General features: G+C 59.3%; 51 protein-coding genes, 1 pseudogene and 1 riboswitch (1 of these 53 only partly in view). Of the genes and pseudogenes, 32 read left to right on the top strand and 20 right to left on the bottom strand.

The annotated features are described in order from the left end of the window. Positions 1-61: 61 nt before the first annotated feature. Both AC3IUF_RS24870 and hemH read left to right on the top strand, forming a co-directional pair. The gene (locus tag AC3IUF_RS24870; RefSeq protein WP_489279576.1) at positions 62-964 is read left to right on the top strand and encodes a TIGR01777 family oxidoreductase; all 903 of its coding nucleotides are present in this window, start codon (positions 62-64) and stop codon (positions 962-964) included. Between the two features lie 13 nt (positions 965-977). Then, a complete protein-coding gene (gene hemH, locus AC3IUF_RS24865) occupies positions 978-2,003 on the top strand; it encodes a ferrochelatase (RefSeq protein ID WP_489279575.1) in 1,026 nt (341 codons plus the stop codon). Between the two features lie 74 nt (positions 2,004-2,077). Here the strand turns inward: hemH and AC3IUF_RS24860 are convergent, their stop codons facing one another. Then, on the bottom strand, positions 2,078-3,352 hold the full coding sequence (locus tag AC3IUF_RS24860) for a uracil-xanthine permease family protein (RefSeq protein ID WP_007912843.1): 1,275 nt from the start codon (positions 3,350-3,352) through the stop codon (positions 2,078-2,080). 2 nt (positions 3,353-3,354) lie between these two features. Beyond that, the gene (upp, locus tag AC3IUF_RS24855) at positions 3,355-3,993 is read right to left on the bottom strand and encodes a uracil phosphoribosyltransferase (protein WP_007912842.1); all 639 of its coding nucleotides are present in this window, start codon (positions 3,991-3,993) and stop codon (positions 3,355-3,357) included. A 175-nt stretch (positions 3,994-4,168) separates the two neighbouring features. On the opposite strand from upp, the gene AC3IUF_RS24850 reads away from it, so the two are divergent. From AC3IUF_RS24850 to AC3IUF_RS24840, 3 genes are all read left to right on the top strand, one after another. Next, the gene (locus AC3IUF_RS24850; protein ID WP_007912840.1) at positions 4,169-4,726 is read left to right on the top strand and encodes a hypoxanthine-guanine phosphoribosyltransferase; all 558 of its coding nucleotides are present in this window, start codon (positions 4,169-4,171) and stop codon (positions 4,724-4,726) included. 124 nt (positions 4,727-4,850) lie between these two features. Continuing rightward, a complete protein-coding gene (locus tag AC3IUF_RS24845) occupies positions 4,851-5,330 on the top strand; it encodes a hypothetical protein (RefSeq protein ID WP_414893580.1) in 480 nt (159 codons plus the stop codon). 63 nt (positions 5,331-5,393) lie between these two features. After that, positions 5,394-5,681 carry a PA4642 family protein gene (locus AC3IUF_RS24840; RefSeq protein ID WP_007912836.1) on the top strand — a complete coding sequence of 96 codons (288 nt, stop codon included), beginning with the start codon at positions 5,394-5,396 and terminating at the stop codon, positions 5,679-5,681. 137 nt (positions 5,682-5,818) lie between these two features. Here the strand turns inward: AC3IUF_RS24840 and mqo are convergent, their stop codons facing one another. Both mqo and AC3IUF_RS24830 read right to left on the bottom strand, forming a co-directional pair. After that, a complete protein-coding gene (gene mqo, locus AC3IUF_RS24835) occupies positions 5,819-7,327 on the bottom strand; it encodes a malate dehydrogenase (quinone) (RefSeq protein WP_095114387.1) in 1,509 nt (502 codons plus the stop codon). A gap of 708 nt (positions 7,328-8,035) precedes the next feature. After that, positions 8,036-8,269, bottom strand: a complete 234-nt coding sequence (locus tag AC3IUF_RS24830) for a hypothetical protein (protein ID WP_007912834.1) — start codon at positions 8,267-8,269, stop codon at positions 8,036-8,038. A 204-nt stretch (positions 8,270-8,473) separates the two neighbouring features. Here AC3IUF_RS24830 and AC3IUF_RS24825 point away from each other — a divergent pair, with 204 nt between their 5' ends. Continuing rightward, positions 8,474-9,058, top strand: a complete 585-nt coding sequence (locus AC3IUF_RS24825) for a YajG family lipoprotein (protein WP_008086137.1) — start codon at positions 8,474-8,476, stop codon at positions 9,056-9,058. A 246-nt stretch (positions 9,059-9,304) separates the two neighbouring features. On the opposite strand, the gene AC3IUF_RS24820 is transcribed toward AC3IUF_RS24825, so the two are convergent. Next, positions 9,305-9,511: a hypothetical protein gene (locus AC3IUF_RS24820; protein WP_008083982.1), complete on the bottom strand. Its 207-nt coding sequence runs from the start codon at positions 9,509-9,511 to the stop codon at positions 9,305-9,307. 193 nt (positions 9,512-9,704) lie between these two features. On the opposite strand from AC3IUF_RS24820, the gene AC3IUF_RS24815 reads away from it, so the two are divergent. After that, on the top strand, positions 9,705-9,983 hold the full coding sequence (locus AC3IUF_RS24815) for a hypothetical protein (RefSeq protein WP_007912825.1): 279 nt from the start codon (positions 9,705-9,707) through the stop codon (positions 9,981-9,983). Between the two features lie 88 nt (positions 9,984-10,071). On the opposite strand, the gene AC3IUF_RS24810 is transcribed toward AC3IUF_RS24815, so the two are convergent. Next, a complete protein-coding gene (locus AC3IUF_RS24810) occupies positions 10,072-11,235 on the bottom strand; it encodes a 1-acyl-sn-glycerol-3-phosphate acyltransferase (protein ID WP_414893581.1) in 1,164 nt (387 codons plus the stop codon). A 142-nt stretch (positions 11,236-11,377) separates the two neighbouring features. On the opposite strand from AC3IUF_RS24810, the gene AC3IUF_RS24805 reads away from it, so the two are divergent. From AC3IUF_RS24805 to AC3IUF_RS24795, 3 genes are read left to right on the top strand one after another with little or no spacing between them, the layout of a single operon-like run. After that, complete coding sequence (locus AC3IUF_RS24805) at positions 11,378-11,560, top strand: CPXCG motif-containing cysteine-rich protein (protein WP_007912820.1); 183 nt, start codon at positions 11,378-11,380, stop codon at positions 11,558-11,560. A gap of 9 nt (positions 11,561-11,569) precedes the next feature. Next, positions 11,570-11,830 carry a putative signal transducing protein gene (locus tag AC3IUF_RS24800; RefSeq protein ID WP_007912819.1) on the top strand — a complete coding sequence of 87 codons (261 nt, stop codon included), beginning with the start codon at positions 11,570-11,572 and terminating at the stop codon, positions 11,828-11,830. A 36-nt stretch (positions 11,831-11,866) separates the two neighbouring features. Continuing rightward, a complete protein-coding gene (locus tag AC3IUF_RS24795) occupies positions 11,867-12,490 on the top strand; it encodes an SOS response-associated peptidase (RefSeq protein ID WP_095114388.1) in 624 nt (207 codons plus the stop codon). A 207-nt stretch (positions 12,491-12,697) separates the two neighbouring features. On the opposite strand, the gene AC3IUF_RS24790 is transcribed toward AC3IUF_RS24795, so the two are convergent. Beyond that, positions 12,698-13,441 carry a methyl-accepting chemotaxis protein gene (locus tag AC3IUF_RS24790; protein WP_371857958.1) on the bottom strand — a complete coding sequence of 248 codons (744 nt, stop codon included), beginning with the start codon at positions 13,439-13,441 and terminating at the stop codon, positions 12,698-12,700. 111 nt (positions 13,442-13,552) lie between these two features. Further along, positions 13,553-13,750: pseudogene (locus AC3IUF_RS24785) on the bottom strand (HAMP domain-containing protein); the annotation flags it as partial. Positions 13,751-15,102: 1,352 nt separating this feature from the next. On the opposite strand from AC3IUF_RS24785, the gene AC3IUF_RS24780 reads away from it, so the two are divergent. Further along, positions 15,103-15,921: a M48 family metallopeptidase gene (locus AC3IUF_RS24780; RefSeq protein ID WP_095112426.1), complete on the top strand. Its 819-nt coding sequence runs from the start codon at positions 15,103-15,105 to the stop codon at positions 15,919-15,921. A gap of 124 nt (positions 15,922-16,045) precedes the next feature. On the opposite strand, the gene AC3IUF_RS24775 is transcribed toward AC3IUF_RS24780, so the two are convergent. The 3 genes from AC3IUF_RS24775 to AC3IUF_RS24765 all read right to left on the bottom strand — a co-directional run bounded on the left by AC3IUF_RS24775 (position 16,046) and on the right by AC3IUF_RS24765 (position 18,878). Continuing rightward, positions 16,046-16,630, bottom strand: a complete 585-nt coding sequence (locus AC3IUF_RS24775) for a TMEM165/GDT1 family protein (protein WP_007912813.1) — start codon at positions 16,628-16,630, stop codon at positions 16,046-16,048. Between the two features lie 87 nt (positions 16,631-16,717). Then, a riboswitch (yybP-ykoY riboswitch) is annotated at positions 16,718-16,842 on the bottom strand. A gap of 39 nt (positions 16,843-16,881) precedes the next feature. Continuing rightward, complete coding sequence (locus tag AC3IUF_RS24770) at positions 16,882-17,880, bottom strand: methyltransferase (protein ID WP_102901153.1); 999 nt, start codon at positions 17,878-17,880, stop codon at positions 16,882-16,884. A 32-nt stretch (positions 17,881-17,912) separates the two neighbouring features. Continuing rightward, positions 17,913-18,878, bottom strand: coding sequence for a 2-hydroxyacid dehydrogenase (locus AC3IUF_RS24765; protein ID WP_489279569.1), 966 nt, complete (start codon positions 18,876-18,878; stop codon positions 17,913-17,915). 91 nt (positions 18,879-18,969) lie between these two features. Here AC3IUF_RS24765 and AC3IUF_RS24760 point away from each other — a divergent pair, with 91 nt between their 5' ends. After that, positions 18,970-19,599 (top strand): LysE family translocator, encoded by a 630-nt coding sequence (locus AC3IUF_RS24760; RefSeq protein WP_007912807.1) that lies wholly within the window; start codon positions 18,970-18,972, stop codon positions 19,597-19,599. A gap of 95 nt (positions 19,600-19,694) precedes the next feature. Here AC3IUF_RS24760 and AC3IUF_RS24755 read toward each other — a convergent pair whose 3' ends face one another. Further along, the gene (locus AC3IUF_RS24755) at positions 19,695-20,459 is read right to left on the bottom strand and encodes an AraC family transcriptional regulator (protein ID WP_007912805.1); all 765 of its coding nucleotides are present in this window, start codon (positions 20,457-20,459) and stop codon (positions 19,695-19,697) included. Between the two features lie 85 nt (positions 20,460-20,544). On the opposite strand from AC3IUF_RS24755, the gene AC3IUF_RS24750 reads away from it, so the two are divergent. The 5 genes from AC3IUF_RS24750 (at position 20,545) to AC3IUF_RS24730 (ending at position 30,199) form a co-directional block, all read left to right on the top strand. Beyond that, positions 20,545-21,729 (top strand): MFS transporter, encoded by a 1,185-nt coding sequence (locus AC3IUF_RS24750; RefSeq protein ID WP_414893584.1) that lies wholly within the window; start codon positions 20,545-20,547, stop codon positions 21,727-21,729. Positions 21,730-21,875: 146 nt separating this feature from the next. Continuing rightward, positions 21,876-23,558: a fatty acid--CoA ligase gene (locus AC3IUF_RS24745; RefSeq protein ID WP_007912801.1), complete on the top strand. Its 1,683-nt coding sequence runs from the start codon at positions 21,876-21,878 to the stop codon at positions 23,556-23,558. Positions 23,559-23,895: 337 nt separating this feature from the next. Beyond that, positions 23,896-25,785, top strand: a complete 1,890-nt coding sequence (locus tag AC3IUF_RS24740) for a DUF1302 domain-containing protein (RefSeq protein WP_007912799.1) — start codon at positions 23,896-23,898, stop codon at positions 25,783-25,785. Positions 25,786-25,811: 26 nt separating this feature from the next. Next, complete coding sequence (locus AC3IUF_RS24735) at positions 25,812-27,176, top strand: DUF1329 domain-containing protein (RefSeq protein WP_007912796.1); 1,365 nt, start codon at positions 25,812-25,814, stop codon at positions 27,174-27,176. Positions 27,177-27,466: 290 nt separating this feature from the next. After that, positions 27,467-30,199, top strand: coding sequence for a winged helix-turn-helix domain-containing protein (locus tag AC3IUF_RS24730; protein WP_489279565.1), 2,733 nt, complete (start codon positions 27,467-27,469; stop codon positions 30,197-30,199). Between the two features lie 86 nt (positions 30,200-30,285). On the opposite strand, the gene AC3IUF_RS24725 is transcribed toward AC3IUF_RS24730, so the two are convergent. Next, a complete protein-coding gene (locus AC3IUF_RS24725; protein ID WP_489279564.1) occupies positions 30,286-35,868 on the bottom strand; it encodes a matrixin family metalloprotease in 5,583 nt (1,860 codons plus the stop codon). Positions 35,869-36,070: 202 nt separating this feature from the next. Between AC3IUF_RS24725 and AC3IUF_RS24720 the strand changes: the two genes are divergently transcribed. From AC3IUF_RS24720 to AC3IUF_RS24710, 3 genes are all read left to right on the top strand, one after another. Then, positions 36,071-36,715: an MBL fold metallo-hydrolase gene (locus tag AC3IUF_RS24720; protein WP_007917060.1), complete on the top strand. Its 645-nt coding sequence runs from the start codon at positions 36,071-36,073 to the stop codon at positions 36,713-36,715. Between the two features lie 117 nt (positions 36,716-36,832). Then, positions 36,833-37,570, top strand: a complete 738-nt coding sequence (locus AC3IUF_RS24715) for a YiaD family glycine zipper/OmpA-like lipoprotein (protein WP_007917058.1) — start codon at positions 36,833-36,835, stop codon at positions 37,568-37,570. 289 nt (positions 37,571-37,859) lie between these two features. Next, positions 37,860-38,795 carry an IS110 family transposase gene (locus tag AC3IUF_RS24710; protein ID WP_123376408.1) on the top strand — a complete coding sequence of 312 codons (936 nt, stop codon included), beginning with the start codon at positions 37,860-37,862 and terminating at the stop codon, positions 38,793-38,795. 197 nt (positions 38,796-38,992) lie between these two features. On the opposite strand, the gene AC3IUF_RS24705 is transcribed toward AC3IUF_RS24710, so the two are convergent. Continuing rightward, entirely contained in the window at positions 38,993-39,427 is a 435-nt protein-coding gene (locus AC3IUF_RS24705) for a Z-ring associated ZapG family protein (RefSeq protein WP_007917055.1), read from the bottom strand. A 144-nt stretch (positions 39,428-39,571) separates the two neighbouring features. On the opposite strand from AC3IUF_RS24705, the gene AC3IUF_RS24700 reads away from it, so the two are divergent. The 3 genes from AC3IUF_RS24700 (at position 39,572) to zapE (ending at position 42,766) form a co-directional block, all read left to right on the top strand. Next, positions 39,572-40,201 (top strand): alpha/beta hydrolase, encoded by a 630-nt coding sequence (locus AC3IUF_RS24700; protein ID WP_038361122.1) that lies wholly within the window; start codon positions 39,572-39,574, stop codon positions 40,199-40,201. Positions 40,202-40,225: 24 nt separating this feature from the next. After that, complete coding sequence (locus AC3IUF_RS24695; RefSeq protein WP_007917052.1) at positions 40,226-41,581, top strand: tryptophan--tRNA ligase; 1,356 nt, start codon at positions 40,226-40,228, stop codon at positions 41,579-41,581. Between the two features lie 90 nt (positions 41,582-41,671). Beyond that, positions 41,672-42,766, top strand: coding sequence for a cell division protein ZapE (gene zapE / locus AC3IUF_RS24690; RefSeq protein ID WP_034156483.1), 1,095 nt, complete (start codon positions 41,672-41,674; stop codon positions 42,764-42,766). Positions 42,767-42,899: 133 nt separating this feature from the next. On the opposite strand, the gene AC3IUF_RS24685 is transcribed toward zapE, so the two are convergent. Beyond that, positions 42,900-43,796, bottom strand: coding sequence for a GlxA family transcriptional regulator (locus tag AC3IUF_RS24685; RefSeq protein WP_171057287.1), 897 nt, complete (start codon positions 43,794-43,796; stop codon positions 42,900-42,902). Positions 43,797-44,046: 250 nt separating this feature from the next. On the opposite strand from AC3IUF_RS24685, the gene AC3IUF_RS24680 reads away from it, so the two are divergent. Then, positions 44,047-45,183, top strand: coding sequence for an acyl-CoA dehydrogenase family protein (locus tag AC3IUF_RS24680; RefSeq protein WP_095112414.1), 1,137 nt, complete (start codon positions 44,047-44,049; stop codon positions 45,181-45,183). Between the two features lie 156 nt (positions 45,184-45,339). Here AC3IUF_RS24680 and AC3IUF_RS24675 read toward each other — a convergent pair whose 3' ends face one another. Then, positions 45,340-46,380 (bottom strand): NADP(H)-dependent aldo-keto reductase, encoded by a 1,041-nt coding sequence (locus AC3IUF_RS24675; protein WP_007917033.1) that lies wholly within the window; start codon positions 46,378-46,380, stop codon positions 45,340-45,342. A gap of 245 nt (positions 46,381-46,625) precedes the next feature. On the opposite strand from AC3IUF_RS24675, the gene rplM reads away from it, so the two are divergent. From rplM to AC3IUF_RS24640, 7 genes are all read left to right on the top strand, one after another. Continuing rightward, positions 46,626-47,054 carry a 50S ribosomal protein L13 gene (rplM, locus tag AC3IUF_RS24670; protein ID WP_007917032.1) on the top strand — a complete coding sequence of 143 codons (429 nt, stop codon included), beginning with the start codon at positions 46,626-46,628 and terminating at the stop codon, positions 47,052-47,054. Positions 47,055-47,068: 14 nt separating this feature from the next. Next, positions 47,069-47,461, top strand: coding sequence for a 30S ribosomal protein S9 (rpsI, locus tag AC3IUF_RS24665; RefSeq protein ID WP_003205364.1), 393 nt, complete (start codon positions 47,069-47,071; stop codon positions 47,459-47,461). A 270-nt stretch (positions 47,462-47,731) separates the two neighbouring features. Beyond that, positions 47,732-48,325 carry a ubiquinol-cytochrome c reductase iron-sulfur subunit gene (gene petA, locus AC3IUF_RS24660; RefSeq protein WP_007917031.1) on the top strand — a complete coding sequence of 198 codons (594 nt, stop codon included), beginning with the start codon at positions 47,732-47,734 and terminating at the stop codon, positions 48,323-48,325. Continuing rightward, positions 48,325-49,536, top strand: a complete 1,212-nt coding sequence (locus AC3IUF_RS24655; RefSeq protein ID WP_007917029.1) for a cytochrome b — start codon at positions 48,325-48,327, stop codon at positions 49,534-49,536. Before petA ends, AC3IUF_RS24655 begins: the two co-directional genes overlap by 1 nt. Beyond that, positions 49,536-50,318, top strand: coding sequence for a cytochrome c1 (locus tag AC3IUF_RS24650; protein ID WP_007917027.1), 783 nt, complete (start codon positions 49,536-49,538; stop codon positions 50,316-50,318). The genes AC3IUF_RS24655 and AC3IUF_RS24650 overlap by 1 nt, the downstream gene beginning before the upstream one ends. A 146-nt stretch (positions 50,319-50,464) precedes the next feature. Beyond that, a complete protein-coding gene (locus AC3IUF_RS24645; RefSeq protein WP_007917025.1) occupies positions 50,465-51,082 on the top strand; it encodes a glutathione S-transferase N-terminal domain-containing protein in 618 nt (205 codons plus the stop codon). Between the two features lie 16 nt (positions 51,083-51,098). Then, entirely contained in the window at positions 51,099-51,512 is a 414-nt protein-coding gene (locus AC3IUF_RS24640; RefSeq protein WP_007917024.1) for a ClpXP protease specificity-enhancing factor, read from the top strand. Positions 51,513-51,563: 51 nt separating this feature from the next. On the opposite strand, the gene AC3IUF_RS24635 is transcribed toward AC3IUF_RS24640, so the two are convergent. The 4 genes from AC3IUF_RS24635 to AC3IUF_RS24620 all read right to left on the bottom strand — a co-directional run bounded on the left by AC3IUF_RS24635 (position 51,564) and on the right by AC3IUF_RS24620 (position 55,010). Then, entirely contained in the window at positions 51,564-52,142 is a 579-nt protein-coding gene (locus tag AC3IUF_RS24635; RefSeq protein WP_007917023.1) for a BON domain-containing protein, read from the bottom strand. Continuing rightward, positions 52,139-52,732: a phosphoheptose isomerase gene (locus AC3IUF_RS24630; RefSeq protein WP_007917022.1), complete on the bottom strand. Its 594-nt coding sequence runs from the start codon at positions 52,730-52,732 to the stop codon at positions 52,139-52,141. Before AC3IUF_RS24630 ends, AC3IUF_RS24635 begins: the two co-directional genes overlap by 4 nt. Positions 52,733-52,836: 104 nt before the next feature. After that, positions 52,837-53,199, bottom strand: coding sequence for a YraN family protein (locus tag AC3IUF_RS24625; protein ID WP_007917019.1), 363 nt, complete (start codon positions 53,197-53,199; stop codon positions 52,837-52,839). Beyond that, positions 53,199-55,010: a penicillin-binding protein activator gene (locus tag AC3IUF_RS24620; RefSeq protein ID WP_007917016.1), complete on the bottom strand. Its 1,812-nt coding sequence runs from the start codon at positions 55,008-55,010 to the stop codon at positions 53,199-53,201. Before AC3IUF_RS24620 ends, AC3IUF_RS24625 begins: the two co-directional genes overlap by 1 nt. A gap of 177 nt (positions 55,011-55,187) precedes the next feature. On the opposite strand from AC3IUF_RS24620, the gene rsmI reads away from it, so the two are divergent. Next, a protein-coding gene (gene rsmI / locus AC3IUF_RS24615; protein ID WP_034156477.1) for a 16S rRNA (cytidine(1402)-2'-O)-methyltransferase crosses the window boundary here: on the top strand, positions 55,188-56,089 show its 5' portion. Its footprint extends 4 nt past the window's final position; 902 of the gene's 906 nt are visible here — the first part of the coding sequence; the start codon lies at positions 55,188-55,190; the stop codon falls past the right edge of the window.

Raw genomic sequence — 56,089 nt, 5'->3', positions numbered from 1 at the left:
AGATCCCTGCTTATAAAAATAGACTAGTGATCCGGGTTAAACGCCACGCGAGGAAGATGTCATGCACATATTGCTGACCGGCGGTACTGGTTTGATAGGACGTCAGCTCTGCCGACACTGGTTGGGGCAGGGACATCGCTTGACGGTGTGGAGCCGCAAGCCGGAGAGAGTCGCGAAAATCTGTGGTGCGCAGGTACGTGGTATTGCGCGCCTGGAAGACCTCGGCGAAGAGTCGGTCGACGCGATCATCAATCTGGCCGGTGCGCCGATTGCCGATCGGCCGTGGACCCATCGACGCAAAGCGTTGCTGTGGAGCAGCCGCATCACCCTGACCGAAACCCTGTTGGCCTGGCTGGAAACGCGATCACAAAAACCGGCGTTGCTGATCTCCGGGTCGGCGATCGGCTGGTACGGCGACGGCGGTGAGCGCGAACTGACGGAAGATTCGCCGCCGGTGATCGATGATTTCGCCAGCCAGTTGTGCATCGCCTGGGAAGAAACCGCGCAACGTGCCGAAGCGCAGGGAATCCGCGTGGTGCTGGTGCGAACGGGTCTGGTGCTGTCGGCCGAGGGCGGCTTTTTGTCGCGCTTGCTGTTGCCCTTCAAGCTCGGGCTGGGTGGGCCTTTGGGCAATGGTCGGCAGTGGATGCCGTGGATTCATATCAACGATCAAATCGCCCTGATTGATTTTCTTCTGCATCGTGATCAGGCCAGTGGTCCTTATAATGCGTGCGCGCCGCAACCTGTGCGCAATCGCGAATTTGCCAAGACGCTGGGCAGCGTTCTGCACCGCCCGGCGTTCATGCCGATGCCGACGCTGGCACTGAAAGTCGGCCTCGGCGAAATGTCTTTGTTGTTGCTCGGCGGCCAGAAGGCCCTGCCGGCACGCTTGCTGGAAGCGGGTTTCACTTTCCAGTTCACGGATTTACGCGCGGCCCTGGACGATCTCTCCAGCCGCCTCTGAAATAGGACGTTGCATGACCGATCACGCTTTGCTTCTGGTCAACCTGGGTTCCCCGGCCTCAACCTCAGTGGCCGATGTACGCAGCTACCTCAACCAATTCCTGATGGACCCGTACGTGATCGACCTGCCGTGGCCGGTGCGGCGTTTGCTGGTGTCGCTGATCCTCGTCAAGCGCCCGGAACAATCGGCCCACGCTTACGCCTCGATCTGGTGGGAGGAGGGCTCACCGCTGGTGGTGCTCAGCCGTCGTCTGCAACAGCAGATGACCGCACAGTGGAATCACGGCCCGGTGGAACTGGCGATGCGTTACGGCGAGCCGTCGATTGAAACCTGTTTGCTCAAGCTGGTGGCGGCGGGGCACAAGCGCATCACGCTGGCGCCGCTGTATCCGCAGTTCGCTGACAGCACTACGGCCACGGTGATCGAAGAAGCCAAACGGGTGATTCGCCAGAAGAAGCTCGACGTGCAATTGTCGGTGCTGCAGCCGTTCTACGATCAGCCGGAATACCTCGATGCGCTGGTTGAAAGCGCCCGGCCACATTTGCAGCAGGATTACGATCACTTGCTGCTGAGCTTCCACGGTCTGCCTGAGCGGCACCTGACCAAACTCGATCCGACCGGCAATCATTGTTTCAAGAATGACGACTGCTGCAAGAACGCTTCGCCTGCAGTATTGGCGACCTGTTATCGCGCGCAATGCCTGCGGACCGCGGCGTTGTTTGCTGCGCGCATGGGCCTGCCGGATGGCAAATGGTCGGTGTCGTTTCAGTCGCGTCTGGGTCGGGCCAAGTGGATCGAGCCGTACACCGAAGCGCGGCTGGATGAACTGGCGAAAAGCGGCGTGAAGAAAATACTGGTGATGTGCCCGGCGTTTGTCGCCGATTGCATCGAGACGCTGGAAGAGATTGGTGATCGCGGCAAGGAACAGTTCCGCGAAGCGGGGGGCGAAGAGTTGGTGCTGGTGCCGTGCCTGAATGATGACACACATTGGGCGAAAGCCTTGGCGACTCTCTGCGAAAGAGCACCGCTGGCGCTCTGAAAGCGAATCGCGAGCAGGCTCACTCCCACATGATCGTTCCCACGCAGAGCGTGGGAACGATCAGATCTAAGGGGTTAGATCAGCGGCTCATCCGCCTTCTTGTTCTTCCAGCCATCATTGCCCGGCAGAATCAGGTTCAGCGCAATCGCCACCACCGCGCACAGCGCGATGCCTTTGAGGCCGAAATCATCCGGGCCAGTGCCGGTGCCGACCAGCACACCGCCAATGCCGAACACCAGCGTCACCGACACAATGACCAGATTTCGCGCTTCGCCCAGATCGATCTTGTGACGGATCAGGGTGTTCATCCCCACGGCCGCAATCGATCCGAACAGCAGGCACAGAATCCCGCCCATCACCGGCACCGGAATGCTTTGCAGCAGCGCGCCGAACTTGCCGATGAACGCCAGGCTGATGGCGAAGATCGCCGCCCAGGTCATGATTTTCGGGTTGTAGTTCTTGGTCAGCATCACCGCGCCCGTTACTTCGGCGTAGGTGGTGTTTGGTGGGCCGCCGAACAGGCCGGCTGCGGTGGTGGCAATGCCGTCACCGAGCAGGGTGCGATGCAGGCCCGGCTTCTTCAGATAGTCGCGACCGGTCACGCTACCGACGGCAATCACGCCACCGATGTGCTCAATGGCCGGGGCCAATGCCACCGGAACAATGAACAGAATCGCCTGCCAGTTAAACTCCGGCGCGGTGAAATGCGGAATCGCAAACCAGGGCGCTGCGGCAATCTTCGCGGTATCAACGACACCGAAGTAGAACGCCATGGCAAAACCGACCAGCACGCCGGAAATAATCGGCACCAGACGGAAGATGCCTTTACCGAACACCGCCACGATCAACGTGGTCAGCAATGCCGGCATCGAGATCATCATCGCGGTCTGGTAGTGGATCAGTTCGGAACCGTCGCCAGCCTTGCCCATTGCCATGTTTGCGGCAATCGGTGCCATGGCCAGGCCGATGGAAATGATCACCGGACCAATCACCACCGGTGGCAGCAGACGGTCGATAAAGCCCGTGCCTTTGATCTTCACGGCAAGGCCGAGGAAGGTGTAGACGAAACCGGCTGCCATCACTCCGCCCATGGTCGCGGCGAGGCCGAACTGGCCCTTGGCGAGAATGATCGGGGTGATGAAAGCGAAGCTCGACGCCAGAAACACCGGCACCTGACGCCCGGTGACGATCTGGAACAGGATCGTCCCAAGACCTGCGGTAAACAGTGCCACGTTCGGGTCAAGGCCCGTGATCAGCGGCATCAGCACCAAAGCGCCGAAAGCCACGAACAGCATCTGGGCGCCGGACAGCACCGTGCGCCAGAGCGGATCGTTGAACTCTTGCTGCATGGTCACGCGTCCTTCTGCTTGGTGCCGAAGATCTTGTCACCGGCGTCGCCAAGTCCAGGAATGATGTAACCGTGCTCGTTCAAGCGCTCATCAATGGACGCGGTGTAGATGGTCACGTCCGGGTGAGCTTTTTCGACTGCTGCGATACCTTCCGGCGCGGCAACCAGCACCATCGCGCGGATGTCTTTGCAACCAGCCTTTTTCAACAGGTCGATGGTCGCAACCATCGAGCTGCCAGTGGCGAGCATCGGGTCGATGATCATCGCCAACCGTTCGTCGATTTCCGGAACCAGTTTTTCCAGATAGGTGTGCGCTTGCAGGGTTTCTTCGTTGCGGGCGACACCCACAGCGGAAACCTTGGCACCCGGGATCAGGCTCAGCACGCCTTCGAGCATGCCGATGCCGGCGCGCAGGATCGGCACGACAGTGATCTTCTTGCCGGCGATTTTCTCGACCGACACGGTGCCGCACCAGCCTGCAATATCGTAGGACTCCAGCGGCAAATCTTTTGTAGCTTCATAGGTCAACAGGGCGCCGACTTCCTGAGCGAGCTCACGGAAGTTCTTGGTGCTGATATCGGCGCGGCGCATCAGGCCGAGTTTATGACGGATCAGCGGATGGCGGATCTCGAGGATGGGCATGGAAAAACTCCGGCGGCGGGCAAAAAAACCGGCCTAGATTAATCTATCCGAGGGTGATGTCCTATAGGACATTCTGTACGTTAGTCCATAAAGGCTTGATTCGGCCTCGCGAGATGCGTACCTTTGCCCGCTTTTCGCAGCCATACCCCCCCACATTCCCCCCCTGGAGAGCGCCATGTCCGCTGATCTCGAGCATATCCGTCAAATCATGCGAGAGGCTGACTGCCTGTACACCGAGTCTGAAGTCGAGGCGGCCATCGCCCGTGTCGGTGCACAAATCAACGAACAACTGGCTGACAGCAACCCGGTGGTGTTCTGCGTGATGAACGGCGGGCTGATTTTCTCCGGCAAACTGCTGACGCATCTGCACTTCCCGCTGGAAGCCTCCTACCTGCACGCGACCCGTTATCGCAACGAAACCAGCGGCGGCGACCTGTTCTGGAAAGCCAAGCCGGAAGTCTCGTTCATCGACCGCGACGTACTGATCATCGACGACATCCTCGACGAAGGTCACACCCTCGGTGCGATCATCGACTTCTGCAAACACGCCGGCGCGCGCAAAGTGCACACCGCCGTACTGATCGACAAGGACCACGACCGCAAAGCGCGTCCTGACCTGAAAGCCGATTTCGTTGGCCTGCCGTGCATCGACCGCTACATCTTCGGTTACGGCATGGACTACAAAGGCTACTGGCGCAACGCCAACGGGATTTTTGCCGTTAAAGGCATGTAAGCAAGATCAAAAGATCGCAGCCTTCGGCAGCTCCTACAGGTTCGATGTAGGAGCTGCGGAACGCTGCGATCTTTTGCTTTTAATCCCATGCTAGAGTGCTCGGCCCCGCCCCCCGGAGCCTGTCATGCGCCTCTTGATCCGCAGCCTCGCCGCGCTTTTACTGATCCTCAGCCTGCCGCTGTCCGCCGCGCCGATGCACAGCCAATTCCTGCCGCCGGACGATCTGACCGTGCGCGATGCCGAGCCCGAGCAGCAGCAACTTCTGCAGGTCACCGATTACTCGGTGGTCGTCGGCGCGCAACGTCAGTCCAATCAGCAGCCGATTCCGGTTACCTCGCCATTGATGATTCGCCTCAAGGGCAAGTCCCTGAACAAGGGCGCGACGATCACTCAAGTACTGGTCAATTTCGACGGCGAAAGTAAAAGCCTGAAAAAACCGGTCTACGACGACAAGAGCAAAACCCTGACGTTGTTTTATCCACAGGCCCAATACCGCGTGATCATCGATCTGCTGCGCAATGACACCGTGTATGTGCAGTTCCTCAGTTACGCCAACGGCCATATCTGGGCCGATTTGCATACCGGGGCGGTGCGATCGCGTTGAGCCCGGCGGCCGGGCAGGGGTAAACTGCCCGCCCCGTGTAATGTCTGCGAGCTGGAGTCGGCAATGCGTAAAGATAAGAAACAAGTGATTGGTGACGAGATCGGCGATGAGCAGATCAAGCTGTTCCTCGATTTTGAACCGGTCGACGCCACTTCGCCGTCGCTGCACAAACTGATCAAGGCCTACCGTGGCCTGCGTATCGATGACTTCGAACGCTTCCTCGGCTTCTTCGTCGAGGCCGGTTACGACGTCGATGGCAAGGACGAGCAGGGCAAGACCTTTGTTGACCTGATCGCCGATCAGCGCAACGCCCCGGACTACATCGAGCTGATCGATAAAGCTCGCGCTTAAGATCAAAAGATCGCAGCCTTCGGCAGCTCCTACAGGATAAATACACATCCCATGTAGGAGCTGCCGCAGGCTGCGATCTTTTGCTTCTGACAGACATAAAAAAACGCCCCGATCGGGGCGTTTTTTATGCGGCGTGATCAAGCGTAGCTTGGGGTCTCGCTGCTTTCTTCAACCAGCTCCAGCGCGATGTTGTTCTGCGTATTGATCTTGCGATACAGCGCAGCATCGGTTTCCAGAACCTTTTCACGGGCCGGGAAGATCTCGGCCAGTTTGCCAGCCCACTCACCCTTGGCCTTGGCCGGGAAGCACTTCTCGATCAGTTCCAGCATGATCGAAACGGTCACCGACGCACCTGGCGAAGCACCGAGCAGGGCGGCGAGGGAACCGTCCTTGGCCGCAACCAGTTCGGTACCGAACTGCAGGATGCCGCCTTTTTTCGGGTCTTTCTTGATGATCTGCACCCGTTGGCCGGCCACTTCCAGGCGCCAGTCTTCGGCTTTCGCCTCCGGGTAGAAACGGCGCAGGGAATCCAGACGCTGTTCCATCGACTGCATCACTTCGCTGACCAGGTATTTGGTCAGGTCCATGTTGTTTTTCGCCACGGCCAGCATCGGCCCGATGTTGCCGGCGCGCACCGACAGCGGCAGGTCCATGAAGGAACCGTGCTTGAGGAACTTGGTGGTGAAACCGGCGTATGGCCCGAACAGCAGGGATTTCTTGCCGTCGACCACGCGGGTGTCCAGGTGCGGCACCGACATCGGTGGCGAACCCACGGCGGCCTGGCTGTAAACCTTGGCCTGGTGCTGTTTGACCACTTCCGGATTGTCGCAGCGCAGCCATTGGCCACTGATCGGGAAGCCGCCGAAGCCTTTGCTTTCTTCGATGCCCGAAGCCTGCAGCAATGGCAGGGCGGCACCGCCGGCGCCGAGGAAGACGAACTTGGCGTCGACTTCACGGGTGTTGCCGTTGTTGACGTCCTTGATGCTCACGGTCCAGCCAGCGCCGTTACGCTTGAGGCCGGTGACGCGCTTGCAGTATTTGACTTGGGTGTCGGGTGCGCTGGTCAGGTGCTTGAGCAACTGATTGGTCAGGGCGCCGAAGTTGACGTCGGTGCCGTTCATCACGCGAGTGGCGGCGAGGACTTCGTCCGGCGAGCGGCCCGGCATCATCAACGGCATCCATTCGGCCATTTTGGCCTTGTCTTCGGTGTATTCCATGTCGGCGAAGGCGTGGTGCTTGTGCAGCACGTCAAAGCGTTCTTTCAGGAACGACACGCCGGAGTCGCCCTGGACGAAACTCAGGTGCGGTACCGGGCTGATGAAGGATTTGCACGAGCCGAAGGTGCCTTTCTTGGTCAGGTACGACCAGAACTGCTTCGACACCTCGAACTGGGTGTTGATGTGCACGGCTTTCTTGATGTCGACGGTGCCATCGGCGGCCTGCGGCGTGTAGTTCAGCTCGCACAGACCGGCGTGGCCGGTACCGGCGTTGTTCCAAGGGTTGGAACTCTCTGCGGCACCGGAATCCATCAGCTCGACGACTTCCAGCTTGATCGCGGGGTCGAGCTCTTTGAGCAGCACGGCAAGAGTGGCACTCATGATGCCGGCCCCAACCAGTACTACGTCGACTGCTTCGTTATGCGCCATTTAACGCGTCTCCAAAATCTGCAGCACCAAATTGTCGGCATGGCTGCCAGGCGTTCCGGGACAGGTCAGTGGTGTCCAGGCTATCCATGGTCAGGTCGCCATGTCCGAATCTTCGCAATTTTTCGCAACTTCAACGGATGTATGCGGCTTGGCTTCAAGAGCTCCATGAACTCATTTCAGCGCGTGGCTGGCAATTCGACTTATGGTCGAGACATCCGTTTTTGTGCAACCAAATCCGTAGCGGACAGGCTTCAGGCTCCGATATTCGAGGTATACCCGGTCCTGTGTCGTTGGGCTGTTTCAGACGCTAATGGTGCATGTTCAGACGCAAAACTTTTCATTTGCTCGCCACACTCTTGTGAAGTTGTGAAAACCCGTTTTTTTCACGCTCTTTTGAAGACGTGAACCTCAAAAAAGGGCTGTCCAGGCCTGGCACCTTGCCCGCAAAGGCAAAACAACGCGGTGGCCGAGCGTCATGACAGCTCTGCAGATTCGCGAAAAGCGGGGTTTTTGCCGGAAGAACAGGCAAGCGCGCCAACTTCACTCGATCTGTGTGGGCGGCTCTCTGTGGGCGATTTTGGGTGTCGATGCATGCGCATTGACGCTGTTGCGGGGCCCGATCAGGAGACGTCCTTATAATCGGGGGGAGATTGTATCGAAGAAATGCGGGCAGTTGCTCGTGTTTAATGACTTTTATTAGGCATCCGGTCAGATGCTCAACATCGCTTGCACCCGTGCGCGGGGCTGCGACGCTATGACGCGGGCGCTGGCGGGCAGTGGCTGGTGCAACCAGTTGAGGCGGATTTCTTCGATTTCCACCCAACCGTCACCCATCGGCTGCAGGCTGCACTGCTTGAATGCCTGGCAATGGCCGTTGCGGTCGAGCAGGGCGAAGCTGCGATGCAGCGGACGTGGGGCGAACAACGAGATCAGATAACGCATGATTGAGTACCTTGTGGGGGACTGATTGCAAGGTTGTCAAAGCGCCGTGACGTCAACGTGTATGGCGGGTGAATAATCTGTGACAGGAACCGCTTTCCCAAGGCTTTGTCAGACATTTCAGTATTCGCTGCCGGGCGCTGGTTACCCGCAGTGGCCCACCGCTATACTGCCGGCCTGTTTGTGCCTGATTCTGGAGAGAAGAGCATGTTGCAACGCCTGTTGTTCGGTTTGATCACTGTGGCCGGTTTGACCCTGGCCGGCTGCGCCCACAGCCCGCAACAACTGAACCCGGAGCCGAAGCTGACCACTCAGCTGCCAGCGGTCGGCCGTGGCCAGCCAGTTGTCGTGCGTGTGGTCGACGGTCGCCCGTCGCCAACGTTGGGCACCCGTGGCGGCCTGTACCCGGAAACCAGCGCCATCACCGTGCAGCGCGAGCAGATCCTGCCGAAGTTGCAGGCTCAGGCTGAAGCCGCCGTGCGTCTGCTCGGCTTCACCCCGACCAACAACGCGCCAAACGCGCCGCAGTTGACCGTGACGTTGGCCGAACTGAAGTATCAGTCGCCTAAAGAAGGCATGTACGTGACCGAAGCGACCATCGGCGCGACCTTCCGCTCCGACGTGCAGAACGCCAACCGTCGCTACAGCGGCCGTTACGGTGCGTCGCTGGACCAGCGTTTCGGCATGGCGCCGAACCAGGAAACCAACACCAAACTGGTCAGCGATGTGTTGAGCGATGCGCTGACGCGTCTGTTCAAGGATCCGACTGTGGGTCAGGTGCTGGCTGAGTAAGTTTTCGGCGGATGTGAAAAAGCCCGGGGCCAGTGATGGTTCCGGGCTTTTTTGTGGGGCCTGAAATCCTACCCCCTCACCCCAGCCCTCTCCCCCAGGGGGGCGAGGGGGAAAGGGAGCCGATCGGGGGCTTTTCAGAACCGGAGTTCAACTCGAGTTTTTCAGGTCGATGTATCTCGAATAAACAACTCGGTCAGTCCCCTCTCCTTCTGGGAGAGGGCTAGGGTGAGGGTGCTTTTGCTATTTTCAGGCCGCCTGAGAATAGAAGTCGAGCACGCTGACGCCCGTCAACAAATCCGTCTCCGGCAAATCCGCATGCTGATGCCCGCCCAGCGCGCAATACACCAGCCAATGGCGATCCTGAACGTTAAAAGCGAGACTGCCGACGAGGCTTTGTTGTTCGTCGTAAGGCGTGATGAGGTACAGACGATCCTGGTTTTCAGCGTGAAGCATGTCGCGTTCCATGTGTGTTTCGAGGCGCGCAGGGTGGCCTATCCACATGACGATGCCGTGACACAGGACAGCCATCGGTCGATTGTCAGGTAATTTGTCGCAAAGCCTGGGGCAGGGCGTTCGGGTTTCGGTAGAATCCGCGCCGCAGTCGTCGATCGGGCGTCTGCCATACCGGTTCAGATAGAGGTCTGTGATGTCGCTGCACTTGATGACACTGTTTACCGCCCATCCCGCCAAGTTGATCAACCTGCTGGCGCTGTTGTTGGCGTTTCCGGGCAGTTGGCTGCTGCACGCCACTCGCCGCCGTGAACAGCGCGCGATGGCCAGCATTGCCGCCCAGCGTCAGGCGCAGCCGAATGCCGAGCCGATCCTGGACTGGGCGACCTTGCGCATGAACCGGTTTTTCTACCGTTTTGGTTTTGCCTGCCTCGCGCTGGCCCTGATCGTCTCCTGGATCAGCACACGCTTCTAAAAGCAAAAGATCGCAGCCTTCGGCAGCTCCTACACGAATCCCCTGTAGGAGCTGCCGAAGGCTGCGATCTTTTGATCTTGCCGTTGTTTTACAGCGGCAACCCAGCCTTGACCCGGTATTGATTACGCACCGGCGTCGCATATTGCAGCACCAGATACGGACGATGCTCCTCAGGGCAAGCGTCCAGCCGGCTCTGCCATTCTTCCTGCGCCTTGGCCAGCTCATCCGCCGGGAAAACCTCGGCAGCCTTCGGCACATTCAACTGCGGATCGGCATCGGCCCACTGCGAGTACGCCAGGTAATGCACCGGGAATAACCGGTAGCCGCCGAGAATCTGCTTGTCCATCTCGACCGCCAATTGCTTGGTGTCTTCGAACAGCTCGGTGATTGGCGCAGCAAAGTTCACGTGCACCCGGCCTTTGTAGCCGGTGATGCCCTTGGCGATGCTTACGTCATCCTCGCCCGGCGCTTTCGCGTAGGTGCCGGTGGTGGCGCGGATGAATAGCTCGCGGGCCTTGGCCTGGTCGCACGGGTCGTATTCGTAGCTGATCGACACCGGGGTGACGTTCAGCGAGCGAATGACTTCGCCGAACGGCTCGTCCTTGCGGCTCATGTGGAACATCTTGAGGATCGCCGACTCGGTGCGATCGTCGCCGTCCTTCGCCCGACCTTCGGCCTGAGCGATCCAGATCGACGCGCAATCGTTGCGGATCGAGTGGTTGATGTACGCCGACAACAGTTGATACGCAGCCATTTTCTCGCGACGGCCGGTGATCGAACGGTGAACGATGAAGCTCTTGTTCAAGCGCATCAGGTCGCTGACAAACGGCTTCTGCAGCAGATTGTCGCCGATCGCGATGCGCGGGGTCGGCAGGCCTGCGTGGTACACGGCATAGTTGACGAAGGCCGGGTCCATCACGATGTCGCGGTGGTTGGCGATGAACAGATAGGCGCTGCCGGACTTGAATTGCTCGACACCGGTGTAGGTCACGCCGTCGGTGGCGCGCTCGATGGTGTGGTCGACGTAGGACTCGACCTTGTCCTGCAACGTCGCCACCGAGGTCACGTCGGCGAACTCACGACGCAGCCGATGGGCTATAAGTGGTTTGAGCATCCAGCCGAAGGCACCGGCAAAACGCGGGAAGCGGAAGTGGGTGAGGATATCTAGAAACGCCTTGTCGCCGAGCAGTCTTGCCAGTACCACAGGTACTTCGCTGTCGTCGTAAGGTCGGATGGCATCGAATTCGCCCATCATGCTCTCTTGTTGGAAACGGCTAGGGTAAGTAAAGGTTTTGATCGAAAACCCGCGGGGCACGGTCTGAAAAAGTAGCCAGACAAAAATAGCCCTGCAAATAGACCGGCGATTATACGCACAAGTCACTTGGGAGACCGCGATGCTGGAACCTGCTGAATACGAATGTCCTTATTGTGGGGAAACGGTCGAAACGTCAGTGGACCTGTCCGGTGGCGATCAGACCTATATCGAAGATTGTCAGGTGTGTTGCCGGCCAATCACGTTTGTATTGCAGGTACACGAAGAGGACTGGTTTCTGGAAGTCTTCAGCGAAAACGAGTGAGGGGCGCCCATGCAGCGAATCTACGAGCCGGAAAACCTGATGGAAGGTGAAATGCTCAAGGGCATGCTCGCCAGCGAAGGCATCGAGGCGCACTTGATTGGCCGCGATTTGCTCGGTGGCACCGGCGAGCTGCCGATCTTCGGTCTGTTGGGCTTGTCTGTGGATAACGATCAGGCCGAATACGCCCGTGAGCTGATCACCGCGTACAATGCCGCGCTGCCGCTGCCCGGCGATGAACCGGAGAGCTTTCCCGGGACGCTGGTCTGTTAGGCTGAGCTTCGTTTTACTTCAGAGTCGTGTTGCCCCATGTGTGGACGTTATGCCCTGTTTCGCTGGAACCGCGATTTCGCGGCCCTGCCAGGTTTTCCCGCCGATCAGCAGGCGCAGTGGAACATTTCCCCCAATGATTCGGTGTTGATGCTGCGTGCCGGTGAAGCCGGTCAGCGCACGTTGGCGCGCGCCCGTTGGGGGCTGACACCGCCGTGGCTGACCGATTTATCGAAGACGCCGGCGCATGCCCGGGCGGAAACCGTGGCTGAGCAACCGATGTTTCGTGAGGCACTGCGCCAGCGTCGCTGCCTGCTGCCGGCGAATGGTTTCTACGAATGGCGCGGAACACAGCGCAAGCGGCCGTACTGGCTGACGCCAGGGGAGGGCGCTTCGCTGTTTTTTGCGGCGATCTGGGAGGCGTATCCGGTGCAGGAGCAGGTCTGGCTGAGCACGGCGGTGATCACTCAGCCTGCGTCGAGTCAGCGCCGGCCGTTGATTTTGGATGAGGCGGGGCAGGCGGCTTGGCTCGATCCGGAGACGCCGTTACATGTATTGCAGGGGTTGCTGGCCAGTGAACCGGCGGCGCTGCGTGAGCGGGTGTTGGCGAATCTGATCAATGATCCGAAGCTCAACGGGCCGGAGTGTCTGACTCCGGGTTAAAGCCTGAAGGTCAAAAGCCCCTCACCCTAGCCCTCTCCCGGAGGGAGAGGGGACTGACCGAGTTGTCTTGAGCGATTCACCGACCTGATGCATCGAGTCGACTATGGATTCAGTGAAGATCTTTCAGGTCGGTGTCATTCTGAAATATCCCCCAATCAGTCCCCTCTCCCTCTGGGAGAGGGTTAGGGTGAGGGTGCTCTTGGCTTTTCAGACCTTGAACTGATTGATCAACCGCCGCTGCTGCTCCGCCAGTTTGGTCAGATCCGCGCTCGCCGAACTCGACTCATCCGCGCCACCCGCCACTTCATTGGCCACTTGCCCAATGTTGATCACGTTGCGGTTAATGTCATCCGCCACCGCACTCTGCTCTTCCGCCGCACTAGCGATCTGCGTGTTCATGTCGTTGATTACCGATACCGCGTGAGTAATCGTCTCCAGCGCTTGAGCCGCTTTCGCCGCGTGCTGCACGCTTTCATCAGTGCGGTTCTGGCTGTCCTCCATGACCCGCACGACATCGCGGGTGCCCTGTTGCAGTTGCTGGATCATGGACTGGATTTCTTCAGTGGCTTTCTGGGTTTTCTGCGCCAGATTGCGCACTTCATCCGCCACCACGGCAAAGCCGCGACCCTGCTCACCGGCACGCGCCGCTTCAATCGCCGCGTTCAGCGCCAGCAGATTGGTCTGCTCGGCAATCCCGCGAATCGCCGTGAGAATCGCGTTGATGTTCTCGCTGTCCTTGGCCAAGGTCTGCACCACATCGACAGCCTTGCCGATTTCCAGCGCCAACACGCCAATCGAATCGGACGTGTCACGCACGATTTGCATGCCCTGACTCGCCGCCTGATCGGCATGGCTGGCCGCTTGCGCAGCCTGCGTAGCGTTACGCGCGACGTCCTGGGCGGTGGCGGTCATTTCCTGCACTGCCGTGGCGACTTGATCGATCTCGGCCATTTGTTTCTGGATGCCGATGTTGGTGCGAATGGCAATGTCAGCGGTGTGTTCCGAAGAATCGCTGACGCTCTGCACCGACGTCACCACTTGGGTGATCATCGCCTGCAATTTAGCGAGGAAGGTATTGAAGCCCTTGGCAATCGAGCCCAATTCATCGCTGCGATCACTGCTCAAGCGTCGGGTCAGATCACCTTCACCCTGAGCAATGTCATTGAGCATCGCGACCATTTGCTTCAGCGGTCGGGCGATGCCGTGGCCGACCAGCCAGATCACCAGCAAGCCAATGCCGGCGATGATCAGGCCAACCATGGCCATGCCGAACGTGTCGGACTTGCGTTGCGCATCGAGGTCGGCCTGCAGTTTTTGCAGATCCGCCATCACCGCGTTGAGCGGCAGTTGCAGCATCAATGTCCAGCGCGCGTCGGTCTGGCCGATGCCGAATGGCAGGTACAACTCGATGCGCCCCTTGTCCTTGTTCACCGAGTAAGTCACTTCGCCGCGCTTGAGATTGGCCATGTTGGCGGTTTGTTCGGCGTCGAGGATGTCGCTGACTTTTTCGCCGAACTTGCTCGGGTCTTTGGTGTAGGCAACGATCCGCCCGTTGCCGCCGATCAGGGCCATTTGCCCGGCGCCGCCGTAGAGCTTCTGGTTGGCGCCGAGGAGCATTTCCTGAATGAAGTTCACCGACAGGTCAGCGCCGACGATGCCCTGGAAGGCGCCGTTGAGCATGATCGGTTCAATGAAGGAGGCGAGCATGACGATCTTGTCGCCGACCTTGTACGGCGCCGGATCGATCACGCAGGCTTTCTTCGTTTCCTTTGAACACAAGTAGTACTCGCTGGCGCGCACGCCGGTGGACAGGGTTTTCTGGTCGTCGACGTCGACCAGTTTGTCCAGGCCGAGGGTGCCGTCATCGTTGCGGAACCACCACGGCAGGAAGCGCCCGTTGGCGGCATCGATACCGACCACGCTGGTGCCGACGTAGGCCGCGTCATTGTGGTCCAGGGCGTTCTTTTCCCAGCCGATGTAAGTGCCGAGAATCTTCGGGTTCTTTTCGACGTTTTCTTTGATCAGGCTGATCAGTTGTTCGCGGCTGACGGTCAGGCGCGGCTGGCCATCGGCGCCCGGCGTACCGAGCAGGGCGTTGACCCGCACCAGTCCGCCGGCGATCAGCAGCGGCGCTTCAAGCTCGCGCTGGATCTGGCTGACCTGAGTCTGCGCCAGCGAGGTCAGGCGCTGCTCGATGACTTGCTCGAACTGCGCCTGAGTACGCTGCTGCACCATCTCTTGCGTGCGCGCACCGGAGAACAGCGCATACAGCACCAGCGCGGCCACCACGCTAAGCACGATGGCGCCAGCCAGGGCGGCAACGGAAAACTGGATCGACTTGAACTTCATGGGAGCTCCGCACGCAAGAGGACGTCTGCGCTGATGTATCGGCAGCCGGCATTGGGCCATGAGTGCGAGCCGGTGCAATTGCAAGCCGATGTCGCAAATGGATCAGTGCGCGACGCAGTTGCACGGGGCTTGGTGGTGGCTGTGAATTTTTTACGACAGGCCAAGTGGGAAACGTCTGAAAGTCGCTGCAACACGTCCGTTGTATCTGGCGTCGATACAATTACCCGCCTAGGATACGCGACAGGTTTTCAGGGAGCTTTTGAATGAACAAGACATTGGTTGTAAGTGCACTGAGCGCAGCGCTGTTGCTGGTCGGTTGTCAGTCGGTCAACACCACCAGCGGCGGCGCCGTGGGGGTGGAGCGCAAGCAGTACATGTTCAGCATGCTGTCCTCGCAAGAGGTCGACCAGATGTATGCCCAGTCGTATCAGAAGACCGTCGGCGAGGCCTCCAGCAAAGGCGTGCTGGACAAGACCAGCCCCGAGGCCAAGCGGGTTCAGGCGATTGCCAACCGCTTGATCGCCCAGGCGCCGAACTTCCGTCCGGATGCGGCGCAATGGCAGTGGGAAGTCAATCTGATCAAGAGTGATGAACTCAACGCCAACTGCGGTCCTGGCGGCAAGATCATTTTCTACACCGGGCTGATCGACAGCCTGAAGCTCACCGACGATGAAATCGCTGCGGTCATGGGCCATGAAATCGCCCACGCCCTGCGCGAACACGGTCGTGAAGCGATGTCCAAGGCTTACGGGATTGAAATGGCCAAGCAGGGCGCAGGTGCATTGCTCGGTCTGGGTCAGGACAGTCTGGCGCTGGCCGACACCGTGGCCAACTACGGCATGACCCTGCCGAACAGCCGTGCCAACGAAAACGAAGCTGACCTGATTGGTCTGGAGCTGGCCGCTCGTGCGGGCTACAACCCGAATGCCGCGATCACTCTGTGGAACAAGATGAGCAAGGCGTCGGAAGGTTCGCCGCCGGAGTTCATGAGTACTCACCCGGCTTCGACCAGCCGGATTGCTTCGTTGCAGGCGGCGATTCCGAAGGTGATGCCGCTGTACGAACAGGCTCCTAAATCCTGAGTCAGTGATCGTTCCCACGCTCTGCGTGGGAATGCCTCAAGGGACGCTCCGCGTTCCAAAAGAGCCGCAGAGCGTCCCCGGCTGTATTCCCACGCAGAGCGTGGGAACGATCCTTCTCTCAGGGTTAAACCCAGCCACTGCTCTGCATTGCCTTGTACACCGCAACGATCGCCAGAATCATGAATGCCGAAGCCGCGAGGCGACGGATCAAGGTCAGCGGCAGTTTGTCCGCAGCAAAATTACCCGCCAGAACCACCGGCACGTTGGCAATCAACATGCCCGCTGTCGTACCGATAATCACCAGCCACAGATCCGGGTATTGCGCGGCCAGCATTACCGTGGCGACCTGAGTCTTGTCGCCCATTTCGGCGAGAAAAAACGCAATCAACGTGGTCAGGAAAGGCCCGAACTTGCGCGCGGTGCTGGTTTCATCGTCGTCCATTTTGTCCGGGACCAATGTCCACAGCGCAGTGGCGGTGAAGCTTGCGGCGAGTATCCAGTGCAGCGTCGCATTCGAGAAGAAACTGCCGAACCAGGCGCCGACCGCACCGGCTGCTGCGTGGTTGGCCAGGGTCGCGGCAACAATACCGGCAATGATCGGCCAGGGTTTGCGGAAGCGAGCGGCAAGAATCAGCGCGAGCAGTTGCGTCTTGTCGCCGATTTCGGCCAAGGCAACGATTGCGGTGGGAACGAGTAACGAGTCCAGCATCAGGATTTCCTAAGGGGCGGGTCGACACGGCTATGACACGTACAGCCTTCCCGCCCCGGGTAAGGTGTGCGTGTCATAGGTCTTGTCAAACCCTGCGATCCGTCTGCTGCGGACGCTTGGGTCGCATACGCCATGATCTGAGGATCAAGTATGTTGACGTATGCCGGACGAGCTTGGCGCTCGTGGGAGACTACTCCCCTAGGACGGAGCGGATTCTGCCTAGGCAAATCCGTTTGGGCAAGAACAAATTTTCAGCCGCGCTTGGCCCGGTAAATCCGGAAACCATTGCCTTCAGCCTTGATCGCACACACACCCAAATGCTCTTCGATCAGCGGCTGATACTTGAGGAAGCTGTTCGCCACCAAGCGCAGTTCGCCGCCGTTTTTCAGATGTTTCGCCGCTTTTCGCAGCAAGTTCTCGGTGGCGAAATAGTCGGTGTGCACGCCGACATGGAAGGGTGGGTTGCTCAGAATAGCGTTCAAACCCATTGGTGCAGCGTCGATCCCGTCCCCGGTCAGCACTTCGGCTTCCAGACCGTTGGCAGCCAGCGTCAGACGGCTGCTGGCGGCAGCGAACGCATCCACATCCAGCAACGTGACCTGATTGTGTGGGTAGCGACGTTTGACCGCAGCCCCCAGCACGCCCGCGCCGCAACCGAAGTCGAGCAAATGGCCGCTCGGCAGTTTGTCCAGATGCTCCAGCAGCAGGGCGCTGCCGCGATCCAGGCGACCGTGGCTGAATACGCCCGGCAGGCTGATGACTTTCAGCGGACCCTCGGCCAAAGGCAATTCATAGGTCTGCGCCAGGCTTTCCAGGGATTTTGCTTCCGGCGCGTTGGCTACGGTGACTTGCCAGAGCTGGCAATGACGCGCGCTGTCGAGCTTGCGCGGTTTGCCGAACGGGTTGAGCTGCTTGGACGCGCCTTCGATGCCGCTGCGTTTTTCGCCGACTAGAAACACTTCGCGGCCGGCCAGACGCGAAGCCACCGCGTTGAGGATGTAATCGGTCAGATCCTTGGATTTTGGCAAGAACACCACGGCGCTGTCGAACTCGCGCTCCGGGACATTCACGCCGAAATGGCTGCGACCTTCGAAGCGCGCGTCCAGCGCGGCTTGATCGCCGGCATGCCAGCACCAGCCAAATGCGTTGGGCAGGCGCCCGAGCAAATCGTCGGCGGGCAAACCGGCCAACAGCAACGAACCTTGAAACAACTCGGGCTGACGAAGCAGTACTTCACTGCGCGGATCCATAACTGCTCCTCAAAAAAAAGTGCCGCAGTTTATCAACTGACGACCCGCAGCGCCTTACCGCTGAAAAACGCCTGGGCGTTTTCGGTCAATTGGCCGACGATGCGCTGCCGTGCCTCGCGGCTGCCCCAGGCGTTGTGCGGGGTGACAATCAGGCGCGGAATGTCCGCCGCGAGCAACGGATTGCCCTGGGTCGGCGGCTCGACGCTCAACACATCGGTAGCCGCGCCGCCGAGGTGACCGTTGCGCAAGGCATCGGCCAGCGCTTGCTCATCGATCAGTCCGCCGCGTGCCGTGTTGACCACGAATGCTCCGGGTTTCATCGACGCCAATTCGCGGGCACCGATGAAGTGGCGGGTGTGCTCATTGAGCGGGCAGTGCAGGGTGAGGGCGTCGATCTGCGGCAACAGCTCATCCAGTGGCAAGCGATCCGGGCGGGCTGGGCGCCCGGGAATCTGCCCGAGCAGCACGCGCATGCCGAACGCTTCGGCCAATCGCGCCACGGCGCCGCCGAGTTCGCCATGCCCGAGCAAGCCGAGGGTTTTGCCTTCCAGCTCGACAATCGGGTAGTCGAGCAAACAGAACTGTTTCGCCTGTTGCCAGCGACCTTCGCCAACGGCTTTCTGATAATCGGCCAGACGCGTGGCGAGGTTGAGCAGCAGCATGATCGTGTGCTGCGCCACCGACGGCGTGCCGTAACCTTGGCAGTTGCACACGGTGATGCCGTGAGCGCGGGCGGCAGCAAGGTCGACGTTGTTGGTGCCGGTGGCGGTGATCAGGATCAGTTTCAGCTCGGGGTTGGCGGCCATCGCGGCGGCGTCGATCAGGATCTTGTTGGAAATGGCGATGGTGGCGCCATTCAGGCGTTCGCTGACTTGCTCGGGCAAGGTCTGGGCGAACAGCTGCAGATCGCTGAAACACTCGCGCAACGGACTGAGGTCGAGGTCGCCGAGATCCAGCGAAGGGTGATCAAGGAATACCGCGCGGCGCGTGTTCGTCATCAACTGTACCTTTTGTGCTGTGAGCGTTGGGCGTAATCTGCCGAGCCTACCAGATGAAACAAATTGATACGCTTGGCCGAAAGGAGCCCCCATGTACTGGACCGAGTTCTTGACCGTTGCACTGATCCACTTGCTGGCCGTCGCCAGCCCCGGCCCGGACTTCGCCGTGGTGGTGCGCGAGAGCGTGACCCACGGGCGCCGCGCGGGCACCTGGACGGCACTCGGTGTCGGCACGGCGATTTTCCTGCACGTCGGTTATTCGCTGCTCGGCATTGGCCTGATCGTGTCGCAATCGATTGTGCTGTTCAACGCCTTGAAGTGGGCGGCGGCTGCTTACTTGCTGTACATCGGCTTCAAGGCATTGCGCGCGCAACCGGCGAAAACCGTCACCGATGATCTGCACAAAGAGGCTGGCGTACGCACCGCTCGCGGCGCATTCACTTCAGGCTTCGTGACCAACGGCCTGAACCCGAAAGCCACACTGTTCTTTCTGTCGCTGTTCACCGTGGTGATCAATCCGCACACGCCACTGGCCGTGCAGGCCGGTTACGGGATTTACCTGGCTGTCGCAACTGCGATTTGGTTCTGCCTGGTGGCGATGCTGTTCAGCCAGCAACGTGTACGCGCCGGTTTCGCCCGCATGGGCCATTGGTTCGACCGCACCATGGGCGCGGTGCTGATCGCTCTCGGCGTGAAAATCGCGTTTACCGAGATGCATTGATCCTACTGTGTAGGAGCTGCCGAAGGCTGCGATCTTTTGATCTTGATCTTAAAAACAAAGTCAAAAGATCGCAGCCTCGTTGCACTCGACAGCTCCTACACCAGTTCGCTGAGCTTGCTCAGGTTATTCAGGTATTCGCGCGGATTCTCCCCGAGTAAACGGCGAAACATCGCGCTGAACGCCCGCGCGCTGCCGTAACCCAGATCCCGCGCCACACGCTGCACGCTGTCCCCGGCGAGCAGGCGTGGCAGGGCTTCCATCAGGCGCAGTTGCTGGCGCCAGGCGTTGAAACTCATCTGCAATTGCTGCTGAAACAGCCGTGCCAACGTGCGTGAGCTGGCGCCAACCTGCTGCGCCCAGTCTTCCAGCGTATTGGCGTGATCCGGGGTGTGCAGCAGTGCCAGACAGATGTTTTGCAGACGCCGGTCAGTGGGCATCGGAATGTGCAGCGGCAGGTTCTCCAGGCTGGCGAGTTCTTCGAGCATCAGTTGCTGGATCAACGGATTGTCGGCATGCGGCGGCCCTTGCACGGCACGCAGGATCAGCTCGCGCAGCAGTGGCGTCACCGCCAATACACAGCACTGTTGCAGGCTGGCGGGCGACAGCTCAGGGGCGATGAACAGCGAGCGCATCTGCACATCGCCACTCATGAAAATCTCGTGCGCCACCTCGGGTGGAATCCACACCGCGCGACTCGGCGGAATCACCCACGCACCCGATTGCGTGACCACGCGCATGATCCCGCTGACCGCGTACAACAACTGCGCCTCGCGATGCAGGTGCAGCGGCTGGTGCGCGCCATCCAGATAATCCCGGGGGTAGGCACTCACCGGGCCGTGTTCGAAGTGGCTGATCAACATGTCTGATTCGATGACTTGCTTGGCAGGAATGCGCTTTATGGCCAACTTAGCATAAGCGCCACACAACAACGTAAAGCGTGCCGCCATGAATCAATCCCGCAATGTCATTCGCTATATCAACGCCGCGCATGTGATCGATCACATGTTCATGCTGATTTTTCCCGCCGCCGTGCTTGGCATGACTCAAGCGTTCGGTCTCGATTACGCCGCACTGATCGGCTTGTCACTGGGCGGTTTCATTGCCTTCGGCGCTTGTTCACTACCCGCTGGTTGGCTGGGTGATCACTGGAGTCGGCGACAGATGATGCTGGTGTTTTTCTTCGGCATTGGCGCTTCGGCGATCTTCACCGGGCTGAGCAACAGCCCGAGCATGCTGGTGATCGGCCTGACCCTGATCGGTATTTTTGCGGCAATTTATCACCCGGTCGGCACGGCAATGCTGGTTGCTTACGCGCAGAACCGTGGCCGCGAAATCGGCATCAATGGCATGTGGGGCAATCTGGGCGTGGCGTTTTCTGCGTTGATCACGGGGTTGTTGGTGGCGCAGTTCGGTTGGCGATCGGCGTTTCTTATCCCGGGCGCAGTGGCGATTGTGCTGGGGGTTGGTTTCGCTTTGCAGGTGCGTGAAGAACCGATTCCGAAGCGTGCGCACACACCACTCAAAGGTGCCGCCGGTCAGCGTATTTCGATGATGATGGTGTTCGGCGTGCTGGCGTTGGCCACGGCCACCGGCGGTGTGGTGTTCAACGCCACCACCATGACCTATCCAAAGCTGTTTCAGGAGCGTTTGCATGAGCTGTTCGCTTCGCCGCAAACCCTCGGCGTGGTGGTCAGTCTGGCCTATGCCTTCGGCGCGGTCGCGCAGTTGAGCATTGGTCGGATATTGCATCGGCTCAGCCTGAAATGGCCGTTCATTGTCCTGACGCTGTGCCAGGCACCGTTGCTGTTTGCGCTGGCCTATGCCGACGGCTGGGCAGTAATTGCCCTCGGTGCAGCGTTCATGTTCGTGGTGTTCGGGCAGGTAACAGTCAACGATGCGATGGTTGCCAACTTCGTCGCCCCGCAATGGCAATCACGGGTGTTCGCCCTGCGTTACTGTTTATCGTTTGGCGCCAGTGCGACGGCGATTCCGCTGATTTCCTATGTCGAACCGCGCCATGGTTTTGTAGGCCTGTACTTGATTCTCGCGGGTTTCGGCGCGTTGACCTTCCTTGCTGCAGTCGTATTCCCACGCACGCCTTCTGAAGAGGCAGTAGGACAAACGGCCTGACCGAAGACGAAAACCGGCAAATGCTGGCGCAAAGCTAGCATTTGTACGGCTTTGCAAATCATTCCTTTGGCTGATTTGGCTGGCGTATAAGGGTTCTAGAGTACCAATCTCTACGCCAACACCGTGCAGCCAGAAAAGGGATTCTTATGTTGCAGACTCGCGTCATTCCCCCGGCCGATGGGGCCTACCAGTATCCATTGCTGATCAAACGGCTGCTGATGTCCGGCGCCCGTTACGAGAAAACCCGCGAGATCATTTACCGCGACCAGATTCGCTATAGCTACCCGACCCTGATCGAGCGCGTGGCGCGGTTGGCCAACGTGCTGACGGCGGCCGGTGTCAAGGCCGGTGACACCGTGGCGGTGATGGACTGGGACAGCCACCGTTACCTGGAATGCATGTTTGCGATTCCGATGATTGGCGCGGTGATCCACACCATCAACGTGCGTCTGTCGCCTGAGCAGATCCTCTACACCATGAACCACGCCGAGGACCGCTTTGTGCTGGTCAACAGCGAGTTCGTCGGGTTGTATCAAGCGATCGCGCCGCACCTGACCACGGTCGAGAAAACCCTGCTGCTGACCGATCTGCCGGAGAAAACCGCCGATTTGCCGAATCTGGTCGGCGAGTACGAGCAACTGCTGGCCGCTGCAAGTCCGCAGTACGACTTCCAGGACTTCGACGAAAACTCGGTCGCGACCACGTTCTACACCACCGGCACCACCGGCAACCCGAAAGGCGTGTATTTCACCCATCGGCAACTGGTGCTGCACACCATGGGTGTGTCGACGATCATGGGTTCCATCGACAGCGTGCGCCTGCTTGGCACCAACGATGTGTACATGCCGATCACGCCAATGTTCCACGTTCACGCCTGGGGTCTGCCATACGTGGCAACCATGCTCGGACTCAAGCAGGTTTATCCGGGCCGCTACGATCCGGAGTTTCTGGTGGAGTTGTGGCGCAAAGAGAAGGTCACCTTCTCCCACTGCGTGCCGACCATTCTGCAAATGCTGCTCAACGCCAAAGGCGCACAAGGCACCGATTTCGGCGGCTGGAAAATCGTCATTGGCGGCAGCGCGCTCAATCGCACGCTGTATGAAACCGCGAAGGCCCGCGGGATTCAGCTCACCGCCGCCTACGGCATGTCGGAAACCGGGCCGCTGGTGTCCTGCGCGCACCTCAACGACGAACTGATGGCCGGCACCGAAGACGAGCGCACCACTTACCGGATCAAGGCCGGTGTGCCGGGGCCGCTGGTGGAAGCGGCAATCGTCGACGGCGACGGCAATTTCCTCCCGGCCGACGGTGAGACCCAGGGCGAACTGGTGCTGCGCGCGCCCTGGCTCACCGAAGGTTATTTCAACGAACCGCAGAAGGGCGCCGAACTCTGGGCCGGCGGCTGGTTGCACACCGGTGACGTCGCCACGCTCGACAGCATGGGCGTGATCGACATCCGCGACCGCATCAAGGACGTGATCAAGACTGGCGGCGAGTGGATCTCCTCGCTGGACCTCGAAGACCTGATCAGTCGTCACGTTGCGGTACGCGAAGTAGCAGTGGTGGGGATCGCCGATCCGCAGTGGGGCGAGCGCCCGTTTGCCTTGCTGGTGATCCGCGAAGGGCATGTGATCGGGGCACGCGAGCTCAAGGAACACCTCAAGCCGTTCGTGGAGTTGGGCCACCTGAGCAAGTGGGCAATCCCGAGTCAGATCGCCCTTGTTACCGAAATTCCCAAGACCAGTGTCGGCAAGCTCGACAAGAAGCGCATCCGCCTCGACATCACCGAATGGCAGGCCAACAACAGCACCTTCCTCTCGACACTTTGAGTGTCTGCTGGCGCGCCGAAACCGGCGCGCCAGACCCACCAAGCAAGCGCTTGGCTTGTGAAATCGAAAAAATCAGCCATCCTTGCCGTGCCGACATGCGTCGGACTGGCGAAAGGACTGTTCCAGAGTGGCCGGCAGCTGCAAATCACACTTTAGAGGGATCAAGCAGTACCACCTGCTGGCTATAGTCCGCTCAAGGATTTTTAAGAACGGAGCACACGCACAAATCGGGGCGATGCATCTTTGGAGTGATTTCGGGTTGTCTCTGGCACCTGGTCCTTCAGGCGTTTTTAAAAGTACTCACTGCCATAACAATAATGCACATGGAGTAGCGTCGATGACCTCAGTAAACCAGTTCTGGCGCCGGGCGAAACTGCCTCTGGCGGTCAGTCTTGCCTCTTCGCTCGCCGGGCCCGCATTCGGCGTCAGTTTCAACGTCGGTGAAATCGAGGGCCAGTTCGACTCGTCCCTGTCGATCGGTGCCAGTTGGTCTACTCAGAGCCCGAACAAGAACCTCATCGGCGTCAACAACGGTGGCCACGGCCTGTCGCAGACATCCGATGACGGTCACGCCAACTTCAAGAGCGGTGAAACCTTTTCGAAGATCTTCAAGGGCATCCATGACCTTGAACTGAAATACGGCGACACCGGCGTGTTCGTCCGTGGCAAATACTGGTACGACTTCGAACTCAAGGATGAAAGCCGCCAGTTCAAGGACATCAGCGATTCGGGTCGCAAAGAGGGCGCCAAATCGTCCGGCGGGCAGATCCTCGACGCCTTCGTCTACCACAACTACGCGATCGCCGATCAACCGGGTTCCGTGCGTCTGGGCAAACAGGTAGTGAGCTGGGGTGAAAGTACCTTCATCGGCGGCGGCATCAACTCGATCAACCCGATCGACGTCTCCGCGTTCCGTCGTCCGGGCGCCGAAATCAAGGAAGGCCTGATTCCGGTCAACATGTTCTATGTGTCGCAGAGCCTGACCGAAAACCTTTCGGCTGAAGCGTTCTACCAGCTGGAATGGGACCAGACCGTCGTCGACAACTGCGGCACGTTCTTCTCTCAGCCGGACATCGTTGCGGATGGCTGCGACAGCAATCTGCGCGTGCTGAACAAGCGTTCGCAGATTCCGGCGATTGCCCTGGGGCCTCTGGCGGGCGCAGGCGTCGATGTCAACGAAGAAGGCGTGCTGGTGCGTCGCGGCCCGGATCGCGATGCCCGCGACAGCGGTCAGTGGGGGGCGTCCCTCAAATACATGTTCGAGCCACTCGATACCGAGTTCGGCGCCTACTTCATGAATTACCACAGCCGTGCGCCGATCTTCAGTGCGACTGGTGCACCGCAGTCTGTCTACAACACTGCGGCCTCGCTGCCGGGGCCATTTGCCGCGCTCGCGCCACTGCTGGTAGCGGGCAACTCGAACTACTTCATTGAATACCCTGAAGACATTCGCCTTTACGGTCTGAGCTTCTCCACCACCCTGCCTACCGGTACGGCGTGGAGCGGTGAGATCAGCTACCGTCCGAACGCGCCGGTGCAACTGAACTCCACCGACATCCTGTTCGCCGGTGTGCGTCCGATCGGTGGTGCACTGACCAACGCTTCGATTCTCAATGGCGTGCCGGGTCAGGACCTGCACGGTTACGAACGCAAGGAAATTACCCAGATCCAGACAACGTTCACGCACTTCTTCGACCAGGTCATGGGCGCCAGCCGTCTGACCCTCGTCGGTGAAGTCGGCGCGACCTACGTCGGCGGCCTGGAAAGCCGTTCCGAGAAGCGTTATGGCCGCGATCCGGTGTATGGCCCGGGCGAGTTGCCGGCCACTGGCACAGCCAACACCTGCGCCAACATTCTCAACGCCAGCACCATCAACGGTGCAGGGCCGGGTTCGCCGCAGAACAACCGCAGCCGCAATTGCGACAACGACGGCTTCACCACTTCGATGTCGTGGGGCTACCGTGGTCGCGCCATCTGGGAATACAACGACGTCTTCGCCGGTGTGAACCTCAAGCCGAACGTGGCCTGGTCCCACGACGTCAGCGGCTACTCGCCAGGCCCTGGCGGCAACTTCGAGGAAGGTCGCAAAGCGGTCAGCCTGGGCGTCGATGCCGAATACCAGAACACCTACACCGCGAGCCTGGCTTACACCAACTTCTTTGACGGCAAGTACACCACTGTGGATGACCGCGACTTCGTTGCGCTCAGCTTCGGCGTGAACTTCTAAGCACTGCATTCAGGACGAACGAATTTATGAAAATAACAAAGAGTCTGTTCCACGCCGGTGTTCTGGGCCTGTCGCTGCTGGCGACCGGCGTCATGGCCGCCGTGCCTGCTGCCGAAGCCGACAAACTGGGCAAGAGCCTGACGCCGATGGGCGCCGAAATGGCCGGTAACGCCGACGGTTCGATCCCGGCGTGGAAGCCGCTGCCGAAGAACGCCGGCTCGGTCGATAGCAAGGGGTTCCTGTCCAACCCATACGCCAGTGAGCAACCGCTGTTCACCATCACCGCGAAAGACGTCGACAAGTACAAGGACAAACTGGCGCCAGGTCAGTACGCGATGTTCAAGCGCTACCCTGAAACCTTCAAGATGCCGGTCTATCCGTCCCATCGCGGTGCGACCGTGCCGGATGACGTATTCGCCGCCATCAAGAAAAACGCTACCACCACCAACCTGGTGTCCGGCGGCAACGGTCTGGAAAACTTCGATACCGCGGTGCCTTTCCCGATTCCGAAAACCGGTGTGGAAGTCATCTGGAACCACATCACCCGTTATCGCGGCGGCAGCGTGACCCGTCTGGTGACCCAGGCCACGCCGCAACCGAACGGCTCGTACAGCCTGGTGTACTTCCAGGATCAGTTCGTGTTCCGCGACAAGATGAAGGACTACGATCCGGCGAACCCGGGCAACATCCTGTTCTACTTCAAGCAGAAAGTGACCGCGCCGGCACGTCTGGCCGGTGGTGTGCTGCTGGTGCACGAAACCCTCGACCAGGTGAAAGAGCCACGTTCGGCGTGGGTCTATAACGCCGGTCAGCGCCGTGTCCGTCGTGCGCCACAAGTGTCCTACGACGGCCCGGGGACTGCGGCGGATGGCCTGCGGACTTCCGACAACCTCGACATGTTCAACGGTGCGCCGGATCGCTACGACTGGAAGCTCGAAGGCAAGAAAGAGATGTACATCGCCTCCGACAGCTACAAGCTCGACGATCCGAAGTTGAAGTACGCCGACATCATCAAGGCCGGCCACATCAACCAGGACCTGGCGCGTTACGAGCTGCGTCGCGTCTGGCATGTGGTAGCAACCCTGAAGGAAGGTCAGCGCCACATCTACGCCAAGCGTGACTTCTACATCGATGAAGACACCTGGCAGGCTGCGGTGATCGACCACTACGACGGTCGTGGCCAACTGTGGCGCGTCGCTGAAGCACACGCCGAGAACTACTACGACAAGCAAGTGCCGTGGTATGCCCTGGAAACCCTTTACGACCTGCAGTCCGGCCGCTATCTGGCACTGGGCATGAAGAACGAAGAGAAGAGTGCGTACGACTTCGGCTTCACAGCCACCACCAGCGACTTCACCCCGGCCGCCCTGCGTCAGGATGGCGTCCGCTAACCCGCTGTAACCCGAGGCCGCATCCTCGTGAAAACGCCCCGACTGGTTCGGGGCGTTTTTTTTTGCTTTTGTAGGAGCTGCCGAAGGCTGCGATCTTTTGACTTTGACTTTTCAACGGCAAAGCCAGATCAAAAGATCGCAGCCTTCGGCAGCTCCTACAGGGGGGGAGCCACAGGAGGGTGTAGCCTTTTTGTAGCCATTTGTAGCAGCAACCTTCATAACCGGTTCGTTTAAGGCTAGTCTGCGGACATCTGCAACGCCGCCAACAGCAATTCGAACAAGAGCCGGCCATGACTGATCTGTCCCCACTTCCGGGTCCCGCAAGCGTTGCCGTCGCGGCACTGGACGGGCGTTTTTTTCGCCCGCCATTACCCGACGGCTACGTGTTGCGACCACGCCTTTGCGAGCGCCTGCAGGCCGGGCTCGGTGGGCGGCTGTTGCTGGTCAGCGCCCCCGCCGGGTTCGGCAAGAGTTCGCTGGCGGTGGAGTTCTGTCAGAGTCTGCCGGCGCACTGGCAAAGCCTCTGGCTGGGCCTGAGTCCTCGCGACAATGACCCCGGTCGCTTTCTCGAACGTTTGCTCGAAGGTTTGCAGGACTATTTTCCGCAACTGGGCAGTCGCGCACTCGGCCTGCTGAAAATGCGCCAACGCCATCAGCCCTTTGCCTTTGAAGAATGGCTCGACGGCCTGCTTGATGAGCTGGCGCTGCACCTCGATCCTGCTGCGCCGTTGCTGCTGGTGCTCGACGATTACCATCTCGCGCAAGGTCCGGTGCTTGATCGTTGCCTGCAGTTTTTCCTTAATCATCTGCCTGATGGCTTGCTGGTGATGGTCACCAGTCGCCAGCGCCCGGACTGGCATCTGGCGCGCTTGCGTCTGTCGCGGCAGTTGCTGGAGTTGCATGAGCAGGATCTGCGCCTGACCCATGACGAAGCGCTGACCTTGCTTGATCGTCATAGCAGTTCGCTGCGCGGCGAAGCGCTGGAAAACCTGATTCAGCGCAGCGAAGGCTGGGTCGCCGGTTTGCGTTTCTGGCTGCTCGCGGTGTCCGAAGCCGGCAGCGATGCGGCGCTGCCACAAGCGCTGAACGGCGGGGAAGGGCTGATCCGCGACTACCTGCTGGAAGAAGTCATCGATTGCCTGCCAGCCGAAGTGCAGGCGTTCCTCTATGAAACCGCACCGCAAGAGCGTTTTTGCAGTGAGTTGTGCGATGCCGTTCGTGAGGCCCACGACAGCGCCGAGATTCTGCGTTTCCTGCTGGCGCATCAGGTGTTTCTGGTGCCGCTGGATGAGCATGGGCACTGGTATCGTTATCACCATTTATTCTCTGATTTATTGCGCAGCCGGCCGATCGCTCAGGCGATGGTGCCGACGGCCACGCTGCACCTGCGCGCCTGTCGCTGGTTCAACGCGCAGGGTCTGCTGGATGAAGCGGTTGAACAGGCGTTGCGCGCCGGTCACCTCGATGTCGCCGCGAATCTGGTGCAGAACCTCTCGGAGGAGCAACTGCTGGCCGAGCAAAACGTCGGCATGCTGCTGCGCTGGAAAATGGATTTGCCCGACAGCCTGCTGATCAGCACGCCGCGGCTGATCGTTCTCTACAGTTGGGCGCTGGGGCTGGCCTGCCAGCTCGATGCCGCCGAAGAGTTGTCCAGCCACTTGAGCCGCTTCCTGCCGGCACCTTCCGCCACCGCGCAAAAATCGATGCTGGCGCAATGGCTGGCACTGAGCGGAATCATTGCCCGGGGCCGCGGCCATCGTGAGCTGACGCTCAGATACTGCAGCGAAGCCCTGGAAAGTCTGCCGGCCAAACGTTATGGCCAGCGGCTGATGTGCTTATCGACCCTGTCCAATCTGGCCATTGCCGACGGCGATCTGTGGCGCGCCCGCGGCCTTAACCGAGAGTCGCTGGAGTTGGCGCAGCGCGTCGGCAATCCGTTGTTCGAAGCGCTGGCGCACTACGATCGTGCGCGGGTGTTGCAGGCTCGCGGCGAAATCCTGCGTGCTCTCGATGAAGTCCATCAGGGGCTGGAACGGTTGCGCGGCCTGTCGCCACAACGTTTGTATGCGGTGCGCGCGCGGCTGACCCTGTACGAGGGTTTTCTGTTGGCGATGCGCTTGCAGCCTCAGACCGCACGCGTGCGCTTGTTGGCCGGGATCGGCGAGGCACGGGCCTGTCGCGACATCAGCGTATTGATTGGCCATTGCGTGATCGCGCGTCTGGATGGCAGCAGCGGCGAGTTCGCCAAGGCCTTTGCCGAGCTCGCCGAAGCCGAACGCCTGATGCACATCTGGGACGTGCCGCCGATCTACTATCTGGCAATGATCACGCTGGTCAAATGTGAGTTGTGGCTGGCGCAGGGCCGCACCGATCTGGCCGAGGCGTGGCTTGCGCGGTTGGGCCAGACCTACACCGGCGAGCGCGCCGCTGCGCCGCCGGAGTTTCACCCCCAACTGCCATTGCACGTGGAGCTGCAACAAGCGCTGCTCGACATGACGCGCGGCCAGCCGATGCTCGCCGAAGGGCGGCTGGACGTGCTGCACGAAAACGGTCAGCAAACCGGGCGCCAGTTACTCAGCGTGATGGCGTTGACGCAAAAGGTGGCGTTGCTACTGGCGGGCGGGCGCGAGCCGGAAGCACGCAAGACGTTGAGCCAGGCGCTGGAGCTGGCGGCCGGCGGGGTGTTGCAGCCATTCGATGGATTGGCCAAGGAGCACACGGACTGGTTGCGTGGGCAATTGCTGGCGTTCCCCGGACTGGCAGGCCAGCAATTGCTTGAGCATCTACCGCCAGCGCCGCCCCGGCAGATGCCGGAGTCCACGGTCACCGAACAGCTCAGCAGTCGCGAACTGGCCGTACTGCGGTTGATTGCCCAGGGTTGTTCGAACCAGGAAATCAGCGAGCAATTGTTCATTTCGCTGCACACCGTGAAAACCCACGCCAGTCATATCAACAGCAAGCTGGGGGTTGAGCGGCGGACGCAGGCGGTCGCGCGGGCCAAAGAGCTGGGCCTGTTGGCCTAGGAAATAAAAAACGTGGACAAAAAAACACCCCGCGATGGCGGGGTGTTTTCATTTTCCAGCTTCGAATGTTTCAGGCAGCTAAGGGATCAGACGATGACGTCGTTCGCACTGAGCGAGTTGACGCCCACCACTTGCACTTCGAAGTGCCCCCCCGCGTCTGCGCTCAGGTTGCCCGACAGGACGTTATCTGCAAAACGCAGTTGCCCCAGCCCGGTGAATTCATTGGAGCCAATGAACGTCAAGTGTTGGTAGCCGAGGGTCATCGGGTCAATGTCGAATTTGGAGAAATCGATTTTGTCACCTTCCAGAGCGTTGAAATCGGCAATGACGTTCTGCGAGGAGCTTGTTCCGAATTCCTTTCCGAGATTGATCATGTTAGTGATGGCAAAGGTGTCAGCCCCGGTACCGCCCGTCAACGTGCTATGTCCCCACCCACCGTACAGTGTGTCGTTTCCTTCCCCACCGAACAGTTTGTCGGTTCCGCCATTGCCGCCGAGTACGTTGTTGCCGGCGTTACCCGTCAGAATGTTATCGAGGTTGTTGCCCCACATTGTCAGGTCTGCGCTGCCGAGCAGGGTGCCGTCCTCGACGTAATCCGAAAGGTTGTAGTCGACCGAAGTGCGGATCAGGTCGTGACCGCCATTCTGGAACTCGAAGATGAGGTCATTGACGTTATCCACAATAAAGATATCGTCGCCGCCCTCGCCAATCATGCGATCAGCGCCGAGACCGCCCGACAGGATGTTGTTGCCATCGTTGCCGTGCAAGACGTTTTCCAGGGCATTACCTGTCAGATTCAGGTTGGCACTGCCAATCATCTGACCATCTTCGACGTTGTCCGCCAGTGTGTAGTCGATGCTGGTGTTGACGGTATCAATCCCCTCATCCGCGAGTTCAACGATAACGTCGTTGATGTTATCCACGTTGTAGACGTCATGCCCGGCTCCACCAATCATGGTGTCTGCGCCTAGCCCGCCATCGATGTAGTTGGTGGCGGAGTTGCCTGTGATGGTGTTGTCCAGCGCATTGCCGGTGAGTGCACCCCACGTGTCGCCAAACATCGTCAAGTCTTCGACATTGGCGCCGAGGGTGTAGCTGATACTGGTTCTGACCAGATCATGCCCTTCGCCGATCTGCTCGATCACGACATCGTTGATGTTATCCACAACGTAGGTGTCGTTGCCGGCGCCACCGATCATGGTGTCGGCTCCCATGCCGCCGTCGAGAATGTTGTTGCCGATGTTGCCGGTGATACGGTTGTTGACCGCGTTGCCGGTGCCGTTGAGGTTGGCGCTGCCGATCAGGATCAGGTTTTCGACGTTGGCGCCGAGGGTGTAGTCGATGCTCGCGAACACGCGGTCGAGTGCGGTCAGCGAGGCGTCGGTTTCGGTCACCACATCACCGACGTTGTCGACGTAGTAGGTATCAACGCCGTCGCCACCGATCATGGTGTCGGCGCCGAGGCCGCCGTCGAGGGTGTCGTCACCGGCACCGCCGCTGAGGGTGTTGTTCATGGCGTTGCCGGTGAGCACGTTGTTCAGGCTGTTGCCGGTGCCGTTGATGGCGTTGCCGGTCAGCACCAGATTTTCCAGGTTGGCGCCCAGTGTCCAGTCAACCGACGCGCGGACGGTGTCGATTTCGTTCGCCAGGGTGCTGGTCTCGGTGATGATGTCGCCAGCGTTGTCGACGACATAAGTGTCGTTGCCCAAGCCGCCAATCAGCGTGTCGATGCCGGCGCCGCCGTCGAGAATGTTGTCACCGGCGTTACCGGTCATACGGTTGCTGACCGCGTTGCCGGTGCCGTTGAGGTTGCCATTGCCGGTGAGGATCAGGTTTTCGACGTTGGCGCCGAGGGTGTAGTCGATGGAGGCGAACACGCGGTCGAGCGCGGTCAGCGAGGCATCGGTTTCGATGACCACGTCGCCGACGTTGTCAACGTAGTAGGTGTCGACACCGTCGCCGCCGATCATGGTGTCGGCGCCGAGGCCGCCATCGAGGGTGTTGGCCGCCGCGTTGCCGGTCAGCGTGTTGTTCAGCGCGTTACCGGTGCCGTTGACGGCGTTGCCGGTGAGCACGAGGTTTTCCAGGTTGGCGCCGAGTGTCCAGTCCAGCGAAGAACGCACGGTGTCGATTTCGGTGATCAGGGTGCTGGTTTCATTCACGGTGTCGCCGATGTTGTCGACGATGTAAGTGTCGTTGCCCAAGCCGCCGATCAGCGTGTCGGCACCCAGGCCGCCGTCAAGAATGTTATCGCCGTCGTTGCCGGTGATGCGGTTGCTGACCGCGCTGCCGGTACCGTTGAGGTTGGCCGTGCCGGTCAGGATCAGGTTTTCGACGTTGGCGCCGAGGGTGTAGTCGATGGACGCGAACACGCGGTCGAGTGCGGTCAGCGAGGCATCGGTTTCGATCACTACATCGCCGACGTTGTCGACGTAGTAGGTATCGACGCCATCACCGCCGATCATGGTGTCGGCACCTGCGCCGCCATTGAGGGTGTTGGCCAGGGCGTTGCCGGTGATGCGGTTATCCCGCTCATTGCCGGTGCCGTTGACGGCGTTGCCGATCAGGATCAGGTTCTCGACGTTGGCGCCGAGGGTGTAGTCGATGGAGGCGAACACGCGGTCGAGCGCGGTCAGCGAGGCATCGGCTTCGATGACCACGTCGCCGACGTTGTCGACGTAGTAGGTGTCGACACCGTCGCCGCCGATCATGGTGTCGGCGCCGAGGCCGCCATCGAGGGTGTTGGCCGCTGCGTTGCCGGTCAGCGTGTTGTTCAGCGCGTTACCGGTGCCGTTGACGGCGTTGCCGGTGAGCACGAGGTTTTCCAGGTTGGCGCCGAGTGTCCAGTCCAGCGAAGAACGCACGGTGTCGATTTCGGTGATCAGGGTGCTGGTTTCATTCACGGTGTCGCCGATGTTGTCGACGATGTAAGTGTCGTTGCCCAAGCCACCGATCAGCGTGTCGGCACCCAGGCCGCCGTCAAGAATGTTATCGCCGTCGTTGCCGGTGATGCGGTTGCTGACCGCGCTGCCGGTGCCATTGAGGTTGGCCGTGCCGGTCAGGATCAGGTTTTCGACGTTGGCGCCGAGGGTGTAGTCGATGGACGCGAACACGCGGTCGAGTGCGGTCAGCGAGGCATCGGTTTCGATCACTACATCGCCGACGTTGTCGACGTAGTAGGTATCGACGCCATCACCGCCGATCATGGTGTCGGCACCTGCGCCGCCATTGAGGGTGTTGGCCAGGGCGTTGCCGGTGATGCGGTTATCCCGCTCATTGCCGGTGCCGTTGACGGCGTTGCCGATCAGGATCAGGTTCTCGACGTTGGCGCCGAGGGTGTAGTCGATGGAGGCGAACACGCGGTCGAGCGCGGTCAGCGAGGCATCGGCTTCGATGACCACGTCACCGACGTTGTCGACGTAGTAGGTGTCGACACCGTCGCCGCCGATCATGGTGTCGGCGCCGAGGCCGCCATCGAGGGTGTTGGCCGCTGCGTTGCCGGTCAGCGTGTTGTTCAGCGCGTTACCGGTGCCGTTGACGGCGTTGCCGGTGAGCACGAGGTTTTCCAGGTTGGCGCCGAGTGTCCAGTCAACCGATGCACGGACGGTGTCGATCTCGTTCGCCAGGGTGCTGGTTTCGGTGACGGTGTCGCCGATGTTGTCGACGATATAGGTGTCATTGCCCAGACCACCGATCAGCGTGTCGGCGCCGAGGCCGCCGTCAAGAATGTTATCGCCGTCGTTGCCGGTGATGCGGTTGCTGACCGCGCTGCCGGTGCCGTTGAGGTTGGCCGTGCCGGTCAGGATCAGGTTTTCGACGTTGGCGCCGAGGGTGTAGTCGATGGACGAGAACACGCGGTCGAGTGCGGTCAGCGAGGCATCGGTTTCGATCACTACATCGCCGACGTTGTCGACGTAGTAGGTGTCGACGCCATCACCACCGATCATGGTGTCGGCACCTGCGCCGCCATTGAGGGTGTTGGCTGCAGCGTTACCGGTCAGAGTGTTGTCCAGCGCGTTACCGGTGCCGTTGATCGCATCGCCGGTGAGCACGAGGTTTTCCAGGTTGGCGCCCAGGGTCCAGTCCACCGACGCGCGCACGGTGTCGATTTCGCTGGCCAGCGTGCTGCTTTCAGTCACCGTGTCGCCGATGTTGTCGACGATATAAGTGTCATTGCCCAAGCCGCCATTCAGGACGTCGGCACCCGCGCCGCCATCGAGGATGTTGTTGCCCGAATTACCATTGATGTAGTTAACGCCGCTGTTGCCGGTGCCGTTGAGATTGGCGGTACCGGAAAGCGAGAGGGCTTCTATGTTGGCGCTCAAGGTGAAGTCGACCGACGACCAGACACTGTCGATCTCGCCGGCCAGGGTGCTGGTTTCCACGATGGTGTCGCCGACGTTATCGACGATATAGGTGTCGTTGCCGAGGCCGCCAATCAATGTGTCAGCGCCTGTGCGGCCATCAAGGATGTTATTGCCATCGTTACCGGTGATGCGGTTATTGACCGAGTTGCCGGTACCGTTGAGGTTGCCAGTGCCGGTCAGGATCAGGTTTTCGACGTTGTTGCCGAGGGTGTAATCGATGGACGCGAATACGCGGTCAAGGGCGGTCAGCGAGGCATCGGTTTCGATGACCACATCACCGACGTTGTCGACGTAGTACGTGTCGACGCCATCGCCACCGGACATGGTGTCGGCACCTGCGCCGCCATCAAGCGTGTTGTTCAGCGCGTTACCGGTGAGGATGTCGTTGAACGCAGAACCGATGGCGTTCTCGATCTTCGCCCCGTAGGCAATCGCCAGGCCGTCATTGATCGCGGTCTGGTTGTTGTAATCGATGAACGCCTTGCCGATCTGGCTGTAAGCGCCTTCATTGAGGTTGATGCTGACGGCTGCGAGCTGGTTGCTGCCATCGATGGTGTCGTTGCCGCCGCCATCCCAGATGGTCTCGAAAATCGACTGGTTGGCTGCCCACTTGTAAACAGTGTCACCGGCCTGCCACGCCATGTTGGCGCCATACAGGCTCTGGATCGCGATGATGTCCAGCACCATTGGCGTGGTTGGCTGGTAGGAATAATTGCTGTTGTAGCTCATCACCGTGAAGTGAACATCATCGAGCGTCGGGTCGAGCAGGGTCTTGTTGGTCGAGCTGGCGTCGAACGGGTGCTTGAGTCCTAGCGCATGGCCGATTTCATGCACGAACGTCATGTAGTCGTAGGTGCCTTTGCCCGGGTTCGGATCATTGGTCTGCGGACCGATCCAGACATCGCCGGCGACTGGCGTATTGGCCGGGAAGTAAGCCCACGCAGCGGTCTTGTCGTCCATCAAGCGATAGCCGCCAAAACGCATGTCGCCGACGTTGAAAAGGGTGTCGGTGGTCAGCGTGAAGTTGAGGTTGGCGACGGCACTCCAGGCGCCCAGCGCGCTGGTGATTGCGGTTTTTTGCCCGGCCGTGAGCTCATACAGTGCGTTGTATTCGTTGTCGGGGCTGTAATCGGTCACGAAATACGAAGTGACCGGTGCCATGAAGCTATAGCTCAGGTTGGTCGGCCCAGTCGGACTCCAGTTGGCTCCCAGCCAATAGGTGCCGGAGATGAGGCTGTCGACGAGGGCATTGCCCGTCAGCGTGGAGGGCAAACTGATCGAATACGTCTTGGGCGTTGGCATAGGATTTCCTGAGAGCTATGCGACCCTTCCTGAATGCGGCCGCTACAAAAAAAACGCGATTTTGCACCAGAATTTATACATTTGACATCATAGGGCCACTATTTTCTGATTAGTGGCGTCAAATTACTGGCCTGGCATTCTGTATCGGCGCGTGCAGTAGAATCCTGAAAAAATGCTGTCCGCCGTCTGTCGAGGATTTTTCATGTCAGTTGTAACGCCTTCTCTCATCCGCGAAACCTTCCCCGTCGGCCCTTTGCAGTGCAACTGCACGATCATTGGCGACCCGTTGACCAAGAAAGCCATCGTCGTCGACCCCGGCGGCAACCCTGATCTGATCATGGCGCGCCTTGATGCGCTGGGCCTGAAAGTCGTCAGCATCATTCACACCCACGCGCATCTGGATCACTTTCTCGCTTCCGGGCAAATGAAGGAAAAAACCGGCGCGACCCTGCACCTGCACAAGGAAGATCAATTCCTGTGGGACAACCTGGAAATGCAATGCCAGATGTTCGGTGTGCCGTATGTGCCCGTGCCGTCACCGGATCGCTGGCTGAGCGACGACGAAGAGCTGGCCTGCGGCTGCGGCGTGGCGCTGCATACGCCAGGTCATACACCCGGTTCCATGAGCTTTTGGTTTTCCGAGGCTAAGCTGTTGATTGCCGGCGACACGTTGTTTCGTCGCGGCGTAGGGCGTACGGATTTGTGGGGCGGCGATCAGGCGACCATCGTGCGTTCGATCAAGCAGCGGCTATATACCTTGGACGAGGACGCAATCGTGGTGACCGGACATGGGCCGGATACGCGTCTGGGGGACGAGATGCGCGAAAACCCGTTTGTGCGCGCCTAAATATTTTGTCACGAGTGCCCGGCGGAATTTTTGTGCATTGTCATGATCAAACGCCCGCGCAGGTCCATTAACCCAGTGGCCGCTGCACCACAGAATGCGAAAAACCAGGAGCTCTCCATGTTCACCAAGCGTCGTTTGATTATTGTCGCTACTGCCGTGGCCTTGCTGTCCGGCTGTGCCTCGCCTAACCCGTATGACAATCAGGGCCAGGCTGACGGTGGCTCGCAAGGCATGAGCAAAACCGCCAAGTACGGTGGCCTCGGTGCTCTGGCCGGTGCGCTCGCCGGTGCCGCCATCGACCACAACAACCGCGGCAAAGGTGCCCTGATCGGTGCGGCTGTGGTGGGTGCCTCCGCAGCCGGTTACGGTTACTACGCCGACCAGCAGGAAAAGAAACTGCGCGCGAGTATGGCCAACACCGGTGTTGAAGTGCAGCGTCAGGGCGATCAGATCAAGCTGATCATGCCGGGCAATATCACCTTCGCTACCGACTCGGCGAACATCGCTTCCAGCTTCTACCAGCCGCTGAACAACCTGGCCAACTCGTTGAAAGAATTCAACCAGAACCAGATCGAAATTGTTGGCTACACCGACAGCACCGGCAGCCGCCAGCACAACATGGACCTGTCGCAGCGTCGTGCGCAGAGCGTGGCGACCTATCTGACCTCGCAAGGTGTCAGCGGTGCCAACCTCTCGGCCCGTGGCGCCGGTCCGGATAACCCGATTGCCAGCAACGGTGACGTCAATGGCCGGGCGCAGAACCGTCGGGTTGAAGTCAACCTGAAGGCGATCCCGGGTCAGCAGTATGGTGGTCAGCAGCAACAGCAGCCGGGTACGGTTCAGCAGTATCCGTAAGCGCTAGCCTGAATGAAAAAATGCCCGGTCCAGTGATCGGGCATTTTTTTGTCTGGCCTGTTATGGCCTCATCGCGAGCAGGCTCACTTGTATGTTTAGACTTGAAGGGGTGGGCGGGACTAAAAGCTCGATTCCGACTCTTGCCAGTACGGACCGTGGGAGACTTCTCGTCCCGCCCCTTCTACCCAAAGCGCCGATAAGGAATTCATCGGTAAAACCGACGATAGAGGCAAGCCAGCGCAAGGGTAAACCCCAACAAGCCCTTAAACCCTAGCTCCGAGGATTCGTCATGACAATCCTTACTTCGCAGGCGGTGGTTGGCGTCGATATTGCCAAAGCTGAAATCGTTGTCTATCGCGCCGACCAGCAAACGACTGACCACATCAAGAACGAGCGAACAGCGCTCAAACGCTGGCTTAAAACATTGCCCGCCCAAAGCGCTATTGCCGTTGAAGCCACCAACATCTACCACCTGGACACGGTCGAGCTGGCTCATGAAATGGGCCATCAGGTCTACGTGGTGGATGCTTATCGGGTGAGTCACTATCGCCGCGGCGTTGGCCAGCGAGCCAAGAACGATCCCTGCGATGCGCGCTTGCTGGCGCGTTACTTGACGAGTGAACAAGACGGACTGCGGATCTGGAGCCCGCCCCCCAAGGCCTACACCTCGCTGAAAAGCCTGCTCCATAGGCGTGCAACGCTGATCCAGAACCACACCGGTCTGATGCTGAGCTGGGCCAATGAACCCTTGCTGAAAAAAGTGCGGATCGCCCAGCAAAAAGCCTTCAAGCAAGCGGATCAGGCCATTCAGAAACTGCTGCGCAAGGTCAGCAAAGAGGCGGGTATCGAAGAGAATATCGACCGCTGCAAGGCCATCGAAGGCGTAGGCGAACTGACCGCAACCGGCTTGGCAACGACTTTCATACGCGGTGATTTTGCCAATGGTGACGCGTTCATCGCGTATCTGGGGATGGACCTTACGGTCGATGACTCCGGGAAGAAGAACGGTGCCCGGCACCTGACCAAAAAAGGGGATCCGGAAATTCGTCGATTGGCTTACAACGCGGCCATGGCGGCCTGTCGCTCGGCTAAATGGAAACCGTTTTACGAGGCATACCTGGCCAGAGGTTTCTCGAAAACTCAGGCCTTGGTCGCCTTGGCTCGCAAGCTCTGTCGGGTAGCATTCGCTCTGATGAAAAATCAGAGCGAATACCTGTCAGTCTGAGAATTTAGGGTTGCCGGGCAACATAGAATCTCCCACAGGAATTGATGATGTACACAAAAGTTGTGTTCCACACCTAACCCTGTGGGAGCGAGCTTGCTCGCGAAGGGGGCATAACAAACAGGCACAAATCATCGGATACAAAAAAGCCCCCGGACACATCGCTGTCCGGGGGCTTTTTGTTTGTCAGCGAAGGCTGATTACTTCTTCAAACCATAATGCTCATCGAGCATGCCCGGTGAGTTCGGGGTCTTCGGTGCGTAATCACGTGGCGGCTCCTGATCGCGCGGTGGCGTCAGGCGTTCACGTGGTGCGACTGCCGCGTCAGCGTGCAGGGCGGCGATCAGGCGCTGGCGGGTCTGCTCGTCCAGGGCCAGACGATTGGCGCCCTCGGCGAGATGATCCTGCACTTCCTGATAGCTCTGGGTCAGCTTCTTGACCAGCATCGCGGTGCTGTTGAAGTGGGTGACCACCTCGTTTTGATAACTGTCGAAACGCTCCTGGATATCATCCAGTTGACGCTGCGTACGGCTCGGCGCGGCGTTCGGCGCAACGCGCGCGATCAGGAATCCAATGGCGACACCCACAACCAGGGCAAGAGTCGGTAACAACCAAACTAAGAGCGAGTGTTCCACGAGTCCTTCCTCTATAAACGGCTTTGCTTTACGTTAACGGCTCGAACCTGCGCTGTATACCGCGATTCACTCGCAATAGATTGGCACAGACAATTTGCTAGACGAGTCGACCTGATTCGAGGTCACGGAGTTCCTTCCTTGCTGATGCGTGAAACCCCTGTAGTGATTGACGGCCCGGTGGGTCAACTTGAGTCTCTGTATCTGGATAACGAGCAGCCAATCGGCATCGCGCTGATCTGCCATCCGAACCCGGTGCAGGGCGGCACCATGCTCAACAAGGTCGTCTCGACCCTGCAGCGCACCGCGCGCGATGCGGGCCTGATCACCTTGCGCTTCAACTATCGTGGCGTCGGTGCCAGCGAAGGTTCGCACGACATGGGCACCGGCGAGGTCGACGATGCTCAGGCTGCCGCTGCATGGCTGCGAGAAAAACACCCGGATCTGCCGCTGACCCTGTTCGGTTTTTCCTTCGGCGGATTTGTTGCAGCAAGTCTCGGCGGTCGTCTCGAAGCCCAAGGCGTGCAGCTCAAGCACCTGTTCATGGTCGCGCCGGCAGTGATGCGTCTGGGCGAGCAGGATCAACTGCCGCAGCAGGGTGAACTCACGGTGATCCAGCCGGAAACCGACGAAGTCATCGATCCGCAACTGGTTTACGACTGGTCGGAAAAACTCCAGCGCCCCCATGAGCTGCTGAAAGTGGCAGAATGCGGACACTTTTTTCATGGCAAGCTGACCGATCTCAAGGATCTGATCCTGCCGCGTCTCTCGAATTGATTGCAGTCTGACAAGCGATTACCCATGACGAACCGTACCCGTATCCTCACCGGCATCACCACCACCGGCACGCCGCACCTGGGCAACTACGCCGGCGCCATCCGCCCGGCGATCCTCGCCAGCCGCGACAGCAATGCCGATTCGTTCTACTTCCTGGCCGACTACCACGCCCTGATCAAATGCGATGACCCGCTGCGCATCCAGCGCTCGCGTCTGGAAATCGCCGCGACCTGGCTGGCCGGTGGCCTCGATGTCGACCGCGTGACTTTCTACCGCCAGTCCGACATCCCGGAAATCCCTGAGCTGACCTGGCTGCTGACCTGCGTGGCCGCCAAGGGCCTGCTCAACCGTGCGCACGCTTACAAGGCGTCGGTGGACAAGAACATCGAAACCGGTGAAGACCCGGACGCCGGCATCACCATGGGCCTCTACAGCTATCCGGTACTGATGGCGGCGGACATCCTGATGTTCAATGCGCACAAAGTACCGGTCGGTCGTGACCAGATCCAGCACGTGGAAATGGCCCGCGACATCGGTCAGCGCTTCAACCACCTGTTCGGTCAGGGCAAAGAATTCTTCACCATGCCTGAAGCGCTGATCGAAGAAAGCGTGGCGACGTTGCCGGGCCTCGACGGTCGCAAGATGTCGAAGAGCTACGACAACACCATCCCGTTGTTCTCCAGCGCCAAAGAGATGAAGGACGCGATCTCCCGCATCGTCACCGACTCCAAAGCGCCAGGCGAAGCCAAGGATCCTGACAACTCGCACCTGTTCACCCTGTTCCAGGCCTTCGCCACGCCAGCGCAGGCTGACGAATTCCGCAGCGAATTGCTCGGCGGTCTGGGTTGGGGCGAGGCGAAGAACCGTCTGTTCCAGTTGCTCGACAACGATCTCGGCGACGCGCGCGACAAATATCACCAGTTGATCGAGCGCCCGGCGGATCTGGAAGACATCCTGCAGATCGGCGCCAAGAAAGCCCGTGCCGTGGCAACGCCGTTCCTCAACGAACTGCGCGAAGCCGTTGGCCTGCGTTCCTTCGTCAATCAGGTTCAGGTTGCCGCGACGACCAAGAAGAAAGCCGCAAAAGCCGCACGCTTCGTCAGCTTCCGTGAAGACGACGGCAGCTTCCGTTTCCGTCTGCTGGCGGCCGATGGCGAGCAACTGCTGCTGTCGCGCAACTTCGCCGATGGTAAAACCGCCGGGCAGGTGACCAAGGAGCTGCAAGCCGGTCTCAATCTGGAGGTGCGTAAAGAAGACCTGAACTTCAGTGTGTGGCTGCATGGCGAGTGCGTTGGCGACAGCCCGGCATTCGCCGACGCTGCGGCGCGGGACGCGGCCATCGAGGCTTTGCGCGTCGCGCTGACCCCGGTTCAGGACTAATCGGCGGCACGGTCCGACCAAGGGCCGATTGCCATTCCCACGGGCCGTCGCTACAGTGACGGCCCGTTTTTGTTGCCTTGCTAACGAATTATGACGCCCCTAGAACGATACCAAGCTGATCTGAAACGCCCGGACTTCTTCCATGACGCCGCGCAGGAAACTGCTGTGCGTCATCTGCAGCGTCTGTACGAGGATCTGATCGCCGCCGATCAGAACAAACCGGGTCTGCTGAGCAAACTGTTCGGCAAAAAAGATCAGACGCCGGTCAAGGGCCTGTATTTCTGGGGCGGCGTAGGTCGCGGCAAAACTTATCTGGTCGACACCTTCTTCGAAGCGCTGCCGTTCAAGGAAAAGACCCGCACCCACTTTCACCGCTTCATGAAGCGTGTGCACGAAGAGATGAAAACCCTCGGCGGCGAGAAAAACCCGCTGACCATCATCGCCAAGCGCTTCGCGACCGAGTCGCGGGTGATCTGTTTCGATGAATTCTTCGTCTCCGACATCACCGACGCGATGATCCTCGGCACGCTGATGGAAGAGTTGTTCAAGAATGGCGTGACCCTGGTCGCGACCTCGAACATCGTGCCGGACGGTCTGTACAAGGACGGCCTGCAACGCGCGCGTTTCTTGCCAGCCATCGCCCTGATCAAGCAGAACACCGAGATCGTCAACGTCGACAGCGGTGTCGACTACCGTCTGCGTCACCTCGAACAAGCGGAACTGTTCCACTATCCGCTCGACGAAGCCGCTCACGAAAGCCTGCGCAAGAGCTTCAAGGCTCTGACGCCAGAGTGCACCGCAGCGGTCGAGAACGACGTGTTGATGATCGAAAACCGCGAGATCCGTGCGCTGCGCACGTGTGACGACGTGGCCTGGTTCGACTTCCGCGAACTGTGCGACGGCCCACGTAGCCAGAACGACTACATCGAACTGGGCAAGATTTTCCACGCCGTGCTGCTCAGCGGTGTCGAGCAGATGAGCGTCACCACCGACGACATCGCCCGTCGTTTCATCAACATGGTCGACGAGTTCTACGACCGCAACGTCAAGCTGATCATTTCCGCTGAAGTCGAGCTGAAGGATCTGTACACCGGCGGCCGCTTGAATTTCGAATTCCAGCGCACGCTGAGCCGTCTGCTGGAGATGCAATCGCACGAATTCCTGTCGCGGGCGCACAAGCCTTAAACAGAATCGGCAAAGAAAAAGGGCCTGCAATTGCAGGCCCTTTTTTATGCGCTGAAGAAACTCGAATGCACTGCGATCCCTGTGGGAGCTGGCAAGCCAGCTCCCACAGGTTTTGTATTTGCTTCGGGGGGGGCTACGCCGCCTGCTGAAACTGCTGCCGATACTGGTTCGGCGACAGTTCAGTGTGCTGACGGAACAGCCGCGCAAAGAAGCTCGCGTCGTCGTAACCGACTTCATAACTGATGGTTTTGATGCTCTTGCGGCTCCCGGACAACAAACCCTTGGCGGTCTCGATACGCAGCCGTTGCAAGTAATGCAGTGGCTTGTCACCGGTGGCCGTCTGGAAGCGTCGCATGAAATTGCGGATGCTCATGCCATGCTCGCGGGCCACGTCTTCGAAGCGGAACTTGTCGGCGAAATGCTCTTCGAGCCAATGCTGAATCTGCAGGATGATTACGTCCTGATGCAGTTTCTGCCCGCCAAAACCGATGCGTCCCGGCGCATAGCTGCGCTGCACCTCATAGAGAATGTCGCGGGCCACGGCTTGCGCGACGTTGGCCCCGCAAAAGCGCTCGATCAAGTAAATGTAGAGATCGCAGGCTGAGGTGGTGCCGCCGGCGCAGTACAGGTTGTCGGCGTCGGTCAGGTGCTTGTCCTGATTGAGGTAGACCTTGGGAAACCGCTCGGCGAAGGCATTGAAGAAGCGCCAGTAGGTGGTCGCTTCCTTGCCGTTGAGCAGACCGGCCTCGGCCAGCCAGAACACCCCGGTGGCTTCGCCGCACAATACGGCGCCGCGCGAGTGTTGTTCGCGCAGCCATGGCAGGACTTGTGGATAACGGCTGCACAGCGTATCGAAATCGTCCCAGAACGCCGGGAGGATAATGACATCGGCGTTTTCCAGGCCACCGTCGACCGGCATCACGACGTCACTGAAGCTGTTCACCGGTTTGCCGTCGGGGCTGACCAGGCGTGTTTCAAACGCCGGTGTCAGGCCGTGGCCCAGTTGTTTGCCATAACGCAGGCTGGCCAGATGGAAGAAATCCTTGGCTTGCATGAGAGTGGAAGCGAAAACCCGGTCGATTGCCAGGATGCTGACGCGCCGCAAGGGCGTGGAGACTTGCTTGGACATAATTCAACTTTTGTTTTGTTTTTATAAGGGAAAGTGGTCACCAGACGGCTGGATCGTCTTATTTTTTGTCGGATGTGTCCAGTGTCCTGTGTCAGAGGGGAGGCTTAGTCTCTGAAGGTCATCTCCCTCCAACAACAAAGAAAGGTGCCGCATGATCCCCAGAACCTTGTTTAGCCCCGAGCACGAATTGTTTCGCGACAGCGTCCGCACCTTCCTCGAAAAAGAGGCCGTGCCGTTTCATGCGCAATGGGAGAAGCAAGGCTATATCGACCGCAAACTCTGGAACAAGGCAGGGGAGGCGGGGATGCTCTGCTCGCACCTGCCGGAAGAGTATGGCGGGCTGGGAGCGGACTTTCTTTACAGCGCGGTGGTGATCGAGGAGGTCGGTCGACTGGGCCTGACCGGCATCGGTTTCTCGCTGCATTCGGACATTGTCGCGCCGTACATCCTGCATTACGGCAGCGAGGCGCTGAAGCACAAATACCTGCCGAAACTGGTTTCGGGCGAGATGGTCACTGCTATCGCGATGACCGAGCCGGGGGCGGGTTCCGATCTGCAAGGTGTGAAGACCACCGCTGTGCTTGACGGTGATGAATATGTAATCAACGGTTCGAAAACCTTTATCACCAACGGCTTTCTGGCGGACTTGGTGATCGTAGTCGCGAAGACCGATCCGAAGGCCGGCGCCAAGGGCACCAGCCTGTTTCTGGTGGAGGCGAATACGCCGGGCTTCGACAAGGGCAAGCGCCTGGAGAAGGTCGGCATGAAGGCGCAGGACACCTCGGAATTGTTCTTTCAGGATGTGCGCGTGCCGAAGGAAAACCTGCTGGGGCAGGCTGGGGCAGGGTTTGCTTATCTGATGCAGGAGTTGCCGCAAGAGCGTCTGACGGTAGCGATTGGTGGCCTGGCTTCAGCTGAAGCGGCGTTGCAATGGACGCTTGATTACACCCGTGATCGCAAGGCCTTTGGCAAGGCGATTGCCGACTTCCAGAACACCCGCTTCAAGCTGGCGGAGATGGCGACTGAAATCCAGATCGGTCGAGTGTTCGTCGATAAATGTCTGGAGCTGCATCTGCAAGGCAAGCTGGATGTGCCGACAGCGGCGATGGCCAAATACTGGGGCACCGATCTGCAATGCAAGGTACTCGACGAATGCGTGCAGTTGCATGGCGGCTACGGTTTCATGTGGGAATACCCGGTAGCCCGGGCGTGGGCGGATGCGCGGGTGCAACGGATTTATGCCGGCACCAATGAAATCATGAAGGAGATCATTGCGCGTTCGCTTTGATGATCGTTCCCACGCTCTGCGTGGGAATGCCGCCGGGGACGCTCCGCGTTCCGCTTTGGTGATGATCTGATCGGCCTCTTCGCGAGCAGGCTCGCTCCCACAGGGGATCTCCGTGCCTGTGGGAGCGAGCCTGCTCGCGAAGCTTTTAGCGTTCAATCAAGGCGCAGGATTCGGATGATCCTTGTGAATCGCTTCGATCCCTGCCAGCACTTCGTCGGAAAGCTTCAGATCAAAACTGGCAATGTTGCTGTCCAGTTGCTCAAGCGTCGTCGCACCAATGATGTTGCTGGTGACGAACGGTTGCTGCGTGACAAACGCCAGCGCCATCTGCGCAGGATCCAGACCGTGTTCACGGGCCAGCGCCACATAGCGGCTGCACGCTGCTTCCGACTGCGCGTTGAAATAGCGGCTGAAGCGACTGTAGAGGCTCAGACGACCTTTCGGCGGCCGGGCGCCACCTTCGTACTTGCCTGACAGAAAACCAAACGCCAGCGGCGAATAGGCCAGCAGACCGCATTGCTCGCGAATGGCGATTTCTGCCAGACCGACTTCAAAGCTGCGGTTGAGCAGGTTGTACGGGTTTTGGATCGACACCGCACGCGGCCAGCCACGGGCCTCAGCCAATGCCAGAAAACGCATGGTGCCCCACGGCGTTTCGTTGGACAGGCCGATGTGGCGGATCTTGCCGGCCTTCACCTGTTCGTCGAGCGCTTCGAGGGTGTCTTCGAGCGGCGTCAGGTTGGCTTCGATCTTGTGTTTGTAGCCCAGCTGTCCGAAAAAGTTGGTGCTGCGTTCCGGCCAGTGCAATTGGTACAGGTCGATGTAATCGGTCTGCAGGCGCTCGAGGCTGGCGTCCACCGCTGCGGTGATGTGCTGGCGGTTGTGGCGCAGGTTTTTGTCGCGGATGTAGTCAATGGTGTTGCCCGGGCCGGCGATCTTGCTGGCGAGAATCCAGTCGGCGCGATCACCGCGACTTTTGAAGTAATTGCCGATGTAGCGCTCGGTGGTGGCGTAGGTTTCGGCTTTCGGCGGCACCGGATACATCTCGGCGGTGTCGATGAAATTGATCCCGGCTTCCTTGGCCCTTTCGATCTGCGCGAAGGCTTCAGCTTCAGTGTTTTGCTCGCCCCAGGTCATGGTGCCGAGGCAGATTGCACTCACGTTCAGGTCGGTACGGCCTAGCTGGCGATAGTCCATCGGGTGCTCCTTGGGCAAAACAATCATAAAAGCAGGTTGAAATATTTTTCGCAATCTGCATAATTGCCGACCTCTTTCTGCAGTGGAAGTGATGCGCCGCCGCCGAAGAATCTTGCCGTTGAACGGACGCGCCGACCCGAGCCCCCGAAAGCGTCTGTATCCGGCTGCCTTTGACTTGTCAAAGTACGCACTATTCAGTAAGATCCGCCGTCTAATTTACAGGGCGGCCCCTGAGGCTATAAAGAATGAAAACTTTTACTGCTAAACCGGAAACAGTAAAGCGCGACTGGTTTGTCGTCGACGCTGCTGGTCAGACCCTGGGTCGTCTGGCCACCGAAATCGCGAGCCGTCTGCGTGGCAAGCACAAGCCTGAGTACACTCCTCACGTTGACACCGGCGACTACATCGTCGTAATCAACGCTGAGCAGATTCGTGTTACCGGTGCTAAAACCACTGACAAAATGTACTACTCCCACTCCGGTTTCCCGGGCGGCATCAAGTCGATCAACTTTGAAAAGCTGATCGCTAAAGCCCCTGAGCGCGTGATCGAGACCGCGGTTAAAGGCATGCTGCCTAAAAACCCACTGGGTCGCGACATGTACCGTAAGCTGAAAGTCTATGCGGGCGCTGCACACCCACATACTGCTCAGCAGCCCCAAGAACTGAAGTTTTAACGGAATAGTACATTATGTCGGCGACTCAAAATTACGGCACTGGCCGTCGCAAGACCGCAACCGCACGCGTTTTCCTGCGTCCGGGTACTGGTAACATCTCCATCAACAACCGTTCGCTGGATAACTTCTTCGGCCGCGAAACTGCCCGCATGGTAGTTCGTCAGCCGCTGGAGCTGACCGAGACTGTCGAGAAGTTCGACATCTACGTCACCGTGATCGGTGGTGGTGTAAGTGGTCAAGCTGGCGCAATCCGCCACGGCATCACTCGCGCTCTGATGGACTACGACGAAACCCTGCGTGGCGCTCTGCGCAAAGCTGGCTTCGTTACTCGCGACGCCCGTGAAGTTGAACGTAAGAAAGTTGGTCTGCGTAAAGCGCGTAAGCGTCCGCAGTACTCGAAGCGTTAATTCCGCTTCCGCGTTCAAAAAGAACGCCCGCCTCCTCACGGAAGCGGGCGTTTTTTTATGCCTGTGATTTATCAAAGAATTGCGCTGCGACAACTTGCCACTTCCGTAGACCCCCTATACTGCAAGGCTTGAGGGTAAGAGCTCCGGGTAATTCCCTTGTCAGAATTGGGGCTTTTCATTACCATCTCGGCAAAATTTTTATAAGTAACATTGATTTATTTAGTAGACGCCTGATTTAACAGGCCACAAAAGCTGATGGGAGAGGACTGAATGAGCAATGACGGCGTGAATGCAGGCCGGCGTCGCTTCTTGGTAGCAGCCACATCCGTGGTGGGTGCTGCAGGAGCGGTGGGGGCTGCGGTCCCGTTCGTGGGGTCATGGTTTCCCAGTGCCAAGGCGAAAGCCGCCGGTGCACCGGTGAAAGTGAATGTCAGCAAAATCGAGCCAGGACAGCAGATGATTGCTGAATGGCGCGGCCAGCCGGTGTTCATTGTCCGCCGTACCGAGGAAATCCTGGGGAATCTCAAGAAGATCGAGGGCCAGCTCTCCGATCCAACCTCCAAAAACTCCACGCAACCCACCTATGTCGACCCTGAAGTGCGCTCGATCAAGCCGGAAATTCTGCTGCTGATCGGGATCTGCACACACTTGGGTTGCTCACCAACCTTCCGTCCCGAAGTGGCACCTGCGGATCTCGGTAAAGACTGGGTCGGTGGCTATTTCTGCCCTTGCCATGGTTCCCACTACGATCTGGCTGGCCGCGTCTACAAGTCGCAACCTGCGCCTTTGAACCTGCCAGTTCCCCCGCATTCCTATGAGACCGATGACCTGATTGTCATTGGCGTCGATACGGAGAAAGCGTGATGAGCAAGTTCATGGATTGGGTTGATGCGCGCTTTCCCGCGACCAAAATGTGGGAAGACCATCTCAGCAAGTATTACGCTCCAAAAAACTTCAACTTCTTCTATTTCTTCGGCTCCTTGGCGCTGCTGGTGCTGGTGAATCAGATCGTTACCGGTGTCTGGCTGACGATGAGTTACACGCCGTCGGCAGAAGAAGCCTTCGCTTCCGTTGAATACATCATGCGCGACGTCGAGTACGGCTCGATCCTGCGTCTGCTGCACTCGACCGGCGCTTCGGCGTTTTTCATCGTGGTTTATCTGCACATGTTCCGTGGCCTGCTCTACGGTTCGTACCAGAAACCGCGCGAGCTGGTCTGGGTCTTCGGCATGCTGATTTACCTGGCGCTGATGGCCGAAGCCTTCATGGGTTATCTGTTGCCTTGGGGTCAGATGTCCTACTGGGGTGCCCAGGTGATCATCTCGCTGTTCGGTGCGATTCCGGTGATCGGAAACGACCTGACGCAGTGGATTCGTGGTGACTACCTGATCTCCGGGATCACCCTGAACCGCTTCTTCGCCTTGCATGTGGTGGCTCTGCCAATCGTGATTCTCGGTCTGGTCGTGCTGCACATTCTGGCCTTGCACGAAGTCGGTTCGAACAACCCTGACGGCGTCGACATCAAGAAGCACAAAGACGAAAACGGCATCCCGCTGGACGGCATTGCCTTCCACCCGTACTACACCGTGAAAGACATAGTCGGTGTCGTGGTGTTTCTGTTTATCTTCTGTTTTATTGTGTTCTTCTTCCCGGAAATGGGCGGCTACTTCCTCGAAAAACCAAACTTCGAGCAGGCTAACCCGTTCAAGACACCAGAGCACATTGCCCCGGTCTGGTACTTCACGCCGTTCTACGCAATCTTGCGGGCGATCCCCGACAAGCTCATGGGTGTGATTGCCATGGGCGCGGCGATTGCGGTGCTATTCGTGCTGCCATGGCTGGACCGCAGTCCGGTCAAATCGATGCGCTATAAGGGCTGGATGAGCAAAATCTGGCTGCTGGTGTTCTGCATTTCGTTCGTGATTCTGGGCATTCTCGGTGTTCTTGCGCCGACGCCGGAGCGAACCTTGCTGTCGCAGGTCTGCACCTTCCTGTACTTCGCCTACTTCATTCTGATGCCGTTCTACACCAGGCTCGAGAAGACCAAACCGGTTCCGGAAAGGGTGACTGGCTGATGAAAAAGTTATTTTTCGCTCTGATTTTTGCTGCTTTGCCTGTCCTGTCTTTCGCTGCTGAGCACGGAGGTCCTGAGCTGGAGAAAGTCGACATCGACGTTTCCGACAAGGCCGCCCTGCAGGATGGCGCACGTACTTTTGCCAACTATTGCATGGGTTGCCACAGTGCCAAGTTCCAGCGTTACGAGCGGGTTGCCGATGATCTGGGCATTCCTCACGAAATGATGCTGGAGAAGCTGGTGTTCACCGGCGCCAAGATCGGCGATCACATGAACATCGGCATGCAGCCGGCGGACGCCAAGACCTGGTTCGGCGCGGCACCACCGGATCTGACCCTGGTGGCGCGCGTGCGTGGTACTGACTGGCTTTACGGTTACCTGCGCTCGTTCTACGAAGATCCGGCACGTCCTTGGGGTGTAAACAACAAGGTCTTCCCGAACGTCGGCATGCCTAACGTGCTGGTCGGCCTGCAAGGTCGCCAGGTCGTGGGCTGCAAACAGGTGCAGATCGTCGAAGACGGCAAGAAGCAATATGATCCGTTGACCGGCACGCCTCTGACGCATGAAGCGTGCGATCAACTGACCATCGTGCCGAAATCCGGTGCTCTGAACGAAGAGCAGTTCGATGAGAAGGTCAAGAATCTGGTAACCTTCCTGGCTTACTCGGCTAACCCGGTTAAGCTGCAACATCAGCGCATCGGTACTTATGTCTTGCTGTACCTGGCGTTCTTCTTTGTGTTCGCCTACCTGCTCAAGCGTGAATACTGGAAAGACGTGCACTGATACGCTTCAAGCATTGCTGTTAATCGCGCGCGCCCAAGGGCGCCTCCAATAACGCAACGTCTGGTTCGCCAAGCGTTGCGGGAGGCGCCCTCTGGGCGCGCGCGTTTTTCCGGTTCCGACAAATTCAACAAGCGAGGAGGATCGCCATGGGCGTGACCAATCGGTTGGCCTGTTACTCCGACCCCGCCGACCACTATTCCCACCGAGTGCGCATTGTGCTTGCAGAGAAGGGTGTCAGCGCCGAGATCATTTATGTGGAAGCTGGTCGCCAGCCGCCTAAACTGATTGAGGTAAACCCTTACGGCAGTCTGCCGACGCTGGTCGATCGTGACCTGGCGTTGTGGGAGTCGACCGTGGTGATGGAATATCTGGATGAGCGTTACCCGCACCCGCCGTTGATGCCGGTTTACCCGGTGGCGCGTGCCAACAGCCGCCTGCTGATTCATCGTATTCAGCGCGACTGGTGTGGTCTGGTGGATCTGATTCTGGATCCCAAGTCCAAGGAGGCCGCGCGTGTCGTGGCGCGCAAGGAATTGCGTGAAAGCCTGACGGGCGTGTCGCCGCTGTTTGCCGACAAGCCGTTTTTCCTCAGTGAGGAACAAAGTCTGGTGGATTGCTGCCTATTGCCAATACTCTGGCGTTTGCCGATTCTGGGTATTGAACTGCCGCGGCCAGCCAAGCCGCTGCTTGATTATATGGAGCGCTCGTTTGCGCGTGAGGCTTTCCAGGCGAGTCTGTCTGGTGTCGAACGCGATATGCGCTAAGGCTTAAGGAGCCGCTATGAACTCCAGTCGACCTTATCTGGTCCGCGCGCTCTACGAGTGGATTGTTGATAACGATTGCACCCCGCACATGCTGGTCAATTCCGAATACCCGGCGGTGCAGGTGCCGCAGGGTTTCGCCAGTGACGGGCAGATTGTCCTGAACATCTCGCCAAGTGCCGTGCGTCATCTGCACATGGACAACGACGTGGTGACCTTCGAAGGTCGCTTCGGTGGTGTCCCGCACAGCTTGTACGTGCCGATCAGCGCGATCCTGGGGATCTACGCCCGGGAGAACGGTCAGGGCATGGTGTTCGATCTCGAGTCGCCGATGGATGACGAGGAAGAGATCGAGTCGGATGACGACTTGCCACCACCGGACAGCGAGCCGCCGCGCCCTAGCGGCCGGCCAAGCCTGAAAGTGGTGAAGTAATAAAAAAGGCGATCCGGATGGATCGCCTTTTTTGTGTGCGCGTTTCAGCTATCAGTCGATGTATTCGAAGAGTTTGACGATCTTCTGCACGCCGGAAACGCCCTGAACCAGATTGGTCGCCTGGGTGGCTTCCTGTTTGGTCAGCAGGCCCAGCAGATAGACAATACCGTTCTCGGTCACGACCTTGATGCGCGAGCCAGGGATGCTGGCGTCGGTGAGCATCTGGGTCTTGATCTTGGAGGTCAACCAAGTGTCATTCTGACGAGCCAGGAAGCCGGACGGCGGTATGACCTGCAGTTCGTTGTGAACGGTTTTTACCCGTTGCACGGCGGCTGCTGCCTGCTCAGCCTTGGCTTTCAAGTCTGCGCGAGGGGTTTGACCGGCCAGCAAGACAACACCGTTGAAACTGGTGACGACGATGTGCGAATCGTTGTCCAGGGCCGGGTCGGCCTTGGCCACGTTCACACCGACTTTGGTTTCGATCAACGAGTCGTCGATCTTGCTACCGAAGGTGCGCGTGCCACGGTCGTCGTCGATCGGTGCTTCACGGCTGGCGTTCACCACCGAGGTGCAGCCGCTGATGCCGAGGCACAGGGTCAAGGCCAGAAGGCCAAGGCGATTAGGGGTCATTCTTCACTCCCGAACAGTTGGCTGTCGATCAGATCGCAAAGGCAATGGATCGCCAGCAAGTGGACTTCTTGAATACGTGCGGTGACATTGGCCGGAACGCGAATCTCGACGTCTTCGGGCAGCAGCAGCGACGCCATGCCGCCGCCATCGCGTCCGGTCATAGCTACGACAATCATTTCGCGATCATGTGCGGCCTGGATCGCTTGAATAATGTTCGCCGAGTTGCCGCTGGTCGAAATAGCCAGCAGGACATCGCCTGGCTGACCGAGCGCGCGGATCTGTTTGGAGAACACTTCGTTGTAGCTGTAGTCATTGGCGATCGAAGTGATCGTCGAGGTATCGGTGGTCAGGGCGATAGCTGGCAGGCTCGGACGCTCGCGCTCGAAGCGGTTGAGCAACTCGGAGGAGAAGTGCTGGGCATCGCCGGCTGAGCCGCCATTGCCGCACGAAAGCATTTTGCCTTCGTTGAGCAGGGCGTTGACCATGATCTGGCTGGCTTGCTCGATGTGCGGTGCAAGTACGTCCATCGCCTGTTGCTTGGTGTCGATACTGGCCTGGAAAAGCTGGCGAATTCGGGATTGCATGTCCATCTGTGTGACCTTAAGTAGCGCGGCTGTCCGGCACATGAATGTGCAGCCCGCAAAGCAAAGAGCAAAATTTGTCGGTGGGATTGTCCGGGTCGCAACGCCTGCGATCAACTGTCGAAAGCATTCTGCAACCAGTTCAGTTGATCCGGATGGCTGTCGATAGCCACCACGTCGAAGCGGCAAGGGGAATTGGCCCAACGCGACTCGCGCTGAAGAAAATACTGTGCAGCGAAAATCAGTTTCTGCTGCTTGCGCCCATCGATGCTAGCGAGCGCGCCACCCCATTGAGTGTTTTTTCTGTAGCGAACTTCAACGAATACTACTGTATCGCCATCAAGCATGACCAGATCAAGCTCGCCGCGTTTGCATAACCAGTTCTGCGCCAGCAGGCGCAGACCGTGTTGTTGCAGATGCTCGAGCGCCTGGCGCTCGGCATCCTTACCGCTTTGCGAGCGTGACCTGTCGGGCATCAGCGCGGGGTGTCCGGCAGGCGCTGCACCTGGCCGCTGACGAACTGTGCCCAAGGCAATTGACGCACGACCCGTTGGGTCTGGGTCATGCCGAGGCTGCCCGACTCACCGTCGATGCGGCTGTCCGGCAGCGCTTTGAGTTGCCCCAGGCGCGGAGCCAAGCGATAGGCATCGACACCCATCGCGTACAGGCGGCCGAGGCTGCCGGCGGCTTGCGGCCACTGCGCAACCACTTGCTGACGCAATGGGTCACTGCTGTCCAGCAGCCATGGGGTTTCGCAGAAGCGAATGCCGTTCATGTCGTTGTACTGGTTGACGTCGCCACTGGCGCTGTAAACGTGCGAGGTCGCGTAAACCGGAACGTCACCGGCGTACTGGAAATTCAGGGTCGGCTTGATCTGCTGCGCCTGTTGTGGCGTGGCAGCAAGGAAGATGAACTCGATGTCCTGACGACGCGACGGCTGCGCGGCGACGTTAGTGCCGGCGGCATTTTGCAGGCTCTTGGCGCGGGCTTCGCTCTGACGCAGCTGGAACATGTCAGCGATCTGCTGAGCCAGTTGCACCGGCTGATCAACGCGTTCGGTGGCTACGATGCTGCCGCCGTTAGCCTGCCAGTCCTGGCTGAACGCACGCAGTACGCGGTCGCCCCATTCGCCTTTCGGCACCATGATGGCGGCGCGGTGCAGGCCATCGGCACGGGCGCGGCGCGAGACTTCGCGGGCTTCGTCTTCAGCGGCCAGACCAAACTGGAACAGCTGCGCCGGGCCTTGATCACCTTCGCTGTAGTTCAGCGCGAGGGTGGTGATCGGCAGTTGCGGACGGGTGCTCAGCTGTTTGACCAGTGGTTTTTCCAGCGGGCCGACAACCAATTGCACGCCATCAGCCTGAGCCTTGCGGTAGAACTCGTCCATCGAGGTCAGCTTCGAGCTGTCGTAGAACTCGATCGCTGGTGGCTTTTGCCCGGCCTGTTGAGCCTGGTAGTGCGCGGCCATGAAGCCTTCACGCAGTGCCTTGCCGACGGCGGCCAATTGACCGTCCTGTGGCAGCAGCAGGGCGATTTTGCTCAGCGGCTGGCTGGCCAGTTCCTTGAGTTTGGTCAGCGGCAGCGGCAGGTTGATTGCGGCCGGGTGTTTTGGATTCTGCGCGCGCCAGGTGTCGATCGCGGCTTGCTGCTGTTCCAGGGTGCCTGCGGATTTCACCGCCATGGCCAGGCCCATCCAGCCGCCGAGATCGTCGGTGCTGTTCGGTTGCAGTTGGTCGGTCGGCAGCGAACCAATCAGGGTCCAGATCGCTTCGTGGTTCTTGCTCGCGGCTTCGCCTTGCAGCATCGGAGCGATAAACACGCGCTCGCGGGCGGCGGCGAGTGTCTGGCCATCGGCTTCAAGGGCGCGGGCATGCACGGTGCCGGTGCGCACTTGCTGCTCTTCAGGCATCTCACCCAAATGTTGCAGGCTTGGATGGCTCAGGGCCGTCAGCGCAGCTTTCGGCTGATTGCGGGTCATGGCCAGCTCAGCATTCAGCGTGCTGGCGAAAATCTGCTGGCCTGGCTTCAGTTGCTCCATCGGCACTTGTTGCAGGATCTGCGCAGACTGGCCGGCGTTACCCTGACGGTAAGCCAGATCCGCAGCACTCAGGCGCAGCAGGGCGGCTTTTTCCGGGGTTTTCGCCTGGCTAGCCTGTTCGAGCAGTTGCTCGATGCTGGCATCCGGGGTCCGTGGAAGTTCGCCAAGGCTGGAGGAAGGGGAGCTGGCGCAAGCCGCCAACAGGGCAGCGAGGCAGAGGGCAGTGAACAGCCGCAGGCAAGCGATCATGTAAGTGTTCCTGATACTCGATCAAATTAGCGTCGAATTGTACCCAAGCACTGGCCGGGGCGCGATGTTACTGGCGTGAATCGGACGATTTAGCTGGAGTAAATGTTGCGGCGGCGCACAACTGCGCGCAAAACCATGGTGGGTCGAGGCGCGTCGCAAGCCTCGTGTCGCGCTACAATGGCCGCTTTTACCGATCACGAGGTGTGCGCTTTGACTGCTCCAGGTTCCCTGAATTCCGCTGCTGGCTCGCTTTATGTGGTGGCGACGCCCATCGGCAACCTGGACGACATCAGCGCCCGGGCATTGAAGATCCTCCGTGAAGTCGCCTTGATCGCCGCCGAGGACACCCGTCACTCGGCGCGCCTCATGCAGCACTTCGGGATCGGCACGCCGCTGGCTGCGTGTCACGAACACAATGAACGAGATGAAGGTAGCCGCTTTATTACCCGCTTGCTGGCCGGTGATAACGTCGCGCTGATTTCCGATGCCGGGACGCCGCTGATTTCCGATCCGGGTTATCATTTGGTGCGTCAGGCTCGCGCAGCCGGAATCAATGTGGTGCCGGTGCCGGGTGCTTGTGCGCTTATCGCCGCGTTGTCGGCGGCGGGGCTGCCATCCGATCGTTTTATCTTTGAAGGTTTTCTGCCGGCCAAGTCGGTCGGGCGCAAGGCGCGACTGGAAGCCGTTAAAGAAGAGCCGCGCACGCTGATCTTTTACGAAGCTCCGCACCGCATTCTTGAATGTCTGCAGGATATGGAAGCAGTGTTTGGTGGAGAGCGTCAGGCATTGCTCGCTCGTGAAATCACCAAAACCTTTGAAACGCTTAAAGGTCTGCCATTGGCTGAGTTGCGTGCATTCGTCGAATCCGACAGCAATCAGCAACGCGGCGAATGCGTGGTGCTGGTCGCCGGCTGGACCGCGCCGGAGTCTGAAGACGCCGTCAGCAGCGAAGCGATGCGCATCCTCGATCTGCTCCTCGAAGAAATGCCGCTCAAGCGTGCCGCCGCGCTGGCAGCGCAGATCACCGGCGAGCGCAAAAACGTGTTGTATCAGGTCGCGCTGGATAAACAGAAAGGCGT

The sequence above is a fragment of the Pseudomonas sp. KH_040 genome (genome assembly GCF_057839305.1).
Note: the sequence above shows the minus strand (reverse complement) of the source record. Positions and strands in the feature narration are given on the sequence as shown.

Coding starts and splice junctions, on each gene's coding strand:
- AC3IUF_RS24870 (WP_489279576.1), top strand. CDS start 62: ATGCACATATTGCTGACCGGCGGTACTGGTTTGATAGGACGTCAGCTC.
- hemH (WP_489279575.1), top strand. CDS start 978: ATGACCGATCACGCTTTGCTTCTGGTCAACCTGGGTTCCCCGGCCTCA.
- AC3IUF_RS24860 (WP_007912843.1), bottom strand. CDS start 3,352: ATGCAGCAAGAGTTCAACGATCCGCTCTGGCGCACGGTGCTGTCCGGC.
- upp (WP_007912842.1), bottom strand. CDS start 3,993: ATGCCCATCCTCGAGATCCGCCATCCGCTGATCCGTCATAAACTCGGC.
- AC3IUF_RS24850 (WP_007912840.1), top strand. CDS start 4,169: ATGTCCGCTGATCTCGAGCATATCCGTCAAATCATGCGAGAGGCTGAC.
- AC3IUF_RS24845 (WP_414893580.1), top strand. CDS start 4,851: ATGCGCCTCTTGATCCGCAGCCTCGCCGCGCTTTTACTGATCCTCAGC.
- AC3IUF_RS24840 (WP_007912836.1), top strand. CDS start 5,394: ATGCGTAAAGATAAGAAACAAGTGATTGGTGACGAGATCGGCGATGAG.
- mqo (WP_095114387.1), bottom strand. CDS start 7,327: ATGGCGCATAACGAAGCAGTCGACGTAGTACTGGTTGGGGCCGGCATC.
- AC3IUF_RS24830 (WP_007912834.1), bottom strand. CDS start 8,269: ATGCGTTATCTGATCTCGTTGTTCGCCCCACGTCCGCTGCATCGCAGC.
- AC3IUF_RS24825 (WP_008086137.1), top strand. CDS start 8,474: ATGTTGCAACGCCTGTTGTTCGGTTTGATCACTGTGGCCGGTTTGACC.
- AC3IUF_RS24820 (WP_008083982.1), bottom strand. CDS start 9,511: ATGCTTCACGCTGAAAACCAGGATCGTCTGTACCTCATCACGCCTTAC.
- AC3IUF_RS24815 (WP_007912825.1), top strand. CDS start 9,705: ATGTCGCTGCACTTGATGACACTGTTTACCGCCCATCCCGCCAAGTTG.
- AC3IUF_RS24810 (WP_414893581.1), bottom strand. CDS start 11,235: ATGGGCGAATTCGATGCCATCCGACCTTACGACGACAGCGAAGTACCT.
- AC3IUF_RS24805 (WP_007912820.1), top strand. CDS start 11,378: ATGCTGGAACCTGCTGAATACGAATGTCCTTATTGTGGGGAAACGGTC.
- AC3IUF_RS24800 (WP_007912819.1), top strand. CDS start 11,570: ATGCAGCGAATCTACGAGCCGGAAAACCTGATGGAAGGTGAAATGCTC.
- AC3IUF_RS24795 (WP_095114388.1), top strand. CDS start 11,867: ATGTGTGGACGTTATGCCCTGTTTCGCTGGAACCGCGATTTCGCGGCC.
- AC3IUF_RS24790 (WP_371857958.1), bottom strand. CDS start 13,441: ATGGCCGAGATCGATCAAGTCGCCACGGCAGTGCAGGAAATGACCGCC.
- AC3IUF_RS24780 (WP_095112426.1), top strand. CDS start 15,103: ATGAACAAGACATTGGTTGTAAGTGCACTGAGCGCAGCGCTGTTGCTG.
- AC3IUF_RS24775 (WP_007912813.1), bottom strand. CDS start 16,630: ATGCTGGACTCGTTACTCGTTCCCACCGCAATCGTTGCCTTGGCCGAA.
- AC3IUF_RS24770 (WP_102901153.1), bottom strand. CDS start 17,880: ATGGATCCGCGCAGTGAAGTACTGCTTCGTCAGCCCGAGTTGTTTCAA.
- AC3IUF_RS24765 (WP_489279569.1), bottom strand. CDS start 18,878: ATGACGAACACGCGCCGCGCGGTATTCCTTGATCACCCTTCGCTGGAT.
- AC3IUF_RS24760 (WP_007912807.1), top strand. CDS start 18,970: ATGTACTGGACCGAGTTCTTGACCGTTGCACTGATCCACTTGCTGGCC.
- AC3IUF_RS24755 (WP_007912805.1), bottom strand. CDS start 20,459: ATGTTGATCAGCCACTTCGAACACGGCCCGGTGAGTGCCTACCCCCGG.
- AC3IUF_RS24750 (WP_414893584.1), top strand. CDS start 20,545: ATGAATCAATCCCGCAATGTCATTCGCTATATCAACGCCGCGCATGTG.
- AC3IUF_RS24745 (WP_007912801.1), top strand. CDS start 21,876: ATGTTGCAGACTCGCGTCATTCCCCCGGCCGATGGGGCCTACCAGTAT.
- AC3IUF_RS24740 (WP_007912799.1), top strand. CDS start 23,896: ATGACCTCAGTAAACCAGTTCTGGCGCCGGGCGAAACTGCCTCTGGCG.
- AC3IUF_RS24735 (WP_007912796.1), top strand. CDS start 25,812: ATGAAAATAACAAAGAGTCTGTTCCACGCCGGTGTTCTGGGCCTGTCG.
- AC3IUF_RS24730 (WP_489279565.1), top strand. CDS start 27,467: ATGACTGATCTGTCCCCACTTCCGGGTCCCGCAAGCGTTGCCGTCGCG.
- AC3IUF_RS24725 (WP_489279564.1), bottom strand. CDS start 35,868: ATGCCAACGCCCAAGACGTATTCGATCAGTTTGCCCTCCACGCTGACG.
- AC3IUF_RS24720 (WP_007917060.1), top strand. CDS start 36,071: ATGTCAGTTGTAACGCCTTCTCTCATCCGCGAAACCTTCCCCGTCGGC.
- AC3IUF_RS24715 (WP_007917058.1), top strand. CDS start 36,833: ATGTTCACCAAGCGTCGTTTGATTATTGTCGCTACTGCCGTGGCCTTG.
- AC3IUF_RS24710 (WP_123376408.1), top strand. CDS start 37,860: ATGACAATCCTTACTTCGCAGGCGGTGGTTGGCGTCGATATTGCCAAA.
- AC3IUF_RS24700 (WP_038361122.1), top strand. CDS start 39,572: ATGCGTGAAACCCCTGTAGTGATTGACGGCCCGGTGGGTCAACTTGAG.
- AC3IUF_RS24695 (WP_007917052.1), top strand. CDS start 40,226: ATGACGAACCGTACCCGTATCCTCACCGGCATCACCACCACCGGCACG.
- zapE (WP_034156483.1), top strand. CDS start 41,672: ATGACGCCCCTAGAACGATACCAAGCTGATCTGAAACGCCCGGACTTC.
- AC3IUF_RS24680 (WP_095112414.1), top strand. CDS start 44,047: ATGATCCCCAGAACCTTGTTTAGCCCCGAGCACGAATTGTTTCGCGAC.
- AC3IUF_RS24675 (WP_007917033.1), bottom strand. CDS start 46,380: ATGGACTATCGCCAGCTAGGCCGTACCGACCTGAACGTGAGTGCAATC.
- rplM (WP_007917032.1), top strand. CDS start 46,626: ATGAAAACTTTTACTGCTAAACCGGAAACAGTAAAGCGCGACTGGTTT.
- rpsI (WP_003205364.1), top strand. CDS start 47,069: ATGTCGGCGACTCAAAATTACGGCACTGGCCGTCGCAAGACCGCAACC.
- petA (WP_007917031.1), top strand. CDS start 47,732: ATGAGCAATGACGGCGTGAATGCAGGCCGGCGTCGCTTCTTGGTAGCA.
- AC3IUF_RS24655 (WP_007917029.1), top strand. CDS start 48,325: ATGAGCAAGTTCATGGATTGGGTTGATGCGCGCTTTCCCGCGACCAAA.
- AC3IUF_RS24650 (WP_007917027.1), top strand. CDS start 49,536: ATGAAAAAGTTATTTTTCGCTCTGATTTTTGCTGCTTTGCCTGTCCTG.
- AC3IUF_RS24645 (WP_007917025.1), top strand. CDS start 50,465: ATGGGCGTGACCAATCGGTTGGCCTGTTACTCCGACCCCGCCGACCAC.
- AC3IUF_RS24640 (WP_007917024.1), top strand. CDS start 51,099: ATGAACTCCAGTCGACCTTATCTGGTCCGCGCGCTCTACGAGTGGATT.
- AC3IUF_RS24635 (WP_007917023.1), bottom strand. CDS start 52,142: ATGACCCCTAATCGCCTTGGCCTTCTGGCCTTGACCCTGTGCCTCGGC.
- AC3IUF_RS24630 (WP_007917022.1), bottom strand. CDS start 52,732: ATGGACATGCAATCCCGAATTCGCCAGCTTTTCCAGGCCAGTATCGAC.
- AC3IUF_RS24625 (WP_007917019.1), bottom strand. CDS start 53,199: ATGCCCGACAGGTCACGCTCGCAAAGCGGTAAGGATGCCGAGCGCCAG.
- AC3IUF_RS24620 (WP_007917016.1), bottom strand. CDS start 55,010: ATGATCGCTTGCCTGCGGCTGTTCACTGCCCTCTGCCTCGCTGCCCTG.